The 56108-nt window shown below is 61.0% G+C and carries 56 protein-coding genes and 2 riboswitches (1 of these 58 only partly in view); of the genes, 27 read left to right on the forward strand and 29 right to left on the reverse strand.

Annotated elements, in window-relative coordinates; all coding sequences use genetic code 11:
- Positions 1–340, forward strand: the 3' portion of a protein-coding gene (locus tag HYX42_RS22835; RefSeq protein WP_293407577.1) for a peroxidase-related enzyme. It extends 281 nt beyond the left edge of the window; the window shows 340 of its 621 coding nt (coding positions 282–621); its start codon lies off the left edge, out of view; the stop codon is at positions 338–340.
- A gap of 5 nt (positions 341–345) precedes the next feature.
- On the opposite strand, the gene HYX42_RS22840 is transcribed toward HYX42_RS22835, so the two are convergent.
- The 3 genes from HYX42_RS22840 to HYX42_RS22850 all read right to left on the reverse strand — a co-directional run bounded on the left by HYX42_RS22840 (position 346) and on the right by HYX42_RS22850 (position 2566).
- Positions 346–768, reverse strand: a complete 423-nt coding sequence (locus HYX42_RS22840) for a thioesterase family protein (protein WP_293407578.1) — start codon at positions 766–768, stop codon at positions 346–348.
- Between the two features lie 18 nt (positions 769–786).
- On the reverse strand, positions 787–1680 hold the full coding sequence (locus tag HYX42_RS22845) for a DMT family transporter (RefSeq protein ID WP_293407579.1): 894 nt from the start codon (positions 1678–1680) through the stop codon (positions 787–789).
- Between the two features lie 103 nt (positions 1681–1783).
- A complete protein-coding gene (locus HYX42_RS22850) occupies positions 1784–2566 on the reverse strand; it encodes an SDR family oxidoreductase (protein WP_293407580.1) in 783 nt (260 codons plus the stop codon).
- 133 nt (positions 2567–2699) lie between these two features.
- Between HYX42_RS22850 and HYX42_RS22855 the strand changes: the two genes are divergently transcribed.
- The 11 genes from HYX42_RS22855 to HYX42_RS22905 all read left to right on the forward strand — a co-directional run bounded on the left by HYX42_RS22855 (position 2700) and on the right by HYX42_RS22905 (position 16899).
- Positions 2700–4385: an electron transfer flavoprotein-ubiquinone oxidoreductase gene (locus tag HYX42_RS22855; RefSeq protein ID WP_293407582.1), complete on the forward strand. Its 1686-nt coding sequence runs from the start codon at positions 2700–2702 to the stop codon at positions 4383–4385.
- A 143-nt stretch (positions 4386–4528) separates the two neighbouring features.
- Positions 4529–5836, forward strand: coding sequence for a TAXI family TRAP transporter solute-binding subunit (locus HYX42_RS22860; RefSeq protein ID WP_293407584.1), 1308 nt, complete (start codon positions 4529–4531; stop codon positions 5834–5836).
- Positions 5833–7134 (forward strand): TAXI family TRAP transporter solute-binding subunit, encoded by a 1302-nt coding sequence (locus HYX42_RS22865; protein WP_293407587.1) that lies wholly within the window; start codon positions 5833–5835, stop codon positions 7132–7134. Before HYX42_RS22860 ends, HYX42_RS22865 begins: the two co-directional genes overlap by 4 nt.
- Positions 7135–7168: 34 nt before the next feature.
- Entirely contained in the window at positions 7169–8167 is a 999-nt protein-coding gene (gene denD / locus HYX42_RS22870; protein ID WP_293407589.1) for a D-erythronate dehydrogenase, read from the forward strand.
- 59 nt (positions 8168–8226) lie between these two features.
- Positions 8227–9198 carry a TRAP transporter substrate-binding protein gene (locus HYX42_RS22875; RefSeq protein ID WP_293407591.1) on the forward strand — a complete coding sequence of 324 codons (972 nt, stop codon included), beginning with the start codon at positions 8227–8229 and terminating at the stop codon, positions 9196–9198.
- A 99-nt stretch (positions 9199–9297) separates the two neighbouring features.
- Entirely contained in the window at positions 9298–9810 is a 513-nt protein-coding gene (locus HYX42_RS22880) for a TRAP transporter small permease (protein WP_293407593.1), read from the forward strand.
- Between the two features lie 79 nt (positions 9811–9889).
- Positions 9890–11182, forward strand: coding sequence for a TRAP transporter large permease (locus HYX42_RS22885; protein WP_293407595.1), 1293 nt, complete (start codon positions 9890–9892; stop codon positions 11180–11182).
- Positions 11183–11203: 21 nt separating this feature from the next.
- A riboswitch (glycine riboswitch) is annotated at positions 11204–11307 on the forward strand.
- Between the two features lie 21 nt (positions 11308–11328).
- Positions 11329–11430, forward strand: a riboswitch (glycine riboswitch).
- 39 nt (positions 11431–11469) lie between these two features.
- The gene (gene gcvT / locus HYX42_RS22890) at positions 11470–12624 is read left to right on the forward strand and encodes a glycine cleavage system aminomethyltransferase GcvT (RefSeq protein ID WP_293407598.1); all 1155 of its coding nucleotides are present in this window, start codon (positions 11470–11472) and stop codon (positions 12622–12624) included.
- Positions 12625–12675: 51 nt separating this feature from the next.
- On the forward strand, positions 12676–13047 hold the full coding sequence (gcvH, locus tag HYX42_RS22895; protein WP_293407600.1) for a glycine cleavage system protein GcvH: 372 nt from the start codon (positions 12676–12678) through the stop codon (positions 13045–13047).
- Between the two features lie 90 nt (positions 13048–13137).
- Positions 13138–16032, forward strand: a complete 2895-nt coding sequence (gene gcvP / locus HYX42_RS22900) for an aminomethyl-transferring glycine dehydrogenase (protein ID WP_293407602.1) — start codon at positions 13138–13140, stop codon at positions 16030–16032.
- Between the two features lie 27 nt (positions 16033–16059).
- The gene (locus tag HYX42_RS22905; protein WP_293407604.1) at positions 16060–16899 is read left to right on the forward strand and encodes a DNA-binding transcriptional regulator; all 840 of its coding nucleotides are present in this window, start codon (positions 16060–16062) and stop codon (positions 16897–16899) included.
- 23 nt (positions 16900–16922) lie between these two features.
- Here HYX42_RS22905 and HYX42_RS22910 read toward each other — a convergent pair whose 3' ends face one another.
- From HYX42_RS22910 to HYX42_RS22970, 13 genes are all read right to left on the reverse strand, one after another.
- Positions 16923–17708 (reverse strand): SDR family oxidoreductase, encoded by a 786-nt coding sequence (locus HYX42_RS22910; protein ID WP_293407607.1) that lies wholly within the window; start codon positions 17706–17708, stop codon positions 16923–16925.
- Between the two features lie 52 nt (positions 17709–17760).
- Complete coding sequence (locus HYX42_RS22915; RefSeq protein WP_293407609.1) at positions 17761–19344, reverse strand: class I adenylate-forming enzyme family protein; 1584 nt, start codon at positions 19342–19344, stop codon at positions 17761–17763.
- Entirely contained in the window at positions 19334–19792 is a 459-nt protein-coding gene (locus tag HYX42_RS22920; protein ID WP_293407611.1) for a MaoC family dehydratase, read from the reverse strand. Before HYX42_RS22920 ends, HYX42_RS22915 begins: the two co-directional genes overlap by 11 nt.
- A gap of 16 nt (positions 19793–19808) precedes the next feature.
- Positions 19809–20297, reverse strand: a complete 489-nt coding sequence (locus tag HYX42_RS22925) for a MaoC family dehydratase (RefSeq protein WP_293407613.1) — start codon at positions 20295–20297, stop codon at positions 19809–19811.
- Positions 20298–20307: 10 nt separating this feature from the next.
- Positions 20308–21159 (reverse strand): hypothetical protein, encoded by an 852-nt coding sequence (locus HYX42_RS22930; protein WP_293407615.1) that lies wholly within the window; start codon positions 21157–21159, stop codon positions 20308–20310.
- 36 nt (positions 21160–21195) lie between these two features.
- The gene (locus tag HYX42_RS22935; RefSeq protein WP_293407616.1) at positions 21196–21942 is read right to left on the reverse strand and encodes an aldolase/citrate lyase family protein; all 747 of its coding nucleotides are present in this window, start codon (positions 21940–21942) and stop codon (positions 21196–21198) included.
- A 26-nt stretch (positions 21943–21968) separates the two neighbouring features.
- Positions 21969–22601 (reverse strand): flavin reductase family protein, encoded by a 633-nt coding sequence (locus tag HYX42_RS22940; protein ID WP_293407618.1) that lies wholly within the window; start codon positions 22599–22601, stop codon positions 21969–21971.
- A gap of 16 nt (positions 22602–22617) precedes the next feature.
- On the reverse strand, positions 22618–23565 hold the full coding sequence (locus HYX42_RS22945; RefSeq protein WP_293407620.1) for an amidohydrolase: 948 nt from the start codon (positions 23563–23565) through the stop codon (positions 22618–22620).
- A 48-nt stretch (positions 23566–23613) separates the two neighbouring features.
- Positions 23614–24594, reverse strand: a complete 981-nt coding sequence (locus HYX42_RS22950; RefSeq protein ID WP_293407623.1) for a tripartite tricarboxylate transporter substrate binding protein — start codon at positions 24592–24594, stop codon at positions 23614–23616.
- Positions 24595–24633: 39 nt separating this feature from the next.
- A complete protein-coding gene (locus tag HYX42_RS22955; protein WP_293407625.1) occupies positions 24634–25263 on the reverse strand; it encodes a fumarate hydratase C-terminal domain-containing protein in 630 nt (209 codons plus the stop codon).
- Entirely contained in the window at positions 25260–26129 is an 870-nt protein-coding gene (locus HYX42_RS22960) for a fumarate hydratase (RefSeq protein WP_293407627.1), read from the reverse strand. Before HYX42_RS22960 ends, HYX42_RS22955 begins: the two co-directional genes overlap by 4 nt.
- 179 nt (positions 26130–26308) lie before the next feature.
- Positions 26309–26956, reverse strand: a complete 648-nt coding sequence (locus HYX42_RS22965) for a c-type cytochrome (protein WP_293407628.1) — start codon at positions 26954–26956, stop codon at positions 26309–26311.
- 9 nt (positions 26957–26965) lie between these two features.
- The gene (locus tag HYX42_RS22970; protein WP_293407630.1) at positions 26966–28189 is read right to left on the reverse strand and encodes a molybdopterin-dependent oxidoreductase; all 1224 of its coding nucleotides are present in this window, start codon (positions 28187–28189) and stop codon (positions 26966–26968) included.
- Positions 28190–28414: 225 nt separating this feature from the next.
- Here HYX42_RS22970 and HYX42_RS22975 point away from each other — a divergent pair, with 225 nt between their 5' ends.
- From HYX42_RS22975 to HYX42_RS22995, 5 genes are all read left to right on the forward strand, one after another.
- Positions 28415–29434: an LLM class flavin-dependent oxidoreductase gene (locus HYX42_RS22975; protein ID WP_293407632.1), complete on the forward strand. Its 1020-nt coding sequence runs from the start codon at positions 28415–28417 to the stop codon at positions 29432–29434.
- 9 nt (positions 29435–29443) lie between these two features.
- Complete coding sequence (locus HYX42_RS22980) at positions 29444–29752, forward strand: hypothetical protein (RefSeq protein ID WP_293407633.1); 309 nt, start codon at positions 29444–29446, stop codon at positions 29750–29752.
- A 152-nt stretch (positions 29753–29904) separates the two neighbouring features.
- Positions 29905–31383, forward strand: coding sequence for a DUF1800 domain-containing protein (locus HYX42_RS22985; protein WP_293407634.1), 1479 nt, complete (start codon positions 29905–29907; stop codon positions 31381–31383).
- Positions 31384–31412: 29 nt separating this feature from the next.
- On the forward strand, positions 31413–32789 hold the full coding sequence (locus HYX42_RS22990; protein ID WP_293407636.1) for a DUF1501 domain-containing protein: 1377 nt from the start codon (positions 31413–31415) through the stop codon (positions 32787–32789).
- A 69-nt stretch (positions 32790–32858) separates the two neighbouring features.
- On the forward strand, positions 32859–33059 hold the full coding sequence (locus tag HYX42_RS22995) for a hypothetical protein (protein WP_293407638.1): 201 nt from the start codon (positions 32859–32861) through the stop codon (positions 33057–33059).
- Between the two features lie 589 nt (positions 33060–33648).
- Here HYX42_RS22995 and ylqF read toward each other — a convergent pair.
- Positions 33649–34626 carry a ribosome biogenesis GTPase YlqF gene (gene ylqF, locus HYX42_RS23000; protein WP_293407641.1) on the reverse strand — a complete coding sequence of 326 codons (978 nt, stop codon included), beginning with the start codon at positions 34624–34626 and terminating at the stop codon, positions 33649–33651.
- 145 nt (positions 34627–34771) lie between these two features.
- Here ylqF and HYX42_RS23005 point away from each other — a divergent pair, with 145 nt between their 5' ends.
- Both HYX42_RS23005 and HYX42_RS23010 read left to right on the forward strand, forming a co-directional pair.
- Positions 34772–35041: a hypothetical protein gene (locus tag HYX42_RS23005; RefSeq protein WP_293407643.1), complete on the forward strand. Its 270-nt coding sequence runs from the start codon at positions 34772–34774 to the stop codon at positions 35039–35041.
- Positions 35042–35076: 35 nt separating this feature from the next.
- Positions 35077–35292, forward strand: a complete 216-nt coding sequence (locus HYX42_RS23010; protein ID WP_293407752.1) for an oxidoreductase-like domain-containing protein — start codon at positions 35077–35079, stop codon at positions 35290–35292.
- A gap of 194 nt (positions 35293–35486) precedes the next feature.
- On the opposite strand, the gene gshA is transcribed toward HYX42_RS23010, so the two are convergent.
- The gene (gene gshA, locus HYX42_RS23015) at positions 35487–37088 is read right to left on the reverse strand and encodes a glutamate--cysteine ligase (protein ID WP_293407645.1); all 1602 of its coding nucleotides are present in this window, start codon (positions 37086–37088) and stop codon (positions 35487–35489) included.
- Between the two features lie 340 nt (positions 37089–37428).
- Between gshA and HYX42_RS23020 the strand changes: the two genes are divergently transcribed.
- Complete coding sequence (locus tag HYX42_RS23020; protein WP_293407647.1) at positions 37429–38109, forward strand: hypothetical protein; 681 nt, start codon at positions 37429–37431, stop codon at positions 38107–38109.
- Positions 38110–38199: 90 nt separating this feature from the next.
- Entirely contained in the window at positions 38200–39462 is a 1263-nt protein-coding gene (locus HYX42_RS23025; protein WP_293407649.1) for an MFS transporter, read from the forward strand.
- Between the two features lie 18 nt (positions 39463–39480).
- On the opposite strand, the gene HYX42_RS23030 is transcribed toward HYX42_RS23025, so the two are convergent.
- Both HYX42_RS23030 and HYX42_RS23035 read right to left on the reverse strand, forming a co-directional pair.
- Positions 39481–40143 (reverse strand): alpha/beta hydrolase, encoded by a 663-nt coding sequence (locus tag HYX42_RS23030; protein ID WP_293407651.1) that lies wholly within the window; start codon positions 40141–40143, stop codon positions 39481–39483.
- A gap of 76 nt (positions 40144–40219) precedes the next feature.
- A complete protein-coding gene (locus HYX42_RS23035; protein ID WP_293407654.1) occupies positions 40220–40633 on the reverse strand; it encodes a TspO/MBR family protein in 414 nt (137 codons plus the stop codon).
- Between the two features lie 177 nt (positions 40634–40810).
- Here HYX42_RS23035 and HYX42_RS23040 point away from each other — a divergent pair, with 177 nt between their 5' ends.
- Positions 40811–41281, forward strand: coding sequence for a DUF4864 domain-containing protein (locus HYX42_RS23040; RefSeq protein WP_293407656.1), 471 nt, complete (start codon positions 40811–40813; stop codon positions 41279–41281).
- 22 nt (positions 41282–41303) lie between these two features.
- Here HYX42_RS23040 and HYX42_RS23045 read toward each other — a convergent pair whose 3' ends face one another.
- Positions 41304–41822, reverse strand: coding sequence for a DUF1993 family protein (locus HYX42_RS23045; RefSeq protein WP_293407658.1), 519 nt, complete (start codon positions 41820–41822; stop codon positions 41304–41306).
- A 159-nt stretch (positions 41823–41981) separates the two neighbouring features.
- On the opposite strand from HYX42_RS23045, the gene argE reads away from it, so the two are divergent.
- Positions 41982–43202, forward strand: coding sequence for an acetylornithine deacetylase (gene argE, locus HYX42_RS23050; protein ID WP_293407660.1), 1221 nt, complete (start codon positions 41982–41984; stop codon positions 43200–43202).
- 32 nt (positions 43203–43234) lie between these two features.
- Positions 43235–44212 carry a tripartite tricarboxylate transporter substrate binding protein gene (locus HYX42_RS23055; RefSeq protein WP_293407662.1) on the forward strand — a complete coding sequence of 326 codons (978 nt, stop codon included), beginning with the start codon at positions 43235–43237 and terminating at the stop codon, positions 44210–44212.
- A gap of 54 nt (positions 44213–44266) precedes the next feature.
- Here HYX42_RS23055 and HYX42_RS23060 read toward each other — a convergent pair whose 3' ends face one another.
- Entirely contained in the window at positions 44267–44863 is a 597-nt protein-coding gene (locus tag HYX42_RS23060) for a DUF2889 domain-containing protein (RefSeq protein WP_293407664.1), read from the reverse strand.
- Between the two features lie 133 nt (positions 44864–44996).
- Here HYX42_RS23060 and HYX42_RS23065 point away from each other — a divergent pair, with 133 nt between their 5' ends.
- Entirely contained in the window at positions 44997–45236 is a 240-nt protein-coding gene (locus HYX42_RS23065; RefSeq protein WP_293407666.1) for a hypothetical protein, read from the forward strand.
- A 2-nt stretch (positions 45237–45238) separates the two neighbouring features.
- Positions 45239–46072 carry an exodeoxyribonuclease III gene (xth, locus tag HYX42_RS23070; RefSeq protein ID WP_293407668.1) on the forward strand — a complete coding sequence of 278 codons (834 nt, stop codon included), beginning with the start codon at positions 45239–45241 and terminating at the stop codon, positions 46070–46072.
- A 26-nt stretch (positions 46073–46098) separates the two neighbouring features.
- On the opposite strand, the gene HYX42_RS23075 is transcribed toward xth, so the two are convergent.
- Both HYX42_RS23075 and HYX42_RS23080 read right to left on the reverse strand, forming a co-directional pair.
- Entirely contained in the window at positions 46099–46521 is a 423-nt protein-coding gene (locus tag HYX42_RS23075) for an SgcJ/EcaC family oxidoreductase (RefSeq protein ID WP_293407670.1), read from the reverse strand.
- Between the two features lie 8 nt (positions 46522–46529).
- A complete protein-coding gene (locus HYX42_RS23080) occupies positions 46530–46886 on the reverse strand; it encodes a hypothetical protein (protein ID WP_293407671.1) in 357 nt (118 codons plus the stop codon).
- A gap of 343 nt (positions 46887–47229) precedes the next feature.
- Here HYX42_RS23080 and HYX42_RS23085 point away from each other — a divergent pair, with 343 nt between their 5' ends.
- Positions 47230–48264, forward strand: coding sequence for a hypothetical protein (locus tag HYX42_RS23085; protein WP_293407672.1), 1035 nt, complete (start codon positions 47230–47232; stop codon positions 48262–48264).
- Here HYX42_RS23085 and HYX42_RS23090 read toward each other — a convergent pair.
- The 5 genes from HYX42_RS23090 to HYX42_RS23110 form a co-directional block, all read right to left on the reverse strand.
- The gene (locus HYX42_RS23090; protein WP_293407674.1) at positions 48254–49261 is read right to left on the reverse strand and encodes a tRNA-dihydrouridine synthase; all 1008 of its coding nucleotides are present in this window, start codon (positions 49259–49261) and stop codon (positions 48254–48256) included. The genes HYX42_RS23085 and HYX42_RS23090 overlap by 11 nt on opposite strands.
- Before the next feature lie 11 nt (positions 49262–49272).
- Complete coding sequence (locus HYX42_RS23095) at positions 49273–50508, reverse strand: class I SAM-dependent methyltransferase (RefSeq protein ID WP_293407676.1); 1236 nt, start codon at positions 50506–50508, stop codon at positions 49273–49275.
- 110 nt (positions 50509–50618) lie between these two features.
- Positions 50619–50987, reverse strand: a complete 369-nt coding sequence (locus HYX42_RS23100) for a DUF4345 family protein (protein ID WP_293407678.1) — start codon at positions 50985–50987, stop codon at positions 50619–50621.
- 329 nt (positions 50988–51316) lie between these two features.
- Positions 51317–52717, reverse strand: coding sequence for an efflux transporter outer membrane subunit (locus HYX42_RS23105; protein ID WP_293407680.1), 1401 nt, complete (start codon positions 52715–52717; stop codon positions 51317–51319).
- A 29-nt stretch (positions 52718–52746) separates the two neighbouring features.
- Complete coding sequence (locus tag HYX42_RS23110) at positions 52747–55983, reverse strand: efflux RND transporter permease subunit (protein ID WP_293407683.1); 3237 nt, start codon at positions 55981–55983, stop codon at positions 52747–52749.
- Positions 55984–56108 lie beyond the last annotated feature (125 nt).

Genomic DNA, 56108 nt, shown 5'->3' on the forward strand with positions numbered 1-56108 from the left:
CCTCTATTGCGTGGTGGCCCACGGCGCAATCCTGCGTATTTATGAAAAGAAGCCCTTGGTGGCCGACCAGGTTGCGGTGAACTACCGCAAGGCCGACATCACACCGCGCCAGCTTGCCATGCTGGATTTTGCGATGAAAGTCTGTTTGCATTCAGACGAGATTGAAGATGCCGACATTGACGCACTGAAAGCCCACGGCTTTGACGACGAAGACGCCTGGGACATTGCGGCCATCACGGCCTTCTTCGGGCTTTCAAACCGCATGGCCAGCTTCAGCGGCATGCAACCCAACCCCGAGTTCTACCTGATGGGACGTGTGCCCAAGGCCAAGGCCGCCTGACCTGGTTAAAACTCGACCATCTTTCTAAGCCAGTCCGGCATGGTTCTGGATTTCTGTGCGGGAAAGTCCACCCAGATGGTGGTCGCGCCACCTGCAGCGCAAATCACGCCGGGTGCATCCACGCGTTCCATGGTGCACCAGCTCTCAAAGGTCGAGCGCGCAGGTTCGCTCACATACATCTTTGTGAGCACATCGCCGGGGTGCTCCAGCTGCTTGTAGAAGTTGCAGAAGGCATTGACGATCACGGGGCCTTCGCCATTGGGGTCGGGCTTGATGCCGGCGGCTACAAACCACTCGATACGGATGGTTTCCATGTAGCGGAAATAGCTCCCGTTATTCAGGTGGCCCATAGCATCCATGTCACCCCAGCGTATGGGTATGACCATTTCATGGACCAGTTTTTTCTTCTCGGGTATCTCGATTTTCATGATGTCTTTGACTCTGATTTAACGGTGGGCGCGGATGGAGGCAAGGATACCCGCGACAAAAAACACACAGGCCAGGCCTTGCAGCAAGCCCGGCAACTGGCCCTTCCAGATGAAGGCATAAACCAGCGCAAAAATGGTTTCGCTGACGATCAGTTGCCCGCACAGGCTGGCACTCAAGCGCTGGCTGGCGATGTTCCACAGTATGGTGGCCAGCCAGGCCGAGCCTATGCCGGTGGCGACAGCAAGCAAGGCCGCCTGAATGAGCCCATCCTGGGACCGGAGCACCTGAATGTCTGAGCCCGCAACAAGCCACAACATCAGGGCACCCAGGCCGGTCGCAACGCCCAGCCAGTTGGCCCAGGTGGTGGCATTGACCTCCGGGTGTTTTTTCAGCCACGCCGCATTCAGGATGCCAAAGGCCGTCCAGCAGAGCATGGAGGCAAGCGCAAACGCCACGCCACGCCAGAAGATCACGGGCGCCTGCCCTCCAACAGCGAGACCGGACGATGCCTTCATCATCAGCGCCAATCCAGACAGCGTCAGCAACAAGCCGGGCAATAGCGTGACCATGCGCAGCCCGGCCGGCCTTCCCAGCAACATCATCCAGATGGGAATGGTGCCGATGATGAGGCTGGGCACTTCGGTGCCCGCATCACGAATCGCAAAGACCAGCAGCAGGTAATAGCCGGTAAAACCCAGCAGGCTCAAGCCGCACGCAGCGACGGTCTGACGCGCTGTCGGCCAGGATGCCTTGCGAAACAGAATCATCAATACGAAAGACAGGGCGCCGTAGGAAAGGAATCGGCCCGCAGTGAAGTCCACGGCGGAAACACCGGGAGCCATCAGGGGTGCGACAAATACCAGTCCCCACAAAGCGCCCGCAGCCAGCCCCGCCAGAATGCCTGTCAGCATTCTTGAGCGATAGCGAAAGGCCGCAGCGCCGGGCCGCCCCAAGCAAGGCCAGCCCCCTCGGGGGGCAGCGTAGTACGCGAAGCGACAAGCGTGGGGGCCATATTCAGGTTCCGAATCCGTCATCAGCCGCGATGACCGCCCCATTGACAAAATGGCTTTCCCCGCTCGCCAGCATCACGAGCAAGGCATCGAGGTCTTCAGGCTGGCCCACGCGTTTGCGCGGCAGCATCTGCACCAGCTTTTTGCCCTGCTCGGTTTCCCAGTGATGGTGGTTGATTTCTGTGTCGATGTAGCCGGGGCAGATGGCATTCACATTGATGCCGAACCTGCCCCATTCCAGCGCCATCGCTTTTGTCATCTGCACCACGGCTGCCTTGCTCATGCAATAAACACCGATCTGCGGCAACACCCGCAGCCCGGCCATGGATGCGATGTTGATGATGCGGGCGCCGGCAAAAGCACCTAGCGCTGCGCCACGAGAGCGTGCAAGCATGCGCTTGCCGACTTCCTGCGCCACAAAAAATGCGCCCTTCACATTGGTGTTGAAGATGAAGTCATAGTCTTCTTCGCCCACATCCTGCAGGCGCTGCGTGGTGCTGACGCCGGAGTTGTTGATCAGAATGTCTATGGGCCCGACTTCGGTTTCGGCATGCGCCACTGCAGCCTTGATGTTGGCGTGGTCGGTCACGTCGAGTGCAACGACGTGGGCTGCGCCGCCTTCGGCCTCGATATGCGCACGCAGGTCTTTCAGCTTGTCCATCCTCCGGCTTGCCAGCACCACTGCAGCCCCCGCACGGCTCAATGTTTTTGCGAATTGCGCACCCAGGCCGCCGGATGCACCGGTCACCAGCGCGACACGGCCTGAAAGATCAAGGCTGTAGGCCATCACGACTCCTTAAAACAAGACATTTCACGTATAGCCAACAAGACAGGGTCTGGCCTGTTTCACGGCATAAAATCACGGACAAGCGCAGGCATACGCAGGCGGCCTGTCCCAAATCATTATCAGCGAGCCCCCGATGAATAACCAAGAAATCCTGGCCCAGTTCGGCCCCCGTGAAGCAATGGAATATGACGTGGTCGTGGTGGGCGGAGGGCCCGGCGGCCTCGCCACCGCCATTCGCCTGAAGCAGCTTGCAGCAGAGAAAGGCGCAGAGCTTTCAGTGGTTGTGCTTGAAAAGGGCTCCGAGCCCGGCGCGCACATCCTGTCGGGTGCGGTCATGGACCCTATCGCGCTGACAGAATTGATCCCCGACTGGAAAGCGCAGGGCGCGCCGCTCAACCAGCCAGTGACGGCAGACGAGGTGCTATTTCTCACAGAAACCGGTGCCGTCAAGACACCTGATTTTTTTGTACCTGATTGCTTTCATAACGAGGGCAACTACGTCATCAGTCTGGGCAATGTGGTGCGCTGGCTGGCACAGCAGGCCGAGAACCTGGGCGTTGAAATCTTCCCCGGCTTTCCGGCTGCAGAAGTGCTTTACAACGAAGACGGTTCCGTCAAGGGCGTGGCGACCGGCAATCTCGGCGTCGGCAAGGACGGCGAACCCACAGACAACTTTCAGCTCGGAATGGAACTGCATGGCAAGTACACCGTGTTTGCAGAAGGCGCGCGCGGCCACCTGGGCCGCCAATTGATCGCAAAGTTCAAGCTCGATGCGGGCAAGGACCCGCAGGCCTATGCGCTGGGCGTGAAAGAACTTTGGGAAATCGACCCGGCCAAACACAAGGCAGGCCTCGTCATCCACACCGCCGGCTGGCCCATGGACACTGCCACCTATGGCGGCGGCTTCATGTACCACCTGGAAGACAACAAGGTCACGCTGGGACTGGTCACCGGCCTTGACTACAGCAACCCCTACCTCAGCCCGTTTGAGGAAATGCAGCGATGGAAGACCCACCCGGCTATCAAAAAATATCTTGAAGGCGGCAAGCGCATCAGCTATGGCGCACGCGCCATCACGGCGGGCGGCGCATTGAGCCTGCCAAAAACAGTCTTCCCGGGTGGTGCACTGATCGGCTGCGAAGCCGGTTACCTCAATGCCAGCCGCATCAAGGGCAGCCATGCAGCCATCAAGAGCGGCATGCTCGCTGCCGAAGCAGCTTATGAAGCCGTCACCGCTGGCCGCCAGCATGATGAGCTGACGGCTTACCCCGAAGCCTATGCCAAAAGCTGGCTGGCCGCAGAGCTTGACCAGTCGCGCAACTTCAAGGCCTGGTTCAAGAAGGGTTTGTATGTCGGCTCCTTCATGACCGGCATCGAGCAATGGCTGCTGCCAAAGCTGGGCATCAAGAGCCCGCCATGGACGATTCACCGCGACAAACCTGATTACGCGATGCTCAGGCCAGCCGCTGAATGCCAGCCCATCGCCTATCCCAAGCCCGACAACAAGATCACCTTTGACCGCCTGAGCTCGGTGTTTGTTTCCAACACCAACCATGAAGAGCAGCAGCCGGCGCACCTGACACTGAAGGACAACAACGTACCGGTCGGCATCAATCTGGCGAAATACGCAGGCCCCGAGAGCCGCTATTGCCCGGCCGGCGTCTATGAGTTCGTCAAGAACGAAGACAACTCCGACCGCCTGCAGATCAATGCGCAAAACTGCGTGCACTGCAAGACCTGCGACATCAAGGACCCGACACAGAACATTGTCTGGGTGACGCCCGAAGGTGGGGGCGGGCCCAACTACAGCGGCATGTAGGGGCACGAGCGCGGAAGCGCGTGCGCGAACAGCCCCGTCTTCGGCGATGCCCACAAAGGAATACCCTTGGGTCCTGTTGCCGCAGGCCTCTTTAAGCTATAAAGAGGCAGGCAGATCATCCATGGGGGAGATTTTCAGTGCGCATGGCCAGGCTGTATCAACGCAAATGGCTTTTGATCCGCCTGCCGGTCGTCGTATTGGCCGTGGTCACCGCAGTCTGCCTGTGGGTGTTCCTCTACCCGATGCCGCCAACGCACCTGAGCATCACCACGGCGGCAACCGACGGCGCCTACTATCGCCACGCGCTGCGTTATGCCGAGCGTTTTGCAGCCCACGGCATCACGCTCGAAGTTCAATCATCTGCCGGTTCGCAGCAAAACCAGGACCGGTTGCGGCAGGACCGGTCACCCTCCGACCTCGCTTTCATGCAGGGCGGTTTTGGATATCTGGGCACCTCCACCGAGCGGCGTGACCGCAGCCGCATACAAACCCTGGCCAATGTCGACGTCGAAGGCGTCTGGATATTCACCCGCAACCGCGAGATTGATTCACTGGGCCAGTTGCAGGGCCTGCGCTTTGGCATCGGGCCCGAAGGCAGCGGCAGCCGTAACGTGGCACTCAAGCTGCTTGAGCAGGCGCGCATGGCAACCAAGGACCTGACGCTTTCAACATTGACAGGCAACGCCGCCGTGCAGGCCATGCGGCAAAACCAGCTCGATGCCGTGCTTATGGTGGCCCCGCCCGAATCATTTGCGATCCAGAACATGCTGGGTTTGCCGGGTATCCAGCTGGCCAACCTTCGCAAGTCCGCTGCAATGACCGAGCGCAACCCATTTCTCGAGGCACGCCTGTTGCCGCAGGGTACGCTGGGCACCAACCTGCCGCCACGCGACATCACACTGTTGACCACCTCGGCCAGCCTGGTCGCACGCGAAGCGCTGCACCCCGCACTCAAACGGCTCGCGTTGTCGGTGGCCATGGAGGTACACACCGGGGGCGGCCTGTTTTTTCGTGCGGGTGATTTCCCGTCCCTCAGGCGCATCGACTTCCCGACTGCGCCGCAGGCGCGCGAAACGCTGGTCCATGGCCTGCCCCTGGTTGAGCGCGTTTTGCCTTTCTGGTGGGCGCAGGTTGTGGAGCGGCTCGTACTGCTGGTGCTGCCAGTGATGCTGGTCGCGCTCTGGCTCATGCGCCTGATCCCCCGCTATATGCGCTGGATGGTGGAGAGCAGGCTGAATCGCTGGTACGGCGAGCTCAAATTCATCGAAAACGACCTGTCGAACGAGTCTCTGTCCGGCCTTGATCTCACGCGCTTTCTGCTCCGGCTGAACGGCATGGACAAGGCCCTGCTCGCATTTGCCTGTCCCAGGGAGTTGATGGCACGCTCATACACGCTGCACCAGCACATCGAGTTCGTGCGCCAGCGTCTTTACCGGATGCGCGGACGATGAAACTGCTGCTTCTTTACCGGCGCCGGTGGTGGCTGTTTTACCTGCCTGTCATCCTCTGCACTGCTGCGGCGCTCTGGTGGTCGGCAACGCGCTGGCAGGTGAGTCCGCCCGACAGGGTGGTGATTGCGGCAGGTTCACCCCAGGGCGGGTATTCGGCCCTTGCCCAACGCTACGCAGAACAGCTTGAGCGCCAGGGCATGAACGTCGAGATTGTCTATTCCGATACCCAGCGGGGGGCGCTTGACCGCATCATCAACGACGGTGAGCATGCCACTATCGGGTTTGCGCATGGTATTTACGCCAGCCCGGAAAAGCCGCTCCACGCCCTGGCAGTCGTCGGCCAGGACCCGGTCTGGATTTTTTCGGACCCGGGGGGAGCTGCATCGCTGGCCCAGTTGAGGCCTGGCGCGCGCGTCGCTGCGGGGCCGCCTGGATCATCTTCTTTCATTGCAGCCAGGGCACTGCTTGAGCATGCAGGCATACGTATCGCCGATGTCCGCTTCGACCCTGCCACCGGTGTGAAGGCCGCCGAAGCCCTGACAGACGGTAACCTGGACATGGTGTTTCAGGCATCCGGAGAAGACGCTCAATCCATACAGCTGCTGACCCGGCAACCCGGCATCCAGTTGCTGGGGACGGAACACGCGGGAAGCCTTGCGGCAAAAGAGCCACGCCTGCAGCCGCTGCTGTTGCCCCAGGGCGCGATAGAACTGCGCGGGGACATTCCGCCCCGTGACCTCACGCTGATGAGCCTGCAAACCCATCTGCTGGCCAGGCCGGATGTCCACCCGGCGCTGCAACGCGCGTTGCTGGACGCCGCAATCGAAATACACGAAGTACCCAACTTTCTTCAGCGGCACGGTCAATTCCCGAGCTTCAAGGGCACAGACTTTCCACTCTCTCCGGCGGCGCGGGACTACAGCCTGGGCGCACGGCCGTGGCTCGAAACCCTGCTGCCATACCGGACGGCGCAGCGCATGGAACTGTTCGTGTATGCAGTCGTCCCCATACTCGTCATTGCCCTGCTGGTTCTTGCCTGGATTCCCAGGCTCTTCGACTGGCGGATCATGGCAGCGCTGAACCATTTTTACGGCGACGTGAAGTTTCTTGAAAGCGAAATGGACAGTGTGGCCAGCGAGCAGCCGATGGCCCTCAAGCGGCTGCTGGAACGGCTCGACGCCATTGAAAGCCAGGTGGTGGCGCTGGACATGCCTGATGAATTTGCGGAGCGCTGGTACACGCTTCGCGAGCACCTGGCTGCTGCGCAGGATCGGCTTCTCAAGCTTCGCGCGCGCTGAAAGCATTTTTATAAGCTGCAACGAGACACACTGCATGGATATTGTCATCACCGGAGGCGCCGGTTTTCTGGGTGCCAGGCTGGCGCGGGAACTGCTCGCGCGCGGGAAGCTGTCGCTCGCGGCAAACGAAGCGCAAGCCATCAGGACCATCACGCTGGTTGATCGCCTCGCCCCGCCACCGGATTTGCTCTCAGACAGCAGGGTTCTGGCCGTGACCGGCGACCTTAACGAGTTGTTGCAGTCAACCATGGCTGCAGCTTCGGTCATACAGCCTCACCACACTTTGGTGTTTCATCTCGCCGCCGCAGTCAGCGGTGAATGCGAGGCCGATTTCGACCTCGGCATGCGCAGCAACATCGACGCCACCCGGGCTTTACTGGAGGCCTGCCGTGCGCAGGAGACGGTGCCAACGTTTGTCTTTGCAAGCTCCCTCGCCGTGTTTGGCAACTCGCCCGAACAACCCTTGCCTTCAGTCATTGACGACCGCACCCTGCCCACGCCACAGAACAGTTACGGCATACAGAAATTCATTGGGGAACAGCTGGTGGCCGACTATGCCCGCAAGGGATTTATCCGTGGCCGGAACGTGAGGCTGATGACCGTGAGCGTACGGCCCGGCAAACCGAATGGTGCGGCGTCGGGCTTTCTGAGCGGGATGATCCGCGAGCCGCTGGCCGGCATCCGGGCCATATGCCCTGTCCCGCCAGACACTGCGGTGGCGCTCTCATCGCCAGCCCGAACCATTGAAGGCCTGATTCGGGCGGCAGAAGCCAGTGATGCGGACTGGGGCGCGAGAACAGCCATCAACCTGCCCGCCATCACAACCACTGTGAGGAGCATGGCTGAAGCACTTGAGCGCGTGGCCGGCAAAAAGGCCTCAAGCCTGATCGACTGGACGCCAGACGCTGCCATTGCACGCATCATCACAAGCTGGCCTTCCCGGATTGATGCGGCACGCGCGGCAGCGCTGGGGCTGCTGCCGGACAGCGATTTTGAGAGCGTCGTCAGGGATTACCTAAGAGAAAATCCTTAGATAACTCAGGTCGCGCCTGGTGCATAGTGGGCGGTTGAACAATAAAGGAGACATTAGGTATGAAACTCACCCGCCTGCTCACCGGCATTTCCCTTGCCATGGGCCTCGCATGCGCAGCCCAGGCACAGACCATCCTGAAAATCGGTTATGCCACCAACAAGGAATCGCATTACGGCGTGGGCTCCACCGTGTTTTGCGACGAAGTTGAAAAAGGCACGCAAGGCCGCTACAAATGCCAGCACTTTGCCAGTTCGGCACTGGGTGGCGAGCGCGAGCAGATAGAAGCCGTGCAGCTGGGCACGCAAGACCTGGTCAATACATCGACAGGCCCGGTCGGCAACTTTGTGCCCGAAGTCAAGATCGTCGACATCCCTTTCCTCTTTCGTGACTACGACCACGCACGCAAGGTCATGGACGGCCCCATAGGCCAGGACATCCTCAGCAAATTCCCCAGCAAGGGCATCATCGCCCTAGGCTGGACGGAAAACGGTTTCCGCCACATGACCAACAGCAAGCGCGACATCGTCAAGCCCACCGATGCCGCCGGTCTGAAGATGCGCACAATGGAAAACAAGGTGCATATGGACGGATACCGAACCTTCGGCATCCTGCCGACGCCCATGGCCTTTCCTGAGCTGTTCGGAGCGTTGCAACAGGGCACGGTCGACGGACAGGAAAACCCAATCCCCGTGATCCTTGCCTCGAAGTTCTCGCAGGTCCAGAAACACCTGTCGCTGACGGGCCACGTGTATTCACCTGCGCTGCTGCTGCTGTCACCCAGGACTTGGAACAAACTGACCGAAGCAGACAAGAAGGTGTTTGTTGAGGCTGCCAAAAAAGCCGGCGCAGCCCAGCGCAAAAAGGTCAATGATGACGAGAACAGCGGCATTGCCCAACTTGAAAAAGAAGGCATGAAAGTCACCAAGGTGGTAGATGGCAACGCCTTCCGTACCGCGCTGGCCCCTGCCTATGCGGGGTATGCCAAGGAATTCGGCGCAGACAACATCAAGAAGATCCAGGACGTCCGTTAAGCCTGCTTGAGGTACAGCCGCCCGGCCCGTAGCAGGGCATACGGGCGGCATTTTTTCGCGGGGCTCCGGCTTTCCAGAGCCGAACAACAGAGAACAACAGTGAAGACCTTCGAACGATATTTCCTCGGCGCCAACCGCTGGGCCCTCATACTCCTGCTCGCGGCAATGGCCGTCATTATTTTTGTCAATGTCGCGCTTCGCTACCTGACCAACCAGTCCATTGAGTGGGCCGAAGAGGTCTCGCGCCACATGATGATCTGGCTGACTTTTCTCGGTGCCGGACCGGTGCTGCGCTACGGCGGGCACATCGCGGTAGAGAACCTGCAGGACGTACTCCCACGCTCCATGGCGATTGCCATACGCGCTTTTGTCGCGCTTCTACTGTTCGCCTTTTTCGGATTCATGATCTGGTATGGCTGGCTCTACATGGGTCGAACCATGTTCCAGCTGACCGCGGCCACGCAGATACCGTTTGCCTATATCTATGCGGCGATGCCTGTGGGTGGCGTGCTGCTCATCATTCACTGGCTGCTGGTCGTGAGAGGTTATGTGATGGAACGCAAATTTGCGAGCGATGCGCACTTTGACGCACTGGCGAGTGCATCGCTATGAGCGCCGCCGGACCGCTCCAAGGCGCGAGCGCCCCCTCGGGGGGCAGTGCAGCGGCGCAGGCCGCAAGCGTGGGGACTTTATGAGCGCCAGCCTGTTACTCGTTCTGACGGTCTGCTTTTTCCTGGCTATTGGCGTGCCAGTAGCCTTTGCGCTGGGCCTTGCCACCGTCGCCACGCTGGTGCTGGCGGAAAATTACCCGCTGTTTGTACTGCTGAAAGAAACCTTCACAGGCATAGACAGCTTTCCCCTGATGGCCGTTCCATTTTTCATACTGGCGGCAGAACTCATGAGCGGCGGTTCCCTGACGGAAGTCCTGCTGAAATTCGCCGGCCAGTTCGTCGGCCATAAACGCGGTGGGCTGGGTTACACCAATGTGGTGTCGCTGACATTCTTCTCGGGCATTTCCGGTTCTGCACTGGCTGATGCAGCAGGTCCGGGTTCCATGCTGATCAAGATGATGGACAAGGCCGGCTATGACCGCTCGTACGCGGCGGCACTGACGGCTGCAACCGCCATCGTCGGGCCCATCATCCCGCCATCCATCATCATGATCATTTATGCGCTGCAGGATGACAATGTCTCGGTGGGCGCATTGTTTGTTGCGGGCCTGATTCCCGGCATCCTGATTGCCGTGGCCATGTGCGTGGTGAATTTTCATGTTTCGAAAAAACGCAACTACAAGGGTGATGGCGCCCTTCCGCCATGGCCGGAAGTCTGGCGCACCACATGGAAGGCCATTCCCGCGCTGTTGCTGCCTGTGCTTATTCTTGGCGGAATGCGCGCCGGATGGTTTACGCCCACCGAAGCGTCCGTCGTTGCGGTTTTTTATGCCTTGATTTGCGGAAAATTTGTTTACCGCACGCTGGAATGGAAAGCCCTGCCAGACATCCTCGCGCGCTCGGCATTGCTGACCGCCTCGGTGCTCATCATCATCGGTCTTTCCGCATCTTTCGCATGGATTCTGACGATTGAAGGCCTGCCGCAACAGATGGCCGACTGGATCATTGGCATGCATCTGTCGCCGTGGATGTTCCTGATTTTTGTGAACATCTTTTTGCTGCTGTTTGGTATCTTCATTGAACCGCTGCCGGGTGTGATGGTGCTGGCCCCGATTCTTGCGCCCGTTGCCGTCAAGCTCGGCATAGACCCCATCCACTTTGCGATGATCGTGATCTACAACCTCACACTGGGCATGATCACACCGCCAGTCGGCGGCCTGCTGTTTGTGACCTCCAACGTTTCGCGTGTCCCCATGGGCCCGCTGGTGCGCGAACTTGTGCCCTTTCTCTGGGCCCACGCAGCCGTGCTGGTTCTGCTGACATTCCTTCCTGCACTGAGCACCTGGGCGCCCCATGCACTGGGTTTTAAATAGCGAATCCGGTCATCCGCTACACTTTGAGGGTCAGGAGAGAGTTTTTCCCGCGAAAACCGCCGAAGGCGCATGTGTCACCCGCAATGGTGCACTGAACGCTCAGGCAAAAGGACTGACAACCGTTTCCCGGCGCACCGCGCCGGGGAGCGTTCCCTACTGGAGAGAGGCTGCTTTTTCGGCAGCCCACCGAAGGAGCAAACCCGCATCGCCGGGTGAATCTCTCAGGTAAAGTGGACAGCAGGGGCAGCCCGCAGCTTTTGCTGCGGAACTTGTTTGCCCCCCGGAGAATGCCCTTGTCCAGCCCTGCCCCCCCCGAAACCCTGCTCAAGACACCGTTGCATGACCTGCATGTGACTCTCGGCGCGCGCATGGTCCCCTTTGCCGGCTATTCCATGCCGGTGCAATATCCGGCGGGCCTGATGGCCGAGCACCACCACACACGTACAGCAGCCGGCCTGTTTGACGTCTCCCACATGGGCCAGTTGCGCCTTGAAGGACCAGATGCGGCCAACGCCCTGGAAACCCTGATGCCCGTCGATGTGCTTGACCTTGCGCCCGGCAAGCAGCGCTATGGCCTGCTGCTCAATGATGAAGGCGGCATCATCGATGATCTGATGTTTTTCAACCGTGACATCGGCAACGGCGGCGACCTGTTCATCATCGTCAACGGCGCCTGCAAGATCGGCGACATTGCCCATATTCGGGCAAAAATCGGCAAGCGCTGTGTTGTCACTCCCATGCCAGAGATGGCACTGCTCGCACTTCAGGGCCCACAAGCCGTGACGGCATTACAACGGCTTGCCCCGGGTGTTGAAAAACTGGTCTTCATGACCGGTGGCCGTTATACCGTTGCGGGCTGCGACTGTTTTCTCACACGCAGCGGTTATACCGGCGAGGACGGTTTCGAGATTTCCGTTCCGGCCGCGCAGGCAGACAAGCTGGCGCGCGCGCTGCTCGCCGAACCTGAAGTCAAACCCATTGGCCTGGGTGCACGCAACTCCCTTCGTCTGGAAGCCGGACTTTGCCTCTATGGCAACGACATTGACACCACCACCACACCCGTTGAGGCCAGCCTGAACTGGGCGATCCAGAAAGTCAGGCGCACAGGCGGCGCGCGGGCGGGAGGATTTCCGGGCGCGGAGAGGATACTGGCGCAGCTGTCTGGCTCATCCACGCTGCCACGCAAACGTGTCGGCCTCATCGCACTTGAGCGCGTGCCGGTGCGTGACCATACAACACTGCACAGCCCCGACGGCGCACAGGTCGGCGAAGTCACCAGCGGCCTGCTCGGGCCCACCATCAATCAGCCCGTCGCCATGGGTTATGTGAGCCCGGAATTTGCTTCTACCGGTACACAAATCAACGCCATGGTACGTGGCAAACCCGTACCCATGGAGGTCGCCAACATGCCATTTGTTCCCACCCATTACTACCGCGGCTAAGGCATTGGCTTAGCACGGCAACTTTTCAAACAACACTTTCAGGAGAAACCCATGACCGTCAAATACACCGAAGACCACGAGTGGCTGAAGATTGAAGGCGACATCGCCACTGTCGGCATCACCGTCCACGCGCAGGATGCGCTGGGCGACGTCGTGTTTGTGGACCTGCCTGCAGTAGGCGCCACCCTGGCACAAAAGGAAACGGCCGGTGTGGTCGAGTCTGTCAAGGCTGCCGCAGATGTGTATATGCCCGTAAGTGGAGAAGTCACCGAAGTCAATGAAGCCCTGCGCGACGACCCATCGCTGGCCAACAGCGACCCGCTGGGTGCGGGCTGGTTCTTCAAGGTCAAACTGTCCGACGCATCACAGCTCACGGGCCTGATGGACGAAACCAGCTACAACTCGTTTTCTGCAAGCGCCTGAACAATTACCTTCTTTCGTCATTGCGGACATGATCCGCAATCCATGGCTTCCGGGTCCTTGCCCGGGATGACACATATTTCCGGAGTTTCCATGTTGATGCAATCCGCCAAGCCGCTGGGCGATCTTGAGAACCCTTCTGAATTCCTCGCCCGCCACATCGGGATTGACGAGGCCGACGAAGCCCGCATGCTGGCGGCGGTGGGCTCAAGCTCGCGTCGTGAACTGATAGACGGAATTGTTCCGCGGTCGATTGCGCGCAGCAGCGCCATGGCGATTCCTTCACCCGTCACAGAGGCAGCAGCGCTCAAACAGCTCAAGGCCATCGCATCAAAAAACCAGGTCTTCAAGAGTTTTATTGGCCAGGGCTACTACGGCACATGGACACCCGGCGTCATCCTGCGCAACATCCTGGAGAACCCGGCCTGGTACACGGCCTACACGCCTTACCAGGCCGAGATTTCACAGGGGCGCATGGAAGCGCTCATCAATTTCCAGACCATGGTCTGCGACCTGACCGGCATGCCGATTGCCAACGCATCCATGCTGGACGAAGCCACTGCCGCGGCCGAGGCCATGACGCTGGCCAGGCGCAGCGTGAAAAGTAAAAGCAATGTTTTTATCGTCGCCGGGGACTGCCACCCGCAGACCATTGAAGTCGTCCAGACGCGGGCGAAACCACTGGGCATTGAAGTCAGGATCAGCACCGCATCGGTCACCGTCCCACAGCTCATGGCCGAAGGCAACTACTTCGGCGTGCTGGCCCAGTACCCGGCCACCACCGGCAGCATTCACGACCTGCGCCCCCTTGCCGGGCAGGCGCATGCTGACGGTGCAGCCCTGTGTGTGGCTGCCGACCTGCTGGCACTGACACTGCTCACGCCGCCCGGCGAATGGGATGCCGATATCGTGTTCGGAAATACACAGCGCTTTGGCATGCCCATGGGCAATGGCGGCCCTCACGCCGCCTACCTCGCCTGCCGTGATGAATACAAGCGCTCGCTACCCGGACGCCTTGTCGGTGTCAGCGTCGATGTGCATGGCAACCCGACCTACCGCCTGGCACTGCAAACGCGCGAACAGCACATACGCCGTGAAAAAGCCACCTCCAATATCTGCACGGCGCAGGTTCTGCCGGCGGTTATATCCAGCATGTATGCGGTCTACCATGGCCCTCAGGGCCTGAAACGCATTGCCGAGCGGGTCGCTGCCTACACCGCCATATTTGTGCAGGGTCTCAAACAACTGGGCTATGAGATCACCAATGATGGAGCCTTCGATTCGGTCACCATCAAGACCGGGGAAGCAACCCAGCTGATCGCAGGCCGCGCACGCCAGGCGGGTGCAAACCTGAGGTTCAGGCTCAACAACCACCTGGGCGTTTCACTGGATGAGACCACCAGCCGGAAGGACATTGAACTGCTCTGGTCTTTCTTCGCTACTGAAGGCCAGACGTTGCCCGTTGTCAGCGCCTTTGAAAAAGGCATCGAATCGCTGATCCCTGCTGACCTGCGCCGCACCAGCGATTTCCTCACGCACCCGGTTTTCAATACCCACCATTCCGAGACCGGCATGCTGCGCTACATCCGCATGCTCAGCGACAAGGATCTGGCGCTTGACCGCAGCATGATTCCTTTGGGTAGCTGCACCATGAAGCTCAATGCCACCAGCGAGATGGTTCCCGTCACCTGGCCAGAGTTCGCCAACATCCACCCATTCGCACCTGCAGAGCAACTGCTCGGCTATGCAGAGCTTGACCAGCAGCTGCGCGACTGGCTGTGCCAGGCCACCGGTTACGCAGGCATCAGTCTGCAGCCCAATGCAGGCTCCCAGGGCGAATATGCAGGCCTGCTCGTCATCAAGGCGTTCCTCGAAGCGAACGGCCAGGGTCACCGTAATATTTGCCTGATTCCATCATCAGCACACGGCACCAACCCGGCCAGCGCGCAGATGGTGGGCATGACGGTAGTTGTCACGGCCTGCGATGCCAGGGGCAATGTCGACATGGCCGACCTCAAGGCCAAATGCGAACAGCACAGCGCCAACCTGGCCTGCGTCATGATCACCTACCCCAGCACACACGGTGTTTTTGAAACGCAGGTAGAGGAACTCTGTGGGCTGGTGCATTCACACGGCGGGCGTGTCTATGTAGACGGCGCCAACATGAATGCGCTGGTGGGCGTCGCAGCACCGGGCGAGTTTGGCGGCGACGTCAGTCACCTGAACCTGCACAAGACCTTCTGCATCCCTCATGGCGGCGGCGGCCCGGGCGTGGGGCCTGTTTGTGTGGTCAAGGATCTCGTCCCTTACCTGCCCGGTCATGCGACGGCAGGCATTCCTGTCAATGGTGTGGGCGCGGTATCAGCAGCCCCCCTGGGCAATGCAGCCGTGCTGCCGATCAGCTGGATGTACTGCCGCATGATGGGCCCTGAAGGACTGAAGCATGCGACAGAGATTGCCATCCTCAGCGCCAACTACATCAGCGCACGCCTGAAGGACCACTACCCCACGCTGTACGCGAGTGCCAACGGTCACGTCGCCCACGAATGCATTCTTGACCTGCGCCCCGTCAAGGAAACCAGCGGCGTCACGGCGGAGGATGTGGCCAAACGCCTGATGGACTATGGCTTTCACGCGCCAACCTTGAGCTTTCCCGTCCCCGGCACACTGATGGTGGAACCTACAGAAAGCGAAACCCTCCCGGAACTGGACCGTTTCATTGCCGCGATGATCGCCATCCGTGAAGAGATACGCAAGGTAGAAACCGGGCAGTGGCCCCAGGACAACAACCCTCTCAAGCACGCACCGCATACAGCCGCAAGCCTGCTGGGCAGTGACTGGGACAGGCCATATTCACGCGAAACGGGCGCATTCCCGCTGGCAAGCCTGAAACAGTCCAAATACTGGCCTCCTGTGGGCCGTGTCGACAACGTGCATGGCGACCGCAACCTGTTTTGCAGCTGCATCCCTGTCAGCGATTACGCCTGACAGCAGCGGCCGGACCACTGAACACCGATGGCATCCTTTCCTCCCGTCAGGGCAGTTGAACGCGCCATTGAACTGCTGCAATGCCTGAATCGCCAGCCGATCTCGACGCTGGACCTGTTGCATCGCCAGACGGGCTTGCCCAAGCCGTCGCTGGTACGGCTGCTGCAAACACTGGTCGGCCTCGGTCTGGTCAATCACGCACCGCAGCATGGTTCGTATTACCTGACCTCGGCAGTTCATACCCTTTCGTCCGGGTATCACAGCGAACCGCGCATCATTGAAGCTGCGGCCCCGATTGCAGATGGGTTCACGGCACGTTTCAAGTGGCCGGTCGCGGTAGCCGTGTTCGACACCGATGCCGTGGTCGTTCGCTACAGCACGATTGCACAGTCACCGCTGTCGCTGCTTCATTCAAGCATCAACATGCGTCTGTCGCTGGTCAGCCGGGCGCTGGGCCGGGCCTATCTTGCGTTTTGCCCGCCCGACGAGCAGGAGATCATCCTTGGGCTTCTGGCGCACTCTGCCGAGGCCGAAGACAAGCCCGCACAGGACACCGCCAAAGTCATCAAAATGCTGGAAGAAACACGCAAGCAGGGCTATGCAGTCCGCAACCCTGCGGTGCGCCCCGTCTCCAATACGCTGGCCTTGCCGGTATTCGAGAACGGACGGGTGGTTGCCTCCTTCGGCCTGACATGGTTTTCGTCCGCGCTGTCACTCAAGGACGCTGTACACACGCTATACCCCGAGATGAAAGCCGCCACAGAAAAGATCAGTGGCAGGTTAAAGACGCTTGACGGGAAAAGCAGCACGCCACGCCCATTGGCAGGAAAACCGCCTTCCCGGAAAGTCAGGGCCGCGAGGCCCTGACCAGCGCGTCATCGCAGGCGCACTCAGGCTTTCACAGGCCGCTTGCGGGTTTCAAACTCGCCAAGGTAGTTGCCGTTCAGCGTGGGGCTCATCAGGATTTCATTGATGCACACGCGCGGCGGCAGGCCGGCGATGTATCGCACCATGTCCGCCACGTCCTGGGGCTTCAGGAGTGCGGCACGTACCTCCGCCGATGGCGGGATGGGACGCTTGTTGAGCAGGGGCGTATCAATGCCGCCCGGCGCGATGGAGGTCGCCCGTATGCCGTTGACACACTCTTCCCAGTTGATGCTTTCGGTCAGGGCAAGGTCTGCACGTTTGGTCGAAGCGTATGCGGGGCCGGCAAAGTATGCAGCAAAGCGGCCTGTCCAGGACGATATATTGATGATCACACCGTCCTTGCGTTCCCGCATGCCGCGCATCGTCGCCTGGCAGGTGTAGAACATTCCGGACAAGTTGACATCGACGGTGTTCTTCCAGTCCTCTACAGACAGGTCGCGAAAATTTCTCTTCGAGGGATTGACGCCCGCCGAATTGACAAGGATGTCGATGTGCCCCAGGCGCTGCTCCAGCGCGGCAGCACCTTCATACACGCTGTCGCTGTTGCCGACATCCACCACGAGCGCCTCTGCCAGACCTGCACCTCCTGCCTGCAGGGCCGCGGCCTCGAGCGCTTCTGCGTTTCGTCCCGAGAGCACCACGTAGGCGCCAGCCTTCACCAGCTCCTGCGAAATCGCCAGGCCCACAGCGCCTGCTGCGCCGTGCACCCAGGCGACCTTGCCTTCGAGTTCTTTTTGTTGATGGGTCATACCCGCTCCTGTGTCCGGTTGTTGAAAGGCACCGCGAAGGTGGCCGCTGCCCTCACTGTTTCCAGTAGGGCTCCCTTAGTTCACGTTTGAGTGTTTTTCCGAGGGCCGAGCGGGGCAGTTCCTGCCGGAACTCGACCGCCGATATGCGCTGGGTGCGACCCACCTTTTCGTTGGCCCACTGCCGCAAGGCTTCCTCGCTGATGCAACTGCCCGGTCTGGGTACTACCAGCGCCAGCGGCGTTTCGCCCCACTGCGTGCTGGGGATGCCGATCACGGCCACATCCGTCACATCAGGATGGCCGGCAAGCACGGACTCGAGATCGCTGGCGTAGATATTGAAGCCACCCGAAATGATGATGTCCTTCTTGCGGTCCATCAGCGTGAGGAAACCGTCGGCATCAAAGCGGCCGATGTCGCCGCTGCGGTGAAACACGGCGCCCGTCCCGTCGTGCCAGTAGAACTTCTGCGTTGCATCGGGCTGGCGGTAATAACCGGCCATCATGTAAGGCGAACGCCCGACGATTTCGCCGGCTTCTCCGGCCGGGAGAACCCGCCCTTCGTCATCAATGATGCGGATGTCGTGGTCCGCTGCGGCCTTGCCTACCGTGCCGAGCTTGTCCGGCCAGGCGTCCGCGTCCAGTATGCAGGTCGTACCACCTTCGGTCATGCCATAGACCTCGCGCAGGTTGCCGGGCCAGCTCGCCTGAATGCGCGCTTTCAGCCGCGCATCGAGCGGGGCGCCTGTGCATTGCTTGAGGACAAAAGAGGACAACCGGGCGCCAGCAAAATCCTCATGGTCCAGAATCCGCTGGTATTGCACGGGCACCAGCATGGTATGCGTCACCTGGAAGCGCTCGCAGAGTTTGAGGTATTGAGGCACATTGAACTTCGGCATCAGCACCGTCAAGCCTCCCGCCGCGACAGTCGCCAGCAGGGGTTGCAAGGTGGTATTCGAATAAAGGGGTGTGGACAGCAGCATCACGCTGCTGCTGTCCAGCCCGAAGCTGCGGCGCGCCGCCTGCCTGTAGCGCATGCCGTGCCTGTGCAGAATGCCTTTCGGATCGCCAGTAGTCCCCGAGCTGTAGATGATGTTGAAATCATCATCCGGCTCAAGTACCGGCGTTCCTGACGATGGGGGCGCCGCGGCCAGCCATTCCTTCCACCCGGTCCAGCCCTGCGCCTCGAAATCGATCGCCACCAGCCGCCCGTGAAATTGCTGCTCGAGCTCCGGGTTGGTGCTGCCCAGTAACTCCCTCATGTCATTGCTGATGACGAGAACTTTGGCATCCGAATTGCGCAGCATGGACAGCAGTGCTGTTGAAGTCGCAGACGTGGCAAGCGGCACTATGCATGCGCCCGCCTTGATCACGCCGAAAAATGTCGCCAGCGCTTCGAGTGACGGGCTGGCGAGCAAAGCTACCTTGTCACCCTTGCGGATGCCCATGTTCATGCACCCGGCTGCAACGGCAGACATCTGCTGCGCAAACACCTTCCAGCTCAGGCTTGCATCGCCACATACGAAAGCATGGGCATCACCACGTTGCGAGGCGTACTGTTCTATCAACTCCGGAAATGAAACAAACGGGGCGGCCGCAACGGCCTGTGCCTGAGGGGTCTCAATACTTTTACTTGTCATAGACGAGCATCAGGAATTCAGCCACCAGTGCGGGGCGCTCCTGTCCTTCAATTTCGATCACGCAATCGGAAGTCACGCGCACACCGCCCTCAACCATCTCGGCCGCCCTGATGGTCTGGCGCAAGCGCACGCGCGAATTGACGGGCACGGGGCTGGTATAGCGAACCTTGTTCAGGCCGTAATTCAGTCCCTTGCCACGCACACGGATTCGGTAGACAGACCGCACGAGGTATGGAATCAGCGACAGTGTGTAAAAACCATGCGCGATGGTTTTGCCGCCAGGCATTTCCCTGGACGCACGCTCGACGTCAACGTGAATCCAGTGGTCGTCGCCCGTGAGTTCGGCGAACCGGCTGATCTTGTCCTGGTCGATCAACGACCAGTCGCTGACACCGATTTCCTTGCCCACCCACGGAATCAGGTCCGCGGGCCGTTCCAGTTCAATCATGATTTCTCCGTTAAAGTCATGCAGCGGGCCGCGCAGGCACACGTCCGAGTGTCTGCAGGGTCATCACCACTTCACCGTCCTGGTTGCGGACACTGACCTGCGTCCGGATGGTGCCGCGGTCGGGCTGCGAATCCGAGCGCAGCACTTCGATGACCTCGCGCTCGACCGTCAGCGTGTCGTTGGCACGCACCGGTTTGCGCCAGCGCAGCTGGTCTATGCCCATGCCGATGACCGGCGTTTTGCCGTATCCGCCCGACTGTACGAACACACGCATGGACAGGGCCGCGATCTGCCAGCCGCTGGCCACGAGCCCGCCGAACGGCCCGGTCTTCGCCCACTCGGGGTCGGTGTGCATCTTCTGGGGATCATTGGCCTTGCCGTAAGCCACGATCTCATCTTCAGTGACAAGGGTGGGCACACTCACCCAGCGTTCACCAACCTCGAAGTCCTCGAGATAACGCGGCTTGTCCGCCGCCATGCCGGCAGTTTTTGCGGGTTCGATCATGCTGCAGGGTTCACTTGGCAGCCGCAGCAGGCATCGGATAGTCGGCGGCGTTCGCGACCATGCCAGGCTTGCTGGAAAAATCCATGCGCGGTGGCGCAAACACATCCACCAGCGCCGAACGCCCCTGGCTGACATTGCGGCTGGTATGTATGACCTTGGGCGGGATGACGAGCAGCGACGGGCTGGACATCTCGATGTGCTCGTCGTTCTTCCATGTCGTCATGTCAGCAGTCCAGGGATAACGCATGTGGTGCACCCAGTCGCCTGCCAGCGCAAGTGAACCCTGCTCAAAGTCGGTGTGGGAATGGGGGCTGAGCTTTCGGACATCACGTGGCGTGTCACGCGATGTCATGATGTTCATCATCAGGTTGGTGCTGCGGAAAATACGCATGTTGGTGTCGGGCTTGATGAAGTCAGCCAGCTGGTAGTTGCGCAGCATGAAGCCGCCGACCGGGTCAGGCCAGGCCTGCAGCGGCGCGACCTCGGGTGCGCCGCCGGCGTAATGGCCGGCGTTTGCGGCAAGCGCCAGCATGTCACCGGCCTTGCTGGAAAACACGCGCACCACCTGCCCCGGACCGGAGAGCGTGACCCGGCTGGCCCCTGGTGGGACGATAGTCAGGCTGTCTGCCTGCGCCGTAATGGTTTGACCGCTGGCTTCGATCACTGCGGCAGCGTCAACCAGGTACACCATGTACTCGTCAGGGTTGTTATCGCGTGCGAAAGTGGCACCCGCCTTGGCCTGGCTGACGGCGACGACAAAATTGGCGCCGCGTGTGATCCAGGTTTTGGCGTCGGGGCTGGCCTGGTCGGCAGCAGCGTTGTAATGGCGCGCTTCGGTGGCGGCAACGGAAGGTGTACTCATGTGGTCTCCTGAAATAGCGGTAAAGGTCCGGGGGGGTCAGGGGGAAGGATGGGCGCTGGCGTCGGCCGCCTGGCGCATCAGCGACTGGTCGGAGCCAAAGACAAACCAGTTCACGCCCTTGGCGGCATAAGCATCGCGCTCTGCGATGCTCGCGGTAAACACACCAGCAATCTTTCCAGCGGCAAGTGCTGCGGCAATGCTGCGGTCTGCGGCAGCCGCGACGTCAGGGTGTTTGGAGTCCTCGATGCCCATTGCCAGGGCCAGGTCTGCCCGGCCTATGAAAAGCCCGTCTACCCCCGGCACAGCGGCGATGTCCGCCGCAGCCGCAACGGCCTCCGGGCCTTCGATCTGGCAGATGATCATGGCCTGGTCGCCGGCGGTGAGCGCCTGCTTCATGCCCAGGGTGCCATAGCCGGCAAAGCGCGGTGAGCCCGAAAAGCCCCGCTGACCACCGCGAAACTTCGCATGTGCGACTACGGCTTCGGCATCTGCCACGCTGTCCACATGCGGCACCAGCAGGCCCGCAGCGCCCATGTCCAGCACGGAAAGGATGGTGGCCGGATTTTTGTCGGGGATGCGCACCAGCAATGGCAGGCCGCCCGCACGGCTGGCCATCATCATGAGGTCCAGTCCGGCGCGATCCAGTGGGGCGTGTTCGGCATCCAGCACGCCGAAGTCCAGCGCAGAAGTACCCAGCACCTCCACCACATGCGGTGAATTGGTCTTGATGAAGGTGCCGACCTGGTAACGGCCGGGGTTTTTCTGAAGTGTTTTGGCAGGCATTGTGTTTTCCGTCGCGCTGTGTGTCGTCACGCCTTGTTCCCTACAGGCGGCGTCTGCAGGATGGGCCGTTCAAATATCTCACCCAGGCTGGCATAAAAAGGGCCGCCCAGCCTGGCGACAGGCTGCATCTTCACGCTGTCGACGTGACGTCCGTCATAGACGTCGTTCGAGAGGTGAAATGCCACCACTTCACCGATGTACAGCGTGTTCAGCCGGCCGAGTGTCACGACCTGGCTGAGCCTGCACTCCATCTGCACCGGGGACATCGCAATGCGCGGCGGCCTGACCAGATCACTGGGCAGAAGTTCAATGCCCAGGGCCTCGGTTTCGCTGGCGTCGGGGCCAAACTCCGCCGACGTCCTGTGCATGGTTTCCATGTTGTCGACCGTGGCGACGTTGACGACGAACTCCTTCACGCTCTGGATATTGCGCGCCGTATCCTTCAGGCCGCCGCTGCGCGAACCGATGTTGATGGCCAGCATGGGCGGGCTGTGCGCCACGTAGTTGTAGGAACTGAAGGGCGCGGCATTGACCACACCGGCCTCACTGATGCTGGTGATCCAGGCGATGGGGCGCGGCGTGACGATGCCGCACAGCAGGCGATAGGCGGTTGCCGTGTCCATGCCGGACGCGGCGATGGTGGTGAATTTTTCGCTCATGGGAATGGTGCGGAATTCAGCGTTTTTTCGTTCCGCCCTTCACGAACACCCGCTTGCCGGTGTCGTGACAGACCGCGCGTTTTTCCGCGTCGCTGAGCAGCACCGCCGAGTCGAGAAAACGCTGCACCATCTCCTTGTAGGTACCCGACGAAGTGCCGATGTCGGAACCCCACATCACATGGTCCGCACCAAACATGTCGACCGCGCGGCGCAGGACCTTCTCTGCAGGGATGTTCTCCTCGCGGCAGATGTCGAGGTTGATGGAGGTGAACTTGAAGAAGATGTTTTTCTCGCCGGAAAGCTTTTGATAACGCTCATCCAGGCCGTAGTGATCACCCTCCTGCATTTCCGGTTCGAGCAGATGGTCCAGTACAAGGCGTATGTCTGGGTACTTGCGCGCCAGCTCGATGATCGCGGGTACCGATGGGCCGCCACCGCCTTCTGAGAGGACTTCCAGGTCCATCACCAGGCCGAACTCCTGGGCGACATCCCATGTTCTCAATGCTTCGGGGGAGTTCAGCCAGGGCATGCTGCCGTCTGGCTTGCGCCCGCCAAACAGCCGCACACCTGCGAGGCCGTTTTCCCCGATGTACTTGCGCACCAGCACCGGTGTGGTTTCGTCTTCCGCGTCGAGGATGACCACCGCGCTGAACAGGTCAGGGTACTTGTCCGATGAATCCAGAATGTAGCTGTTGTCCAGCCGGTAGATCATGCGTTTTTGCACGGCCACCATGCCGTCCACGTTTTCTTCCTGCATCCACTGCAACATGCGAATCGCATCCGGCACTTCGTTGATGGGGTTGGGTCCGTGGTGACCGCCCGGCTTGCCGATCACGCCCGGGTGGCGGTAGGGCGCATCCTTGGCGCGCTGCATGGGGTTGCGCGGGTAGCGCACCTGGTCGTCAGCGACGAGGTGGGCATGTGAATCAAAAAGAAGTGGGCGGGCCTGGTTGCTTGCAGTCATGTGAGCGGAGTTGTAGTGAAGTCTGGGGGGATCTGGTGATTGAAATTTTTATTCGAGTGAAATCTTCGCCGCCTCGACGATCTTCTTCCACTTGGCGGCTTCTGCGTTCATCAGCGTACCCAGGGCTTCAGGGCCACCGTTGGCGGATACAAGTGCAAACTGTGCAAATTTGGCCCGCCCTTCGGCGGAGCTGGTGTATTTATTGACTTCCTGGTTCAGTTTTGTGACCACGTTTTTGGGCAGGCCTGCCGGTCCGACAAACGCAAACCAGACGGTAGCCTCCAGGTCCACACCCTGCTCAAGGGCGGTGGGAACGTTGGGCAAACCGGGAAAGCGCCTGGCCGAAGTCACGGCCAGGGCACGCAGCTTGCCCGCCTGGATGTTCTGGATAAAAGGCGTGACCGGCGCAAAGACACTCTGGATGGATCCACCCAGCAGGTCTGTCATGGCGGGTGTATCGCCCTTGTAAGGCACGGCCTGCGTGGCAGCACCGGTCGTGGTCTTGAAGGACTCCAGCGCCAGGTGACCTATGGTGCCGTTGCCAGGATGGCCTGCCGAAGAACTGCCGGGCACAGCTTTGGATGCCGCCACAAACTCCTTCAGGCTGGCAGCTTTCACACCCGGGTTCACCACAATCACCAGCGGTATCTCGCCCACCAGCGCGATGGGCGTCAGGTCCTTCTGCGCGTCAAAAGGCATGGTCTTGTACAGCGACTTGTTGTTGGCCAGCGGACCGGAGGTCGACAGCCCCAGCGTGTAGCCGTCCGGCGCTGCCTTGGCCACTGCATCGGTGCCAATGTTGCCGCCCGCCCCCGCGCGGTTGTCAACGATGAATTGCTGGCCGAAAGCGGTGCTCAGATGCTGTGCGACCTGCCTGGCCACCAGGTCGGCACTTCCGCCAGCAGGAAAAGGCACGACAACGCGCACCGGTTTGTTCGGCCACTCCGCCTGCGCCATGGCAGCCGTTTGCGACAGCAGCAGCATGCCAGCTGCAGTGACAGCGGCTTTCAGGAAATTTTGGCGTTTCATGTATTTGTCTCCGTGAATGGTTGTGTCTTATTGAAAAATTCAGGGGTTCGAGGCTGCCTGACGCTGGCGGGCCAGCTCGCTCAGAATACCGGGCAGCTTGTCTTCCGCCTTCTTTTTCAGATCGTCATAAATGCTGTTGCCGTGTGCATCGATAGCCACCGTCGCAGGGCCAAGGTCTTCAACACGCAGGGTCGTCAGGCGAAATTGCGAGATGTACTCGTTCCAGTGCGTGGACACCACACCCCGTATGGCCTCTGACAGCAACGGCGCACCGCCTCCCAGGAAAGACAGAAAGGCACAGCCGGACTCCTTCATGGCTGCAACGCTGGCCATGTCAAGACCGCCCTTGCCACCGACAAGGCGCAAGCCCAGCAGACGGATGAGGTCAGGCATGTAGGGGTTGTAGCGCGTGCTGGTGCTCGGGTTCATGTACAGGGCCTCGGGCCCGGCATCGGTGTCGCGGATATATGAACTCAAATGGAAGAAGGCACCGCCGTGCAGATCAAGCGGCAAGGCATTGCCCGCCTTCAGCTCGCTGACCATGCGTTTGTGCGTGGGCAGGCCTATGCTGATGGTGATGTCACCACTGAGCATGACCATATCGCCGACGGCCAGTTCGCGCACAGCATCTGCATCCAGCGGCAGTTGAAGGTGATGCGTGCGGCTCATTCAAACCACTCCACCGTACCGTCGTTCTGGATGCGCGCGCCATAACGGCGGTTGATCCAGCAATTGAGCGCCACCGCCACCGGCATGAAACCGTGGCTGGCTGCGTAATCTATGTGCACCGCCATCGCAGTTGTATCGCCGCCCGTACCCATGGGACCAAACCCCATGCTGTTGATGGCCTTGAGCAGGCGCTCCTCCATGGCCGCCAGAATCGGCTCGGGGTTGGTCTTGCCAAAAGGCCGCAATATCTGCTGCTTGGCCATGCGCGCGGCGTAGTCAAAGGTACCGCCAATGCCGACCCCGACAACGATGGGCGGGCACGGTTGCGAGCCGGCCTTCATCACCACCTCAAGAATGTACTTTTCGATGTCTTCCAGCGTCGGATAGACAAAGGTTTCAAGCGCTTCCCATCGCCCGCTGCCCATGGCCTTGGGTGCGCAGATGATCTCGAGGTAATCGGCCTCATCAATGATGTCGAAGGTCAGAATGGGCATGTCCTTGCCCGCATAACCGCGCTGGTGCGTCAGCGGGTTGGTCACCATGCGCAGAATTGGCGGCTGGATGTTGGCTGCCAGGTCTGCGAGTCCATCAATCATGGCCTGGCGCACAGCGCCTTCAAAGCGCACTTTTGTGCCGATCTTGACCGAGTACACCGGTATGCCGATATCGGAGCAGATCAGATGATCCTGCTTTTCCGACTCATCGGCGCTTTTGAGCATGATGGTCAGCGTCTTGCGTGCCGTGTCCGAACTGTCGGCGGTCTCAGCGCGGCGCAGCACGGCCTTGGTGTCTTCAGGTATTTTTTTGAGCGATCGCTCATACAAATCGGCGGTGACCGAGCGTATCAACTCACTGGTGATGGGCATGTCTCGTTATCTTCTTGTGCAGTCAGGAAATCTTGACCTCAAGGATGCAACGGCCGGCTTCATTACACAAGCTGAGATTTTTTGCTTTTCGCGCAGCGAAATAATTTCGGCCGCCGGCTTCAAGGGTTTTCCCTTGCAATCAGCGGTCCGAATGGCCTGAAAACTATTTGGCGCTTGTCTTACTGTTTCAAAACAAAGGCCGCCAGCGCCTTCACTTCCTGCGGCTTCAAACCCGTAAACGCAGGCATGGGCACCTGCCCCCACTTACCCGCACCGCCGGCCCGAATGCTGGCTTCAAGTTTGGCCTGCGCCTGAGCATCACCCTTGTATCTCATCGCCACGTCGTGATACGAAGGGCCGACAATTTTCTGGTTGATGGCATGGCAGCCAAGACATGCGTTCGCAGTCAGCAGTGCCTGCACATCAACCGCACCGCCCGCCGCCGCGACCGGAGTTGCTGCCTGTGTTGCCGCTGCCACGGCAATGGGCGCAGGCGCTTTTGCAGTGCCGTAGGTGACCGCGAGGTACTCGCCGATCTGGTTGACCTCGGCATCACTCAAGGGCGCTGCATAGGCATGTTCCATCTTGCGAACTTCTGCTGTCCACTGCGCCTGGGTCATGCCTGGCGGTTGCTGGCTGATGTAATCCGCGGAATGACAGATCGCGCACTTCTGCATGGCGACCTGATAGCCGGGCAGTTTTGATGGTTTGAGTTTTGCGGTTTCCAGCGGCAGCCTGAGTGTCAAGGCCTGGGCGAACGACGTTGCGGGCAGCAAAAATCCCGTGAGTGAAAGGCCGAGGGCGGCAATGAAATGAATGGTTTTCATGGCGTACTCCTAGACCGCGACCACACGCGTGGTTTCAATCACGTTGCGCGCATAACCACCCGGGTTCCAGCTCGCCGTCGCAGGCTGCACATCACCCTTGTTATTGGTGGCCCGAACCATCAGGGTCGCCGAGCCTTTTTTCGCCGGCGTCCACGGCAGGCTCCATTCGCGGAATGAAAAACGTCCCAGGTTCTTGCCCAGCACGGCATCGTGCCACTGCGTGCCATCTTCAGACACCTGCACGGTCTTGATGCCGCTGCCACCATCGAACGCAATGCCCTTGAGCTGTACAGCCTGCCCGGTTTTGACACGTGCCTTGTCAGCCAGGCTGGTGATGAAAGAACGCACGGGAATGCTGGTAATGGGCCGGGTGGCAGTTGGCGCAGTGCCTGCCGGCACGCACATGCAGGCATTGTCGGGAACACGGTAGGCGGTTGACATGAAGAAGCCCTCAAAGCCATGGTCCAGCACATTGATCTCACTGAGGTGCTTGACCCAGTAGGTGCCGAAATAACCCGGCACGATGAGCTTGATCGGATAGCCATTGAGGAAGGGAATGTCCGTCCCGTTCATGGCCCAGGCAATGATGGGCTCGGCACTCAGGGCCAGGTCGATATCCAGCGCCTTGACGAAATCGGGCGTCTTCGGCAACACCGGCGTATCAAGCCCATTGAAGGCCACCTGTTTTGCCCCGGGCATCACACCGGCCTTGTTCAGCACAGTACGCAAAGGCACGCCGACCCAGCGCGCATTGCCCATGGAACCATGGCCCAGCTGGGCGCCGAAAACACGTGGCTCCGAATACCCGCGGCTGTTGCCTGAACACTGGTTGACAGCGACTACCTCAACCGGCTCACCTAGGGCTTTGAGATCGGCCAGTGACAGCGACAGTTGCTGCTTCACATGGCCGGTGATTTTCAGCTGGTAGGTTTTTGCATCAATACTGGTCGGGATATTGGCCAGGTGGTAACGCACAAAAAACGCGTTGTTCGGCGTGATGGCACCTTCACCGAAAACGCTGAAGGGCGTTTCAAGGTGCGGCGGCCTGGTGGTAATGCGCAGCAGCGGCCGCTTTTGCGGATAGGTCACCAGTTCACGTTCACCATTGCCGAAAGGCATGGTGCCTGTGGCGGCAAGACTGTGCAGCGGCAGTGCCGACAGGCCGGCTACACCCAGGCCCGCATGGCGCAGGAAACGGCGCCTGGCTTCCTGCTGTTCGTCGTGGTGGCTCATCGATAGTCCTTTTGTTATGTGATTCACACGGGCAAGCCGTGAATGCCTGTCGATGATATGGAGCAAAGGGAACGCGCACAAGGCAAAAATGACATCTGTAACAGGGTCGGGTCTGCTTACTTCTACTGCCAGACGAACACCCCTGCACAAGCACGGCCTTGGCCAAGCTCCTAGACTGCACACAGTTCTTCCCTGCAGACCTGAACCTGAAAGCCGGTGTTCCACATGATTCCCTTCTCGGTCCTTGACCTCTCGCCCATAGTCCGGGGCAATACGGCTACCGATGCATTCCGCAACACGCTGGCCCTCGCGCAACATGCAGAAAAACTCGGCTTCAAGCGCTTCTGGCTGGCCGAGCACCACAACAACCCGGGTATTGCCAGCGCGGCCACCGCCGTCGTTATCGGCCATGTGGCCGGTGGCACAAAAACCATTCGTGTTGGTTCCGGCGGTGTCATGCTGCCCAACCATTCCCCGCTGGTGATCGCCGAGCAGTTCGGCACACTTGAATCGCTCTACCCCGGGCGCATAGACCTGGGCCTGGGGCGCGCACCCGGCACCGACCAGCTCACCGCACGCGCCCTGCGGCGTGACCACATGAACAATGCTGACACCTTTCCGCAGGATGTAGAAGAACTGCGCGCCCTGTTCGGCCCTGTGCAGCCGGGCCAGCGGATTCGCGCGGTGCCGGGCGCAGGCCTGGGGGTACCGCTCTGGATACTCGGCTCCAGCCTCTTCGGTGCACAACTCGCGGCCATGCTGGGCCTGCCCTTTGGATTTGCGTCGCACTTTGCACCCGACATGCTCATGCAGGCGCTGGACATTTACCGTGACCGCTTCCAGCCGTCGGCACAGCTTGCAAAACCCCATGCCATGGTGGTGGCCAATGTGGTCGCTGCCGACACCGACGAGGCCGCGCGTTACCAGTTCACCTCGGTGCAGCAGTCCATGACCAATCTGCTGCGTGGCGCACCCGGCATGATGCAGCCGCCCATAGACGACATTGACAGCTACTGGTCACCCTCCGAAAAGGCCGGTGCGCAGCGCATGCTCAGGTATGCCATTTCAGGTTCACCCTCCACGGTTGAAAACAGGCTGCGCAGTTTCATTGCAGAAACTGCTGCTGATGAACTGATGGTGACCTCGCACCTCTATGACCCTACCGTAGCCAGGCGCTCACTGGAGATCGTGGCGCAAGCCAGAGACGCACTGGGCAGTCAAGGCAGAGCGGCGGGCACGCGCTAGACTGCCTGCATGCTGATCAGCACCTTTCGGATACGCATCGGGACCATGTTTCGGATGGTCATCCCGGCCCTGACGCTGGCGGTACTGGGTGCCTGCACGGAAGCGCCCAGCTGGCAGAAACTTCTGGGCGCAAAGATCAGCCAGCAATACCCGGCTTACAAGGTACAGACTGAAGCAAATGGCAACCTGCTGGTGGAGCGACCTGGCATGTCCGCCATGCCGGTAGATGTCAACGCCATTGCCGCGTTCTGCCTGCGCGGTGCCAAAGACTGCGATTACGCGACTGACCAGATGCTGCTGCAACTGCAAAAGCCCTGAAAGCTGTATCAACAGCGAACGAATCCGTGCAACGGAAAGTCAGCTTGCCCTCAGGCAGGTGAGGTCATGCTCCGTAAAGGTCTGTAAATCTGCCAACCGGCAAGCTTGCAACAACGTTAGGCAGGTACAACATCCCGTTGAGGAGACGTCTCATGCCGCCCCACTGTTCCCGCCCCGCCCGATTGCGTCTGCTGCCCACACTTGCCACACTCACCCTGGCGATATCGGGAATACTGGCGGCGCACACGGTGCTTGCTCAAACCGGTACCAGCACGGCGGCTGCGTGGCGCGCTACCTCACGGCTGGGTTATGGCCCCACCGCCGACAGCGCACAGGCCGCCGAGACCAACCCCAGGGCGTGGGCACTGCAGCAGATTGATGCTGCATACGCCGCCAGCAAAAGCGCACCTTACATCCCTGCAGACATCAACCGCTTCAACCAGCCGCTGGGCGATATTGCACGCGACTACCGCGCGGAGCGTGAAGCGCGCCGCACCGTGAGGGAACAGGCTGCCGCTACGCAAGCCGGCACGCCGCCCGCACCCAACACAAAACTGGTAGACAACGCCACCGACGCACTGGGCTTCAGCCGCGAGATGCAGCAGACGGCCGCCGCTTGGCGCCTGCTGTCCTGCAGTGATCCGTCGATTGAAAATCCGCTGCTCGCCAAAATGACCGAGTTCTGGTTCAACCATCTCAACGTGTTTGTGGGCAAGGGCAATGTCCGGCCCTTCACCGGCCACTACGTCGTCAATGCCATACGCGCCAACGCACTCGGCAGGTTTGAAGACCTGCTGCTGGCCAGTGCCCGCCACCCGGCCATGCTGTACTACCTCGACCAGGCCCAGAGCAATGTACGCGGCCTCAATGAAAACTATGCGCGCGAGCTGATGGAGCTGCACACGCTGGGCGTTGATGCCGGCTACACACAAAATGATGTGCATGAACTGGCGCGCATCCTCACTGGCTGGACGGTCGGCCTGCAGCAAGGCGAAGGTTTCAGGTTTGCCGAACGCCTGCATGACAACGGCGACAAGACGCTGCTGAAAACAACCTTCCGGTCCAACGGCGTGCGTGAAGGCGAGGAAGCCATACGCATGCTGGCGCGCCAGCCCGCAACGGCAAATCGTATTGCGCGCCGCCTCGCCATGACTTTTGTGGCAGACAAACCCTCGCAGGCGCTGGTAAACCAGCTCTCTTCAACCTTTGTGAATACGCAAGGCGACATCCGCGCCGTGATGCACACACTGGTGAACTCGCCAGAGTTCTGGCGCGCCGACAACAAGCTCTTCAAGACGCCGCTGGACTTTGCCTGCTCAGCCCTCACTGCAGGCGGCGGTGTGAAGGACAGGCGTGAACTGCAGCTCACACTGGGCTTTCTTGCGCAGGCGGGCCAGCCCATACACGGCTGGCAGACACCTGATGGCTACAAGACCGATGCCGCGACATGGCTGGCCCCCGAAGCACTCACGCGCCGCGCCGACTATGCCATTGCACTGGGTGCACGCATGGCAGAACCTGTGTACCTGCAGCCCTTCATGAGCACCGCCAGCCGTGACCGCATCGCCCAGGAGCCCGCCGGCCAGCGCACGGGCCTCACATTCGCCAGCCCCGACTTCATGAGCAAGTAGCTGCTGTTCACACCATTCAGGAGCGCAACATGCATTCAGATGACAAACCCGACCTCTTGCGCCGCCGCTTGCTGGCAGGCACCGGACTTGCGCTAGCGGGGCTTGCAGCACCCCGCATCTGGGCACAGGCCGCACCCGCAGGCTCTGCGCGCAGCCAGCAAGGCCGTCTTGTCGTGGTGCTGCTGCGCGGCGCCTATGACGGCCTCTCGGCCTTTGTGCCCTATACCGATGCCGACTACTACAGTACACGGCCCAACATTGCGATTGCCGCGCCGGATGGCAGCACACGCACTGCCATCAAACTCGACGACACTTTTGCACTGCACCCCGCACTGTCGCCCCTTCTGCCGCTCTGGCAACAGGGCGTGCTCGGCTTTGTACCGGCTGCAGGTTTACCCAAACCGAATCGCTCACATTTTGCGGCACAGTATGAAATGGAAATTGCACAGGGCGGCAAAAACAGCGCCACCGCGGGCTGGCTCAACACGGCAGCAGGTGTCAGCGCCAAAGGTGTGCAGACTGCAAGCGCCCTCGGCGTGGGTGAAGCCAACCCGGCGATTCTTGCCGGCGAAGCCAGCGTCAGGCTGATTCCACGCGGGCAGGCCGCTGAAAGAACCGGCGTACTGGCCAATGACAGGACACGTCAGGCCCTGATGGATTTGTATGCAGGCAACGACAAGGTCAGCGAAGCCTTCCGCCAGGGCGCGGGCAGCCGCATGCAGAGCGCGCAGGAACTCAGCACCGAAAAAGCCGCCGTCACCAGCCGCCGCGAAATGGCAGCGCGTGAAGCCGCTGCCAGGGAAGGCAACCGCATGCTGGACCGCGACGGCACACCGCCGACTACCCAGGCGCAAAACGCACAGATGCTGGCCGCCAGCAACGGTGCGGCGGACCCTGTCGGCCTGCAACTCGATGCCCAGCACCTGGGCACCCTGATGCGCAACGACCGCAGTCTGCGCCTGGGCTTTTTGTCAGCCGGTGGCTGGGACACCCACGCCAATCAGGGCAATGCCAATGGCCAGCTCGCCAACAACCTCGGCAATCTGGGCCGCGGCATCATGCAATTGCGGCAGGATTTCTCGGAGCCCGGCGATGTGGTGGTGGTGATGAGCGAGTTCGGCCGCACGGCGAGTGAGAACGGCAGCCGGGGCACAGACCACGGCTACGGCAATGCGATGTGGCTGGTGGGTAACAACATCAATGGCGGACGCTGGCACGGGCAGTGGACAGGTCTTGCACGCGGCAACCTCAACGAGTCACGCGACCTGCCGGCCCACCATGATTACCGGGCCGTGCTGGCCCACGTGTTGCGCGCGAACTTTGCGATGCCCGATTCTGCGCTGGCCAGTGTGTTGCCCGGTGCGCGTTGGGACAGCCGGCTGGATGGACTGATACGCCGCAGCTGATTTTTATTTTTCATCAGCCCCAGGGAACACCATGAACAAGTCTCTCCCCCGCTTTCAGGCACGGCCCTGGTGCTGACCAGCGTTTTCACCTTCAACGCTTTTGCACAGACGCCGCCACCTCCTGCCCCTGCACCCCAGCGCGGTGAGGTCGAGGGCCGGCCCATGCTGGAGAAGAACTTTGATGCGATTGATGCCAACAAGGATGAGCAACTGACACGGGCTGAACTGAAGGCTTACCGGGAAGCGCATAAGGGTGAGCGTCGGAAGTAAGCCTTTTGCGGCTTTGGCATTTTTGGGCGTCTCGTTGAGTTGAGGATTTGCCCTTCATGACCAAGCCGGGTCTCGCCCCGGCGGGCGAGTTACTTTTCTTTGCTTCGCCAAAGAAACCTAACGAAAAGAAAGGCGACCCGACGTCTGGGTCCTTCCGCTTCGCTACAGGCAACCTGCGGTGCTCGATTACGCCGGCGGGAAAAACAACTCGCTTCGCTCAAACAAGTTTTTCCCCTTGATGCCGTCTCCATCTCCGCTCCTCGGCCCAGCCTCCACGGGGTTGGGGATGAATGCGGATTCGGGGAGCCCAAAGCGCGAAGCGCTTTGGGCGAGTCTTCGGACTGCGTCCCCCAAACCCTTGGAGAGGAGCCGAGAAGCGCAGGGCCAGACGGATCAGGGCTGAAACTTGTTTGAGCCGCATGCGAGTTGTTTCAGACCCCGGCTGGACCGAGCATCGCAGGTTGCCCGTAGCGCAGCGTAGGGACGACGAACAGGGTCGCGTTTCTTTTGGTTACTTTTCTTTGGCGAAGCAAAGAAAAGTGACTAGCCGCCGGGCTACCCCCGGCCTGGTAGTGAAGGGCAACAACCCTCAATCACCACTCCGTTCATCCGAACGCCGCGCCTTCTCAGGCCGCGGAATCTTCTTGAACTTGATCAAACGATTCGTCTCAATCTTGTCCTTCTTCACCTGCCGTTCGGCATCAAGCAACTGCCCGGCCGCCAGCCAGCCGGCAAACTCCTCAGGCGTCTCCAGCGTGATGCGCCCCAGCGTCGAAGCGCGAAATTCGTAAATAACGATCTCGGCCGCCTTCTGCAGATTCACACGGCCCTTGGTCAGCACAGCGCCACGCTTGCGGCCTATCTCTTCGAGCATCTGCTCATCGGTAATGCCGGGCGTGACTTCAACCTTGTAGCGCGCCTCCAGCGCCGCCGGATAGGTCTTGATGAGGTAATCGAGCAGCTCAAGCGCGACTTCTTCTTCATTGAATGCATTGCGGCCGATGGCGCCGCTGGCCGCCAGGTTGTAGCCACTTTTGGCGACGATGATGCGCGGCCACAGCATGCCCGGCGTGTCCCACAGGTAAAAGCCGTCGGCCAGCACCAGGCGCTGCTCGACCTTGGTGATGCCGGCCTCATCACCGGTTTTGGTGGCGCGCTTGCCGGTCAGGGTGTTGATCAGCGTCGACTTGCCGACGTTGGGGATCCCGCAGATCAGCACCCGCATGGGCTTGACCATGCTGCCGCGTGTGGGCGCAAGCGCATGGCAGGCGTCGATCAGGCGGCGGGCCGGGGCGGTTTCGCTGGCGTCAAGTTCTATCGCCCGCGTGTTGGGCATGGCGTTGTAGTAATCCAGCCAGAGCGGTGTGCGTTCGGCGTCGGCCAGGTCACGCTTGTTGAGCACCTTGAGCGCAGGTTTGCCGCTGGTGAGTTCGGCCAACATGGGGTTGGCGCTGGAGCCGGGCAGGCGCGCGTCCAGCAGTTCAATGACGACATCAATCTCCTTGATGCGCTCGCTGATGGCTTTTTTGGTCAGGTGCATGTGACCCGGAAACCACTGGATGGCCATCTGTGTTCTTTCTTCTCTATTGAGGTTTCGTGAGGTCTTGCGGGGTGCGGCAGCCGCACAGGCAGATTGGGGGGAAAATCAGGGCGTGGGCCGGTGCAGGCTGATTCAGCCTGCCGACCCGCTATTTTCCTTTAAAAGACTGACCATGCCCCTTCCAAGTGCCCCAACCCAGAAACCGACACCCGGCAAAGCCGCGGTGGCCAGCACCAAAGCCAACAACGAACTGGCCATGAAAGGCATTCTGCTCACCATGATCGGGCTGGGCGTGCTGGTCTCGCCCTACTTCATCACGTCGCCAGGCATGCAGGGCATTGTTGCCAAATCGACGCTGGTCGGCTGGTTTGCGCTGGTGCTGGGCATTGCCTTCCTCGGTGTGTTCTTCAGGCGCCGCATGGCGGCTTCGTCCGGGTCCTGATTCTCAGGCAGACCGTGGGAGAAGGCGTTTCAGACCTGAACGCGGCGCAGGCCCGCATTCGCGCGCTGCAACGGAGCCAGGCCGCCGCCGGACTGGTCTTTCGTGGCCCGCCTGCCGAACCCACAACCTGCTGCGGCCGGGGCTGCAATGGCTGCGTCTGGGAGGGCTATTACGCGGCGGTCGACTGGTGGTGTGAAGACCTTGGCCAGGCACTCGCTTCGCAAATTTTGCCGCATACGGCAAAAATTTAACGTACATGTTAAAAATCAGGATTTTGTTAACTTATGAGTTAACATTTTGATTTTACCTGCTTCTGCGAGCCTGATCCGGAGCCAAAAAACACGCCAAAAACGGCATTTTCAGGTGCCAAATCGGCCTCCAGACCTTTAAATACGCACGTGAGCAGCTATCAAAAGCGTAGCAATCAGCGGCTCGCGCCCGGCAGCTAAACCGCCATCGCAGGCTGGCGGCGGCCTATGCCCAGCCGGTCTGGCGAGACGTATTGCTCCCGGTAAACCTCAAACGGCATGGTGTCGGCCTTTTCGATCTTTTCCTGCTCCAGCAACGATGCCAGCGTCAGCCGGTTGAAGTGGGTTTGCCACTCGGCCAGAAACGGCAACTCAAGCAGGGTGTTGCGCGCCTTCTCTGACTGCGCGCGCACAAAGTTGATGAAGGAGTTGTCAAACTCGTTTTCAATCGCCGCCAGCACGCGGGCCGATGGCAGCGTCGATGCGTCCCGCAAGCCGCCACTGGCGGCAGCCAGCGCGTCGCGGTGATGTGTGCCGCCGTGGGCGGCGTCCAGTGCGTCGGCAATCGGCGCACATTCGGCGACGATCTGCGCGCCCCACGCCACCAGCGACACCTGCTCGCCGGAGCGTTCAAGCATCAGGCCGGGCTCACGGCCGCGTGCTGCGGTGCGGTGCTGGTTGCGGCCCAGCGCGGCGATCTCCGCCGGGCTGTCGTCCGGGCTGTCCGAGAGCAGGCAGTGCAACAGGAACACATCGAGAAAGCGCATGGTCTGCGCCGTGATGCCGACGGGGATGAAGGGGTTGAGGTCCATCAGCCGAACCTCGATGTACTCGACACCCCGTTCACGCAGCGCATGCAGCGGGCGTTCGCCCTGGAAGATCACGCGCTTGGGGCGTATGGTGCCGTAGAACTCGTTTTCGATCTGCAGCAGCGTGGTGGCGAGCTGGTTGTAATCACCGCCGGGGTTGCGTATGCCGACCTTCTCATAGGGCGGATAGGCGCGGGTCAGGGCATCGGCCAGGGACTCTCCGTAGCCTTCAAGGCTGTTGTAGCTGACAGCCAGTGAGGATTGCGCATCGCTCTGGTAGCCCAGCCGCCCCATGCGCAGCGAGGTGCCGTAAGGCATGTGCATGGTGTGGTCGCCCAGCTTTTGCAGTTCATGGTCGCGGCCCTGCACAAAGGTCGAGCAGACGGCCGGCGAGGCGCCAAACAGGTAAAGCAGCAAAAAAGCCTGCCGGCGGAAGTTGCGGATCAGGCCGAAATACTCTTCATTGCTGACGCCGGGCAGCGACCAGTTGTAGTGAATGCCCGAAATCGTCTGCATGCGCCTGCCGTAGCGGTGCGACAGGCCCAGGCGGTAGACGCTTTTGGCGCGTCCGACGTTCGACGAGCCAAAGCGCGCCACGGGAATGGTCTCGTCCGTCGGCAGCCCGCAGGGCATGCTGGACACCCACAGCATCTCGTCGCCGATGGCTTTCATCGACCGGTAGGTGAACTGGTGGATACGGGTGAGTTCGTCCAGCGCAGCGTCAACACTGTCATGCGCCCCCGTGACCAGCTCGACCTGCGACTCGCTGAAGTCGGTGGTGATGCTGGGGTGCGTCAGCGCAGAACCGAGCGCAGCCGGGTGCGGCGTCAGTGCGAGGGCACCCGAACGCTGGGCGCGCAGGCTTTCCTTTTCAATGCCGCGGCGCATGCCCCTGAGGCGCTCAGGCGCAAGCGCGGCCAGCCGGTCTTTCAACAGACCTGCCCTTGCCTCCTGCTGCTGCGTGCCCGTGGCCGCCTGCAATTTGTTCATAAACTTGTTCCCGCCGATTCCTGAATTGGGGTGGAAGTTATCACAGCCGGGCGCTTCACGCTGGCGCGGCCCCTTTTGCCAGTACACACCGTAGCAGGGTGTGCCCGCCGCCGTGCAGGGCCGGCCCGAAAGCGTTAGGAGAGGCAGGGCTTGGCCGCAACAGGCCCCACCGGGGGTGGGAAAAGCCGCCCCAAACGCAAAAACGACGGCCGCCAGACTCAAGTGCACAAACTTTCTTGACTTGCCGCAAGCCCTCAACGACCATCGACAATACGTAACAGGAAACTCCGGTGCGGCCCGGCGTGCAGATGCCCGTCCTGGTGATCAGGATACCCGCCGCATGCAAATCTCCATGAAAAAACTGTTCAGGAACATCTTTGGCAAAAAAACATCTTCCAGCCAGGGAACCCAGGCCGACACCGCACGGGAAAACCGGGACAGCCCGGTCTCGATAGAGGACGGCTCGGAAAACGCCACCCGGCGGCAGCTGGTGCAGGTGCTGCTGCGCGATGTGCTGCGCAAGAGCGGCATCCCCGCCGACTGGATTGAATGCCAGATGCTGCTGGTGTCCAGCCGCAGCCGTGGCCAGGGCATGTATGTGCGCCTGCTGGTGAGGCACTGGGACGAGCGGCTGATGAATTACCTTGTAGCGTTCCAGCAAACCCTGATGACCGATATTCGCCGCTTTGAGCCGAAAGCCGAAGAATGGCTGCACGGCATCTCATGGCAACTCGAGATGGCTGACCAGTGCCCGTACGCCACACTGCCGGACAAATCATTCTGGGTGGAAGCGCTGCAGAAACCCGCAGCGCCCATGGCCGAGGTTTTTGCCGAACCTATACCCGAAGTTCTTGCCGACCCCGACAAGCCGGCCTTCAAACCGACAGCTGACGACGAGGAAATCAATCGGGCCCGGGACCTTGAACGCCTGTTCGCCATCCGTGACCAGGAACTGGACCGCCAGGCGGCACAAGGCCTGACACCTCCAGATTTCGAAAAGACGCAACCCTCCTCGCTCTAGCACCGCCGGGTCTGCCCGCCCTCAAGCCATCAGGGAAAACGACAAGCGGCACCCGGCTGATTTCTGCAGGCACGGTGCTACGCTGGCCCGATGACCGCAACGACACCCGGCACAGACCCTTCTTCACTGGCAGATTCACGCTACGCCGTGATGCGCCTGCTGGTGACCCTGGCACTCATGACCGTCGGCGCTGCCGGCATGTATGTGGTGCCGGTCGTCATGACAACGGTACAGGCTGAATTCGGTGTCGCGCGCGCCGATGCATCTCTTGCCTACACGCTGCTGATGATTGGTTTCGGCCTGGGCGGCATGCTGATGGGCAGGCTGGCCGACCGTTTTGGCGTGACCGTTCCGCTGCTGATAGGCGCAAGCGGCCTGGGTTTTGGATATATCGCGGCGTCGATGTCCGGCAGCATCTGGACCTTCACGCTGGTACACGGTTTGATGATAGGCCTGCTGGGCAGTTCTGCGACTTTTGCACCGCTGCTGGCCGATACCTCACTCTGGTTTGTGAAACGACGCGGCATTGCGGTGGCGGTCTGCGCCAGCGGCAATTACATTGGCGGTGCCATCTGGCCGCCCATAGTCCAGCATTTCACCGAGACCGTGGGCTGGCGGCAGACCTACCTCGGCCTGGGCATCTTCACTTTTATCACCATGACGGCGCTGGCGCTGATGATGCGCAGGCGCCCGCCGCTGGCTGTGGCGTCAAGCACGGGCGGGCAGTCATCGGGCATGTCGAGTGCCCGGCCTTTTGGCATGACGCCCTCGCGTGCGCAAATCCTGCTGTGTATTGCCGGCGTTGCCTGCTGCACGGCCATGGCCATGCCGCAGGTGCACATCGTGTCGTACTGCACCGACCTGGGCTACGGTGCGGCGCGCGGCGCAGAAATGCTCTCGCTGATGCTGGCCTGCGGCGTTGTCAGCCGGCTTGTGTCGGGCATCATCTGCGACCGCATAGGCGGGCTGCGCACGCTGCTTCTGGGCTCGACCCTGCAGGGCATCGCCCTCGTGATGTTTCTGCCCTTTGACGGGCTGGTGTCGCTCTACCTGATTGCCGCGCTCTTCGGGCTGTTCCAGGGCGGCATCGTGCCGTCTTACGCCATCATCGTGCGCGAATATTTCGAGCCCAAGGAAGCCGGCGCGCGCGTCGGCACCGTCATCATGGCCACCATGCTGGGCATGGCGCTGGGCGGCTGGATGTCAGGCAAGGTGTTTGACCTGACGGGTTCGTACCACGCGGCCTTCATCAACGGTATCGCGTGGAACCTGCTGAACTTCAGCATTGCGTTTTTTCTGCTCTACCGGGTTCATCGTGCGCGTAATCTGCGCACGGCTGCGGCGGCGGGCTGACCCCGGTACGCCAGACCGTCAGGCCAGCACGCGATGGAGCCAGGCCTCCATATCGCCAATCTCCTGCGGGCAGACCGAGTGTTCCATCGGGTATTCATGCCACTCGACGTTGTAGCCCAGGGCCTTCATGGCATCGCGTGAAGCCGTGGCGCGATCAAGTGCAATCACCGGGTCGCGTGTGCCGTGGCCCATGAAGATGGGCACATCCTGGCTGGCGACGCTGCGCTCGACGACGATCTTGCTGGTCAGCGGCAGGTAACCCGACATGCACATCAGGCCGGCCAGCTTTTCAGCATGGCGCAGGCCGATCATGAGTGTCATGGCACAACCCTGCGAGAAGCCGCCCAGCACGATCTTGCTGGCCGGGATGCCGCGCGCTTTTTCATTGGCAATGACTTCTTCCATCGCGACCAGCGAGGTGCGCAGGCCGGCTTCATCTTCACGCCGCACCAGGTCGGCGTTCAGGATGTCGTACCAGGCCGGCATCTGGTAACCGCCATTGATCGTCACGGGAATCACCGGCGCATTCGGGAACAGGAAGCGCACCGGGCCTATGGCGGACAGGTCCAGCTCTTTCGCAATCGGCAGGAAGTCGCGCCCGTCAGCCCCCAGGCCGTGCATGATGATGATGGTCGCCACCGGGTTTTCGCCGGTCTGGGCTTCGAGGACTTTGAGGGACATGAAGTGGGCTTACAAGAGTTCTTGAACAGCCCCGGATTTTACGGGCCGATGGAAACGCCGTGCCCCGCCGGCGCGTCTAGCGATTCAGCCAGGTGATGCTGAGCTGAAGCACCGTGGCAAACATCACCCACAGCAGGTAGGGAATGTTCACATACGCCACCCAGCGTACGCGGTTCCAGATGGCGGTCAGAGCCCAGATCAGCGTGCCCAGCACCAGAAGTATGTCCACCGATGCCAGCATGTTGTTCTTCAGGCCGAACTGTATGGGGGTGTAGGCGGCGTTAAAAACCAGGTTCAGGATAAAGGGCAGCAGCACTGCAAACGGGAGGCGGCGCTTCAGGGTCTTCCACAGCACATATCCAAAGCTGATCGCAATGATGATGTAAAGCACAGTCCACACCGGCCCAAAAACGAATGCGGGTGGTGCAAAGACTGGCTTGATGAGTTGCGCGTACCAGGCTGCGCTTGATGATGCTGAAGTACCGTCCATAAAAATCCAGATTCCTTGGTTGGGGTATATCCCGGTTTTAGCATGACATGTACAGATTGACGATGACAGTCTGCCTGTAGCCCGGTAGGACACAGCCGCATTGCCACGCATCCGCCAGGCGCCCTGTTGCGTATCCCTGAAAGAATCTGTTTGAATCAAGCTGCTCAAGGAAGCCTCATGAACCCGACCACTGCCTGTCAACCTTCTGCTTTTCTCTGGTTGAAACGCCTGGCGCCCGCTGTGGCGCTGCTTTGGCTGCAGGCCTTCACAGTGCCTGCTCATGCACAGGCATTAACCTCCGCCGACGAAAAAAGCGTGCGTACCGTGGTTGAAGGCCAGCTTGCCGCTTTCGCAAAAGACGACGCGAAAAAGGCGTTTTCATTTGCGGCACCCAATGTGCGTGAAGCCGTCGGCAGCGCGCCCGACTTCCTGGCCATGGTGCGCCGCGACTACCCGGTGGTGTACCGCCCCGCGTCCGTCGCCTTCCTCAAGGTTGAGGGCAAGGATGGCGATGCAATCCAGCGCGTGCAGATGCTGGATGCGTCAGGCAACTCGTGGCTGGCGCTCTACAGCCTGGCGCGCCAGAAAGACAAATCCTGGCGCATCACCGGTTGTGTGGTGGTAGAGAACAAGGGCCGGATGGCCTGAGCCCGCCGGCACGTTCATGGGGTCAGTAAGAACCCATGAAGTCCTTCTTGCCGATCTCCACACCGCCCTGGCGCAGCAGGCCGTAAGCCGTGGTGACGTGAAAGAAGAATTGCGGCAGGCCGTAGCTCAGCAGATACGCCTGGCCTGACAAACGCTTTTCTTTCGGGGTGCCGGGGCGCAGCACAATCTCGCGGCTGGCGGCATCGGCAAACAGCCTTTCATCCAGTCCATTGATGAAGTTCAGCACCGTGGTGATGCGGGCCTGCAGGTCTGCGAAGGTTTTTTCGTTATCTTCAAGCTTGGGCACTTCCACGCCAGCCAGCCGCGCAGGCACGCTCTTGGCAAAGTCGGTGGCGACCTGCACCTGCTGGGTCAGCGCAAACATGTCGGGAAAGAGCCGCGCCTGCAGATAGGCGTCGGGGTTGATCTTTTTCTCGGTGGCATGGGCCTCTGCCTTACGCAGCACATCCTGCAGGCCGCCCAGCATCTGTTTGAACACGGGGACGGAGGCTGAATAGATAGAAAAAGTAGCGCTGCTCATAAGGGTCTTTCGGAGGGAGGAGAATGATCGAACAGCAGGGATTCTCGCCCGGTTCGCCGGATGGCGCTGAATGGCTTTCCAATCCCTCGCTGTTACCCTGACGAAACACCCACGCTGGCATACAATTTTTCTTTGCTTCCCCAGGCAGAAAGGCCTCCCATGAACGCCCCTATCCCCAATGCCGCCCTGCAGCCCGTCATGGCCGCCGACCTGGCCGCCCTGCCCCTGATCGAAAAGTGGATCTCCTTTGCCTCGGTCTCGCGCGACAGCAACCTGCCATTGATCGACTGGACCAGGGCGCAGCTTGAAGCGCAAGGCGTTCAGTGCGAAGTCATCCATGACGAAACCGGCAAAAAAGCCAATCTGTGGGCCACCATTCCCGCGGCGAACGGCGAAACCAAAATCGGCGGCCTCGTGCTCTCAGGCCACACCGATGTGGTGCCGGTTGATGGCCAGCCCTGGAACACCGACCCCTTTGTGGCGCAGGTGATTGGCGACAAGCTCTATGGGCGTGGCGTCACCGACATGAAGGCTTTCAGCGCCACCGCGCTCATGATGGTGCCGGAACTCATCAAGCGCAAATTGAAGCACCCGCTTCACTTTGCCTTCAGCTATGACGAGGAAATCGGCTGCATAGGCGTGCGCACCATGATCGCCTGGACGGTCGATCAGGGCTACAAGCCCGCAGGCTGTATTGTCGGCGAGCCGACCGGCATGCAGGTGGTGATTGCACACAAGGGCAAGCATGGCTACAGGACCTCGGTGCGCGGCTTTGAGGCGCATTCATCGCTGACGCCACAGGGCGTGAATGCGGTAGAGATCGCCTGCCGCTTTGTCGCCAACCTGCGCGCCATGCATGAGCGCCTTGCCAAAGAAGGCCCTTTCGACCCGGTATTCGACGTGCCGCACACCACCATACACACCGGCGTGATTGCCGGCGGCACCGCGCTCAACATCATTCCGCGCGATTGCGAGATTGCCTGGGAGATCCGCCACCACCACCTCAACTCGCCGGTCACGCTGTTCAATGAGGCGAAAGAGTTTGCAGACGCCATGATTCCCGCGATGCAGGCCGTTGCGGCAGACACGGGCATCACCCACACGCAGACCTCCGTGCTGCCCGGGTTTTCAACCGATGCAGACAGCGACATCGCACGGCTCTGCTTCAAGTGCGCGGATGTAGACCCCTCAACAGGTGCGGGCAAGGTGTCGTTTGGCACGGAAGCTGCTCTCTTTCACCAGGTTGGCGTGCCCACCATCGTGTGCGGGCCCGGCCACATTGCACAGGCGCACCAGCCCAACGAATGGGTCACGCTGGAGCAACTGGCCTGGTGCGAGCGTTTCATGCGCCGCCTGGGTGACGAAATTTGCGTGAACTGAATCTTTAAAACGACATAACCGGAACCAACGACATGATGCATCGCAGAAACTTTCTGGCCACGGCCACCGCTGCGGCCAGCAGCCTGACATTCGGCGCCGGCACCGCTTTTGCACAGGCCAACCCCAAGGTGGCGCGCATTGTGGTGCCCTTTGCCGCAGGCGGCGTGCAGGATTTGCTGGCCCGCGCCATGAGCACCGAGCTCGGTGTGGCCCTGGGCCAGACCGTCATCATTGACAACCGCCCAGGCGCAGGCGGTACCGTCGGCACAGGTTTTGTGGCCAAGGCCGCGCCCGACAGCAACACCATGGTGCTGGCCGCCGCCAGCCACAACATTGCCGGAACGCTCTACACCAAGCTGGCCTACGACCCGCAAAAAGACTTTGCGCCAATGGCCCATATCGGCACCGCCGACTATGTGCTGATGATTCACCCCGATGTGCCCGCCAAAACCGCAGCCGAATACATACGCCATGCCAAGGCCAACCCCGGCAAGATGAACTACGCCACAGCCGGTGTCGGCAGCGCCACACATTTGTCCATGGCCTACTTCAACGGCATGGCCGGCATTGACGTGGTGCATGTGCCGCTCAAGGCCACCGGCGAAGCCATCAATGAGGTGATCTCCGGCCGCGCACAGGCGGTGATTGCCGCCAGCATTGGCGCGCTGGCCTTTGTCAAGGACAGCCGCATCCGCATCATCGGCGTGACCTCGCCCAAGCGTTCAAAGTATTTGCCCGATGTGCCGACGATTGCCGAGAGCGGCCTGCCTGGCTACCGCTTCGATTCATGGTTCGGCCTGCTGGGCCCGGCAGGAACACCCGCAGCCGATATCAACCGCGTGAATGCGGCGATGGCGAAACTGCTGAAAGACCCGGTCATTCTCGAGCGCCTCGACAAGCAGGGCATTGAGCCGCTGGCCATGAGCAATGCCGATTTCAGCAAGTTGCTCGTGGCCGATTACAAGCGCATGGCGGATGTGGTGAAGGCATCGGGGGCCAAGGTCGAATAAAGACCGCCTGAGCCCGGTCACCGTACTGGCCGTGTGCCTGCGCCGGAAAGAACCTCAGGTTTTTTCCGGCGTCGTCGTTTTGGGCGCCGGCTGCCAGCCCACAAACTGCGGGTAGATGCGTTTGATCACCGTGCCATTGAAATCCCAGGCCATGCATTTGCCCAGGTGCGGCGGCGGCAGGCCTTCCGCCATGCCGCGCATGGTGTGTTTGTTGTCGCGGTGGGCCTGGTAGACCGGTATGGTCTGGTAGGCCGCAGTGGCCATGTTGAAGAGCAATTCGCGCAGGTGCGTGCAGCCCTCAATACCGCCAATGGCTTTTTCAATCGTGTGCCGCCAGCCAGGGCCCATGGTGGCGCCCACCATTTTTTGCATCGGATCTTCTGCTTTCGGGCATTCGGGGAATGGCCGGCTCGCCATCACTGCCGTGATCTCGACAATCTTCATGCTATCGTCAACTGTGGCGCGGATGAACATGTCATGTATGGGCGTACCGGGCGGCATGTCACCACGATCAGGAGTGCTGCTCGCGTAAGCCTTGGTATCCGTCATGCGCGCCTCAAGGTCCCACAGGCCGTCTTCACGCAGGTAACCGTCATAGGAGACCTGCCTGATGTGCAGGTGTTTTCGGGGTTGGGGCGGGGGCAATGGCAAAACCGGGTTCCTCGGAAGTCGTGGCAACCCTCATTTTGACCCAATGCGTGTGGGTGCGTTTATGCGGCGGCGTCCCACAGGCGGCGTGATGCGCTGCTGCTAACTTTGGTTCACCTCATTTCAGGAGCAATGCATGCCCGGAAAATCAAGCCCCACCAACGCAAAAACCGGCGATTCACTCGAAAGTGCCACTGCCTCCACACCCCGCCCGGCCATGGACGATGACCCGGACAACAGCGCCAGCACATTGATCGAGTCCCCCCTGCAGCCCGGTGATACCAGCAAAAAACACGACTTTCCCGAGGGCGGCGGCAGCGGTGGTGCTGAAGCCTGGCGCCGGGGCAAACGGCCAACAGCACCTGCACCCAGATAACCATGAAGCTCGCGACCTTCAACGTCAACGGCATCAAGACGCGCCTGCCCAACCTGCTGGACTGGCTTGCGAAGGAGTCACCCGACATTGTCTGCCTGCAGGAACTGAAAGCACTGGATGGTGTGTTTCCGCACGCCGAATTGCGCGATGCAGGCTATGGCGCGCTGTGGAAAGGCCAAAAATCATGGAACGGTGTGGCGATACTTGCCAAAGACGCTGACCCGGTAGAGATACGCCGTGAGCTGCCCGGCGACCCGGCTGATGACCAGAGCCGCTATCTTGAAGCTGCGGTCAACGGCCTCATCGTCGCCTGCCTTTATTTGCCCAACGGCAATCCGCAGCCCGGCCCAAAGTTTGACTACAAGCTGGCCTGGTTCAGGCGCTTTCACACACACGCACTCTCGCTCTGCGAGTCTGGCCACCCGGTAGCGCTGGCCGGTGACTTCAATGTGGTGCCGACCGACTTTGACATCTACAACCCGAAGTCATGGCTCAAAGACGCGCTGCTGCAACCTGAAAGCCGGGCAGCCTACGCAAAGCTGCTCAAGCAGGGCTGGACGGACAGCCTGCGCCACCTGCATCCCGATGAACGCGTCTATACCTTCTGGGATTATTTCCGCCAGCACTGGCAGAAGAACTCTGGCCTGCGCATAGACCACATATTGCTCAACGCAGAGCTTGCGCCGCGATTGAAATCAGCCGGTGTGGATGCATGGGTGCGTGGTGAGGAGCATGCCAGCGACCATGCGCCCGTGTGGGTGGAATTGAACAAGGCCACATCGACAAAAACGCGGGCTTCGGGCAAAAACAAAGCGGGGGCGAAACAATCGTCATAGACCCCCGCTCCCGAACAAATCGCCCCTCACGCGCGAAGTATGGCTTCTCCGGTACGAGGATTGCTCAGCGTCACGTTTTCCAGCGCCCGGATACGCCATGCCTCCTCCCGCTTCGTCAACACCGCCATGATCAGCGTATCTACTACATGCGGCCCCGCCGGATGGGCCGCGCCTGCTTTCAGGCGGCTCCATAAATGAACCACGGCCACGTTTTCGGCAAGAAGATTGAGGTCTATCAGCTCGTTGTCCAGCGCGGAGTCAACGTAAATAGTCTGGTGTATGGGCGCATGCAGCGCCACGATTGCATCCACCCCGCGAACGTAGTGCCCGAACCGGTTCACAAAAGTGGCGTCTTCCTCGAACAGGCTGCCAAAGGCGCGCATGTCGTGGGCGTTCCATGCGGCCTGGAATGATGCGGCGATGTCGCCCGGCGTGTTGATGCCGCTCATCGGAAAAATCAGCGCTTCGGGGGCTCGCCCCCCATGCCCCGCCCGCCATCTGCAGGGCGGCAAGCCAGGGGAGGAGTACCGCCAGCGGCAGCGCCAGACGCGCCGCCTTGCGGCATTGGCGCAACGGCGGGCGGGCCTGAGCAGGTACCGCGGCGTTTTTCTCCACCCCTGCCGGTAAAGCTGCAGGCGGCCGCGGCCGGGAGGCCCTGACATGCGGCAACGGCCTCGGGCGGGGGTCCGGGGCGGCGCTCACCGCCGCCCGGGCCACCGCCCGACCCACCAGTCGGCTGCGCAAAGGCGGTGCCGGCTGCCAGGCCAATGCCCATTACAGCCCACATGCAACAACGCTGAATGGCTCCTCTCATGATGTCCTCCTGTGTTGTAGAAGGACTTATTTAAAGACAGCGCTGCGCGCATGTCCAGATTGCGGCGCGGGCTTTACCCAACAATTACGAAGCAACGGACACACCAAAGGGCTGGTGCGTCAGGGGCTTGCGCCATGCCCGCATTTCCGATTCGCATGATGTGTATGCCGGAAGTCCATTGGACTGCGGCATGCCACTTCACTAGCATTGCCTCTACCCATACAGGTCGAAACAAACAAAACACGCACGGCAAATCAGGGAGATGACATGTATGGGTGGTGCCGGCGTACGCATGCAAAACGCATTGCCGGGCTGACAAAAAAACATCGACGGAGACATCAACATGCAATCACTACGACAACAAATGCTGCGACGCCTGCTGGGCACACTCGCCATCACATCCATCTGCTGCCTGCCCATGATGGCGTCGGCGCAAACCATACTCAAGGCATCGCCATTCGGCCCGCCCAACCACCTGCTGACCCAAAAAATCCTGCTCGGCTGGGCTGCTTCGGTGAACACGGCCACCGAAGGCCGCGTGAAGGTGGAACTGCTGCCCGCACCGATTGCACCGCCACCGGCCATCCTCGATGCCATCACCAATGGCGCTGCCGATGTGTCGCTGATGTCCAATGGCGCGCTGACCCGCAAGCTGACGCTCAATTCGATGGTGGAGTTTGCAGGTCAGACGCCCAATTCTGAAAAAGCTTCTGCCGCCTACCAGGCCATCGTGCAGAAATACCCGGCCTTCGCCGCAGAGTACGGCAATGTGCAGTTGCTGGGAGTGTTCACGCACGGGCCGGGCGTGCTGCTGCTGGGCAGCAGCGGCGTCGCCGGCCAGGATGATTTTTCGAAACTCACCATCAATGCAGGTGGCGCCGGTGGCCGTGCCGTGGCCATGGACCTGGGCGCCAGGCCCTCAATGTCGCCACACCCGCCCCGGCTGGAAGTGCTGGCACCCGGACAGGCCGATGCCACCGTGACGACCATCGACTCCTACGGCCTCTTCAACCTGTCAGAAGCCGTGAAAGGGGTGGTCACGCTGCCCGGCGGTTTTTACACCGCTGGTTTTGCGATGGCCGCCAACTCTGCAAAGTGGAAGACGCTGGAGCCGCGCGACCAGGCGGCCATCCTGAAAGTCTCCGGCCCGGTGCTGGCGCAACTGGCGGGCAAGGCCTGGGACCAGGGCGATGGGGATGCCACTGCAAAAATCCGCAGCGCAGGTGTGCCGATGTCCACGCTGTCGGCAGCGCAGGTGGCCCGCCTGACGGCAGCCGGTGAACAGCGCAAGAAAGCCTGGCTGGAAAGTGCAGGCCCGAACGCCAGGGATGCGGAAGCTGCGCTGGCCGAGTACCGCGCTGACGTGTCTAGGCGCTGACCAGCAGTTCAGCGGATGAGGGCGCTGGCGCGTGCAACGCAGCGGCCAGCCACTCATCGATCAGCAGCGGGTCATTGATGGTCTTGAGCGACTGGTAAGCAGCCTCTGCTTCAGGAAAGCGCCTGCGCAAAAAATTCAGCCACTGCTTGAGCCTGCCGGCCTGCGAGCGCCTGTCAAGACGCGTGCAGACAATGTGCCAGAACTGCGCCACCAGGGGCAGCAGCGATGGCCATGACACACCGGCATGCGCCTCACCGCGCATGTCGGCCTGAATCGCCATGCCCAAGCCGGGGTTGACGACAGCACCACGGCCAATCATCAGCATATCGCAGCCTGAGACCTCGCGGCAGCGGCGCGCGTCTTCAACCGTCCAGATTTCGCCATTGGCCACGACGGGAATGTTCACCACGGCGCGAATGTCTGCAATGCGTTCCCAGTAAGCCGGTGGCCGGTAGGCCTGCGCCTTGGTGCGTGCATGCACCACCAGTTCACCGGCACCGCCATCAGCAATGGCCTGCGCGCATTCGAGTGCACGCGAGTCGTCGCTGTAGCCCAGCCGCATCTTGGCCGACACCGGCATGTGTGCGGGCACCGCGCGCCGCACGGCACTGACCACCCTGAACAAACTCTCGGGCTCACGCAGCATCGACGCGCCGCCGCCATGGCGGTTGACCACCGCAGCGGGGCAACCGAAGTTGAGGTCTATGCCGGCCGGGCCAAGACTTGCCAATCGTGCAGCGTTTTCAGCCATGCATGCAGGGTCGGAGCCCAGCAGTTGCGCGCGTACGGGCACGCCGGCAAAGGTGCGGCCGCCGTTGTGCAGCTCGGGCACGATGCGGGTGAAGACACGCTCGGGCAGCAACTGGTCGGTGATGCGTATGAACTCGGAGACGCAGCGGTCAATGCCGCCTACGCGGGTGAGGATGTCGCGCAGAACAAAATCAAGCAGGCCCTCCATCGGGGCGAGAAGAACAGTTGCGCGCGGCTCCATCTGCATGCGGACACTCTTTATTTCGCAGCCAGCCGCCAGAGCGATGTCACTTCTGCCGCGCGTGCCGCATGCAGCGCATCGGTGGCATCCGCCGCCTTGGGGTGATGAGGCGTTGCGTCAAGTCGGTCTATTACCTTCAGGCCGGCCGCATCAATCGCAGCCAGCAGCCACTCGCGCGTGCGCAGCCCCAGGTGCTCGGCAATGTCCGACAGGATCAGCCAGCCCTCACCTTTGGGTTCGAGGTGCGCAGCCAGACCGTTGAGGAAGCCCAGCAGCATGCGGCTGTCTTCGTCATACACCGCGTGCTCGATCGGCGAGCCCGGGCGCGCAGGCAGCCAGGGCGGGTTGCAGACAATGATGTGGGCCTTGCCTTCAGGGAAGAGGTTGGCCTCGCGCACCTCAATCTGCGGAAAGCCCAGGCGCTTGAGGTTGTCGCGTGCACAGGCCAGCGCACGCGGGTCCTGGTCGGTCGCCACCACGCGCTGCACACCACTGCGCAGCGCCAGCACAGCGGCCAGCACGCCGGTGCCGGTGCCGATGTCAAAACCCGTCAGGTCATCAAGCCCTTCGGGCACAGGCGCCTGCGCGACCAGGTCTATGTATTCACCCCGCACCGGCGAGAACACGCCGTAGTGCGGATGCACGCGGTTGTGCGGGCCGTCTTCGCCCAGCGCAGGAATCGGCACGCCCTTGCGCCGCCATTCATGCGAGCTGATAAAGCCCATAAGCTCGCGCAGCGATGCGACTGATGTGCCGCCTTCTTTCGAAGGACCCCATGCTTCAGCGCAAGCCTTTTTCGCATCGGGCGCGCGGCGCAGCGGAATGCTGTAGTCCGCATCAAACGGAATCAGCACCATGCCCAGCACGCGCGCGCGCTGCGCCTGCGCCTGGCGGTGCAGGTGAAAGGCTTCCGGGAAGACCGGCGCCGGCACTTCAGCTGGCGCGTCCGACTCACCCGCCTTGTGGCGTTTGGTGCGTTTGGGTTTGGCGGGTTTGTCCACACGCCGCGCTATGGCCTGCAGAAGCAGGCGCGCGTTCTGGTAATCACCGCGCCATAGCAGGCCAGTGCCTTCGCAGGCCAGCCGGTAGGCCGTATCTGCCGCCATGCTGTCGTCGGCAATCACCACCTTTTTGGGCGGGTTCGCGCCGCGCTCGGACCGCCAGCGCGCAGAACGCGCCTCGCCCGCCTCTGTCCAGTGGATGGTTGAAGGCTCTGACGGTGAGGTGGCGGGAACGGGCTTTGAAACGGGCATCTGGGGCTAACCTGGTAACTTCTAAAAGGGGAACCGGGTGTTTTAACAGATGCGGGGCAACCAGACTTGCCTGATGCCCCTGAAAACGGCCCGCAAAGCCCAAAACCTGTTCAGTTCCCAGCGTAATGCGCGCCAGCAATCACAAACGGCAGCACCAGCTCGGGAATCAGGTAAGCCAGCCAGACTGCAGTGGGTTTGGGCAGACCGACTTTGGCAATTGACACCAGCCGGCCAATGCCACCGAGCAGAATGCCCAGTGAGAGCAGGTAAACCAAAAACCCCTGCTGGAGAATCGTGACGCCCGCCCACAGACAGATCAGCCCCGTTGCCAGATAAACGCCCGCCATAAAGCGGTGAACGTTGTCCAGCCGGGGCGAGGTGTCAGGCTGGCCGAGAACCATCTGCAGGACACCGCCGAAGATGGCGATGGCTGCTACGAGGAAAAGGCCTATCTGGGCGATGTGCTGGCTGATGGTCATGGCAATTCCCCTGGAAAGATGCTGCCACTTATAGCAGCCTCCAGCGTAATTACCCGCCCGTTCCACTCGCGCAGCTGCAATGACCAACCGGCATCCGCTTCTCATTTGCTATCAATTAAATAGCTGCTCACGCCCATATTTAAAGGGCTGGAGGCCAATTTGATGCCTGAAAACGGCCCAAAACCCGGTTTTTGGGCCGTTTTTCGACGTGGGCGGGGATTTTAAAACCCCCATTTTTTGTATTAATGCATCATAAATAAAGCATTAATTACTTAACGATTCATTTATGATTCATTAAGTATTCGCCAAGCGGGGGATGGCCCAAAGACTCAAACCCAGCCGCCGCCCAGCGCGCGGATCAGTCCCACTGTCGCCAGGTATTGCGCAGACTTGACCTGCAGCGCCTGCCGCCGGTTGCGTAGCTCGCTGCGCTGGGCGTCCAGCAGTTCGAGCTGGCTGACGTAACCATTGCGGTAACGCGAACCGGACAGCAGTGTGGCGCGGCTGCTGGCATCCACCGAGCGTGACTGGGCTTCTGACTGTTCGGCCAGCAGGCGCAGGGCCGCCAGCTGGTCTTCGACATCGCGAAAGGCGACCAGTACCTGCTCGCGGTAATTGGCCAGCGCAATGCTCAGGTCTGCATTGGCGCCCTGCACGCCCGCCTCGCGGCGGCCCCCGTCGAAAATCGGCAACGACAGCAGCGCGCCTATGCCCCATGCCTGGGTCGAGAGCTTGAACAAGTCCTTGATGTCTGGCGCTGCATACCCGCCGTTTGCTGTGAGCGAGAAGGTCGGGAACCACGCGGTTTTGGCCACGCCGACTCTCGCCTGCGTCGCCTGCATGCTGTTCTGCGCCGCAGCAACATCGGGCCGGCGCGTGAGCACGGTGCTGGGCACGCCGGCAGGAATCACCGGCAAGGCGGTAGACCAGGCCGTGGGAGCCACGGCAAAGTTTGAAGGGACCTCACCGACCAGCACGGCCAGCGCGTGTTCCAGAACGGCGCGGCGCTGGTCCAGCGCCAGGGCTTCAGATTCAGTCGATGCGGCTTCGCTGCGCACACGCGCCACGTCCAGCTCGGCAACATCGCCTTCCCTGAAGCGCACCTCGGTCAGGCGCAGCGTGTTCTGGTAGGCCAGCAGCGTGCCACGTACCAGCTCGCGTTCCGTGTCGAGTGCGCGCAGGCTGAGGTAGGTCTGCGCCACGTCGGCCTGCACCAGCAACTGCGTGCTGCGCAGAAGCGCTTCGCGCGAGGCGGCATCGAGCGATGCAGCATTGGACGCGCCTGAGAGCTTGCCGAACAGGTCAACTTCATACGACAGGTTCGCGCCCGCACTCACCACGGTTTGCGCGACGTTGCCGGTCGTTGAATTGCGCTGCCGCGTGGCGCCTGCGCCGATGCCGAGCTGCGGAAAGCGGTTGGCACCGATCTGCCCTGCCAGAGCACGGGCTTGTGCCAGACGGCCCGCGGCCACCTGCAAGCTGTTGTTGTTGCCGTTGGCCCTGTCAATGAGGCCGTCAAGCACAGGGTCGGCGAAGACCTTCCACCATAGGCCCTGCACCTGGGGCTGTGCGGGGTTGGTGCTCACTGCACCGGCGTTTTCCTTGAAGGCGGCGGGTGCGGCGGGCACATTGCTGGTGTCAACGACTGCAGAGGTGGCGCAACCGGCCAGCACCAGGGCCATGACGAGCGGCGCAAGGCGGGTGCGCAGTGTTGAATAAGTGTGGTTCATGGTGAACTCCTTTTCTTTCAATCAGTTCTTCATTCGTGTTGTTTGAGGGGCGCTGCAGGTTGTGCATGCAACGCACCGCCGCCACTCGAACCGATGGCCTGTTCGATGTGCGGCACCTCGCCATGCAGTTTGAGCTGGCGGTTGCCCGTCATGGCGCGCAGGGCGACGTAGAAGACTGGCGTGAGGAAGAGGCCGAAGGCCGTCACGCCAATCATTCCCGAGAACACTGCCACACCCATGGCAGAGCGCATCTCTGCACCCGCGCCGGTCGAGAGCACCAGCGGCAACACACCCATGACAAAGGCCAGCGATGTCATCAGGATGGGGCGAAGGCGAAGGCGGCTGGCTTCAATCGCGGCCTGCACCGGTGTGCGGCCTGCAAACTCCAGCTCGCGCGCAAACTCGACGATCAGGATCGCGTTCTTCGCCGAGAGCCCCACCAGCACCATCAGCCCGATCTGCGTGAAGACGTTGTTCTCGCCACCCGAGATCCACACACCCGTCATCGCAGCCAGCAGGCTCATGGGCACGATCAGGATGATCGCAATCGGCAGCGTCAGGCTTTCATACTGCGCAGCCAGCACCAGGAAGACCAGCAATATCGCCAGCGGGAACACCAGCACCGCAGAGTTGCCTGCCAGTATTTCCTGGTAGGTCAGCTCGGTCCATTCAAAGCTGATGCCCTTGGGCAGCGTCTCGGCAGCGATGCGTTCAATCGCAGCCTGTGCCTGGCCTGATGAATAGCCCGGCGCAGGGCCGCCGCTGACATCAGCAGAGAGATAGCCGTTGTAACGCATGGCACGCTCGGGGCCAAAGCTGGGCTGCACCTTCATCAGCGCCGACAGCGGCACCATCTCGCCGGTGGTCGAGCGCACCTTGAGCAGGCCCACGTCTTCAGCCCGGGCACGGTAGGCCGCGTCGGCCTGCACACGCACGCTGTAGGTACGGCCGAACTTGTTGAAGTCGTTGGCGTACAGACTGCCGAGGTAAATCTGCATGGTGTCGAAAATGTCGGTCACCGGCACTTTCAGCTGGCGTGCCTTGGCGCGGTCGATGTCGGCGTAAAGCTGCGGCACGTTGACCTGCCAGCTGGTGAAGGTGCCGGCAATCTCGGGCGCCTGCGCCACCTTGGCCATGAAGGCCTTGACCGCACCATCCATCGCGTCATAGCCCAGCGATGCGCGGTCCTCCAGCTGCAGCTTGAAGCCGCCCGTGGTGCCCAGGCCTTCGACCGGTGGCGGCGGGAACATCACGATGAACGCGTCCTGGATGTTGCCAAAAGCCTGGTTCAACTGGCCGGCCACGGCGCCGCCACTCTGGTCCTTGTGCGTGCGCTCGGCAAAAGGCTTGAGCGTGGCAAACACAATGCCGGAGTTAGAGCTGTTGGTGAACCCATTGATCGACAGGCCGGGGAAGGCAATCGCATCTTCCACGTTAGGGTTCTTCTTCATGATGTCGCCCATGCGCTGTATCACGTCTTCGGTACGGTCCAGCGTGGCGCCATCAGGCAGCTGCGCAAAACCGATCAGGTACTGTTTGTCCTGCGCGGGGACAAAACCGCCCGGCACCAGCTTGAAGATACCGACCGTCGCAGCCACCAGCACCAGATACAGCGCCAGCATCATGCTCTTGCGCGAGATCGCGCTTTTGACACCTGTGCTGTAGTTGGCAGCGCCGCGGCTGAAGAGGCGGTTAAAGCCCGCGAAGAAGCGGCCGAAGACCTTGTCCATGCCGCGTGTCAGCGCGTCTTTGGGTGCGTCATGGCTCTTGAGCAGCAAGGCGGCCAGTGCGGGCGACAGCGTCAATGAGTTGATGGCAGAGATAACGGTCGAGATCGCAATCGTCACGGCAAACTGGCGGTAGAACTGGCCGGTCAGGCCGCTGATAAAAGCCAGCGGCACAAACACGGCGACCAGCACCAGCGCAATCGCAATGATGGGGCCGGACACCTCCCGCATGGCGCGGTAAGTCGCCTCGCGCGGGCTCAGGCCGTCTTCAATATTTCGCTCGACGTTCTCGACCACCACGATGGCGTCATCGACCACGATGCCAATCGCCAGCACCAGCCCGAAGAGGCTGAGCGCGTTGATTGAAAAGCCCAGCAGGTGCAGCACGGCAAAGGTGCCGATCACAGACACCGGCACGGCCAGCAGAGGAATAATGGAGGCGCGCCAGGTCTGCAAAAACAGAATGACGACCAGCACCACCAGCGCAATCGCTTCCAGCAGGGTGTGGATCACCGAGCTGATGGAGGCGCGCACAAACTGCGTCGGGTCATAGGCGATGCGGTATTCCACGCCCTCGGGCATGTTCTTCGACAACTCTTCCATGGTCTTGCGAACCGCATCTGAAATCTCAAGCGAGTTCGAACCGGGTGCTTGGAACACACCCATGCCGACGGCCTGTTTGTTATTGAGTAGTGAACGAAGTGCGTAGTCAGCAGCGCCCAGTTCCAGCCGCGCAATGTCGCGCAGGCGGGTGATGGCGCCGTCAGCACCGGTCTTGACGATGATGTCGCCGAACTCTTCCTCGTTCTGCAGACGCCCCTGTGCGTTGATGGACAGCTGCATGTCCACACCCGCCAGACCAGGGGATGCACCCACCACGCCCGCCGCAGCCTGGATGTTCTGGCCGCGGATGGCCGCAACCACATCGCTGGCCGAGAGGCCGCGCTGTGCGACTTTTTGCGGGTCAAGCCAGACGCGCATCGAATAGTCACCGCCACCAAAAATCTGTACCTGGCCCACGCCCTGGATGCGTGCGAGGCGATCTTTCACATTCAGCACCGCGTAGTTGCGCAGGTAGTTGATGTCATACCTGTCGTTGGGCGACACGAGGTGCACCACCATCGTGATGTTGGGCGCGCTCTTGACGGTGGCAACACCGAGGCGGCGCACCTCTTCAGGCAGGCGCGGCTCGGCCTGCGAGACGCGGTTCTGCACCATCTGCTGCGCCTTGTCGGGGTCGGTGCCCAGCTTGAAGGTCACGGCCAGCGTCATCACGCCATCGGTGGTGGCCTGGCTATTCATGTAGAGCATGCCTTCAACGCCGTTGATGGATTCCTCCAGCGGCGTGGCCACCGTTTCGGCAATCACCTTGGGGTTGGCGCCGGGGTACTGGGCACGCACGACGATGGTGGGCGGCGCGACTTCCGGGTATTCGGAAATCGGCAAACCACGCAGCGCGACCAGCCCGGCAATCAGCATCAACAGCGAGAGCACGCCGGCAAAAATGGGCCGGTCAATGAAAAATTTGGAAAGATTCATGGCAGTTCTTCTTGGTTCTGTGACGTGACTGTCATTGCGGACCTGATCCGCAATCCATGACCCGACTGACTGCTTGCAGCACTGAAGGGGATGGATCCCGGATCGAGTCCGGGATGACAGAGGGC

This window comes from Polaromonas sp. (assembly GCF_016185115.1).
Lineage (GTDB): Bacteria > Pseudomonadota > Gammaproteobacteria > Burkholderiales > Burkholderiaceae_C > Polaromonas.

Excerpts from the sequence above, each read along its gene's own strand:
- HYX42_RS22935 (WP_293407616.1), bottom strand. The coding sequence starts at position 21,942 with ATGCCTGCCAAAACACTTCAGAAAAACCCCGGCCGTTACCAGGTCGGC.
- ylqF (WP_293407641.1), bottom strand. The coding sequence starts at position 34,626 with ATGGCCATCCAGTGGTTTCCGGGTCACATGCACCTGACCAAAAAAGCC.
- HYX42_RS22945 (WP_293407620.1), bottom strand. The coding sequence starts at position 23,565 with ATGACTGCAAGCAACCAGGCCCGCCCACTTCTTTTTGATTCACATGCC.
- HYX42_RS22865 (WP_293407587.1), top strand. The coding sequence starts at position 5,833 with ATGAAACTGCTGCTTCTTTACCGGCGCCGGTGGTGGCTGTTTTACCTG.
- HYX42_RS22965 (WP_293407628.1), bottom strand. The coding sequence starts at position 26,956 with ATGAAAACCATTCATTTCATTGCCGCCCTCGGCCTTTCACTCACGGGA.
- HYX42_RS22915 (WP_293407609.1), bottom strand. The coding sequence starts at position 19,344 with ATGACAAGTAAAAGTATTGAGACCCCTCAGGCACAGGCCGTTGCGGCC.
- HYX42_RS22930 (WP_293407615.1), bottom strand. The coding sequence starts at position 21,159 with ATGAGTACACCTTCCGTTGCCGCCACCGAAGCGCGCCATTACAACGCT.
- HYX42_RS22925 (WP_293407613.1), bottom strand. The coding sequence starts at position 20,297 with ATGATCGAACCCGCAAAAACTGCCGGCATGGCGGCGGACAAGCCGCGT.
- denD (WP_293407589.1), top strand. The coding sequence starts at position 7,169 with ATGGATATTGTCATCACCGGAGGCGCCGGTTTTCTGGGTGCCAGGCTG.
- HYX42_RS22860 (WP_293407584.1), top strand. The coding sequence starts at position 4,529 with ATGGCCAGGCTGTATCAACGCAAATGGCTTTTGATCCGCCTGCCGGTC.
- gshA (WP_293407645.1), bottom strand. The coding sequence starts at position 37,088 with ATGAACAAATTGCAGGCGGCCACGGGCACGCAGCAGCAGGAGGCAAGG.
- gcvH (WP_293407600.1), top strand. The coding sequence starts at position 12,676 with ATGACCGTCAAATACACCGAAGACCACGAGTGGCTGAAGATTGAAGGC.
- xth (WP_293407668.1), top strand. The coding sequence starts at position 45,239 with ATGAAGCTCGCGACCTTCAACGTCAACGGCATCAAGACGCGCCTGCCC.
- HYX42_RS22955 (WP_293407625.1), bottom strand. The coding sequence starts at position 25,263 with ATGAGCCGCACGCATCACCTTCAACTGCCGCTGGATGCAGATGCTGTG.
- HYX42_RS22920 (WP_293407611.1), bottom strand. The coding sequence starts at position 19,792 with ATGATTGAACTGGAACGGCCCGCGGACCTGATTCCGTGGGTGGGCAAG.
- HYX42_RS23035 (WP_293407654.1), bottom strand. The coding sequence starts at position 40,633 with ATGGACGGTACTTCAGCATCATCAAGCGCAGCCTGGTACGCGCAACTC.
- HYX42_RS22875 (WP_293407591.1), top strand. The coding sequence starts at position 8,227 with ATGAAACTCACCCGCCTGCTCACCGGCATTTCCCTTGCCATGGGCCTC.
- HYX42_RS22970 (WP_293407630.1), bottom strand. The coding sequence starts at position 28,189 with ATGAGCCACCACGACGAACAGCAGGAAGCCAGGCGCCGTTTCCTGCGC.
- HYX42_RS23030 (WP_293407651.1), bottom strand. The coding sequence starts at position 40,143 with ATGTCCCTCAAAGTCCTCGAAGCCCAGACCGGCGAAAACCCGGTGGCG.
- HYX42_RS22885 (WP_293407595.1), top strand. The coding sequence starts at position 9,890 with ATGAGCGCCAGCCTGTTACTCGTTCTGACGGTCTGCTTTTTCCTGGCT.
- HYX42_RS22960 (WP_293407627.1), bottom strand. The coding sequence starts at position 26,129 with ATGCCCATCACCAGTGAGTTGATACGCTCGGTCACCGCCGATTTGTAT.
- argE (WP_293407660.1), top strand. The coding sequence starts at position 41,982 with ATGAACGCCCCTATCCCCAATGCCGCCCTGCAGCCCGTCATGGCCGCC.
- HYX42_RS23045 (WP_293407658.1), bottom strand. The coding sequence starts at position 41,822 with ATGAGCAGCGCTACTTTTTCTATCTATTCAGCCTCCGTCCCCGTGTTC.
- HYX42_RS23005 (WP_293407643.1), top strand. The coding sequence starts at position 34,772 with ATGCCCCTTCCAAGTGCCCCAACCCAGAAACCGACACCCGGCAAAGCC.
- HYX42_RS22845 (WP_293407579.1), bottom strand. The coding sequence starts at position 1,680 with ATGCTGACAGGCATTCTGGCGGGGCTGGCTGCGGGCGCTTTGTGGGGA.
- HYX42_RS22850 (WP_293407580.1), bottom strand. The coding sequence starts at position 2,566 with ATGGCCTACAGCCTTGATCTTTCAGGCCGTGTCGCGCTGGTGACCGGT.
- HYX42_RS22990 (WP_293407636.1), top strand. The coding sequence starts at position 31,413 with ATGCATTCAGATGACAAACCCGACCTCTTGCGCCGCCGCTTGCTGGCA.
- HYX42_RS23025 (WP_293407649.1), top strand. The coding sequence starts at position 38,200 with ATGACCGCAACGACACCCGGCACAGACCCTTCTTCACTGGCAGATTCA.
- HYX42_RS22975 (WP_293407632.1), top strand. The coding sequence starts at position 28,415 with ATGATTCCCTTCTCGGTCCTTGACCTCTCGCCCATAGTCCGGGGCAAT.
- HYX42_RS22910 (WP_293407607.1), bottom strand. The coding sequence starts at position 17,708 with ATGACCCATCAACAAAAAGAACTCGAAGGCAAGGTCGCCTGGGTGCAC.
- HYX42_RS22840 (WP_293407578.1), bottom strand. The coding sequence starts at position 768 with ATGAAAATCGAGATACCCGAGAAGAAAAAACTGGTCCATGAAATGGTC.
- HYX42_RS22855 (WP_293407582.1), top strand. The coding sequence starts at position 2,700 with ATGAATAACCAAGAAATCCTGGCCCAGTTCGGCCCCCGTGAAGCAATG.
- HYX42_RS23075 (WP_293407670.1), bottom strand. The coding sequence starts at position 46,521 with ATGAGCGGCATCAACACGCCGGGCGACATCGCCGCATCATTCCAGGCC.
- HYX42_RS23080 (WP_293407671.1), bottom strand. The coding sequence starts at position 46,886 with ATGAGAGGAGCCATTCAGCGTTGTTGCATGTGGGCTGTAATGGGCATT.
- HYX42_RS23110 (WP_293407683.1), bottom strand. The coding sequence starts at position 55,983 with ATGAATCTTTCCAAATTTTTCATTGACCGGCCCATTTTTGCCGGCGTG.
- HYX42_RS23040 (WP_293407656.1), top strand. The coding sequence starts at position 40,811 with ATGAACCCGACCACTGCCTGTCAACCTTCTGCTTTTCTCTGGTTGAAA.
- HYX42_RS22940 (WP_293407618.1), bottom strand. The coding sequence starts at position 22,601 with ATGAGCGAAAAATTCACCACCATCGCCGCGTCCGGCATGGACACGGCA.
- HYX42_RS23020 (WP_293407647.1), top strand. The coding sequence starts at position 37,429 with ATGCAAATCTCCATGAAAAAACTGTTCAGGAACATCTTTGGCAAAAAA.
- HYX42_RS23085 (WP_293407672.1), top strand. The coding sequence starts at position 47,230 with ATGCAATCACTACGACAACAAATGCTGCGACGCCTGCTGGGCACACTC.
- HYX42_RS22905 (WP_293407604.1), top strand. The coding sequence starts at position 16,060 with ATGGCATCCTTTCCTCCCGTCAGGGCAGTTGAACGCGCCATTGAACTG.
- HYX42_RS23105 (WP_293407680.1), bottom strand. The coding sequence starts at position 52,717 with ATGAACCACACTTATTCAACACTGCGCACCCGCCTTGCGCCGCTCGTC.
- HYX42_RS22985 (WP_293407634.1), top strand. The coding sequence starts at position 29,905 with ATGCCGCCCCACTGTTCCCGCCCCGCCCGATTGCGTCTGCTGCCCACA.
- HYX42_RS23095 (WP_293407676.1), bottom strand. The coding sequence starts at position 50,508 with ATGCCCGTTTCAAAGCCCGTTCCCGCCACCTCACCGTCAGAGCCTTCA.
- HYX42_RS23055 (WP_293407662.1), top strand. The coding sequence starts at position 43,235 with ATGATGCATCGCAGAAACTTTCTGGCCACGGCCACCGCTGCGGCCAGC.
- gcvP (WP_293407602.1), top strand. The coding sequence starts at position 13,138 with ATGTTGATGCAATCCGCCAAGCCGCTGGGCGATCTTGAGAACCCTTCT.
- HYX42_RS22950 (WP_293407623.1), bottom strand. The coding sequence starts at position 24,594 with ATGAAACGCCAAAATTTCCTGAAAGCCGCTGTCACTGCAGCTGGCATG.
- HYX42_RS23090 (WP_293407674.1), bottom strand. The coding sequence starts at position 49,261 with ATGCAGATGGAGCCGCGCGCAACTGTTCTTCTCGCCCCGATGGAGGGC.
- HYX42_RS23100 (WP_293407678.1), bottom strand. The coding sequence starts at position 50,987 with ATGACCATCAGCCAGCACATCGCCCAGATAGGCCTTTTCCTCGTAGCA.
- HYX42_RS23065 (WP_293407666.1), top strand. The coding sequence starts at position 44,997 with ATGCCCGGAAAATCAAGCCCCACCAACGCAAAAACCGGCGATTCACTC.
- gcvT (WP_293407598.1), top strand. The coding sequence starts at position 11,470 with ATGCCCTTGTCCAGCCCTGCCCCCCCCGAAACCCTGCTCAAGACACCG.
- HYX42_RS22980 (WP_293407633.1), top strand. The coding sequence starts at position 29,444 with ATGCTGATCAGCACCTTTCGGATACGCATCGGGACCATGTTTCGGATG.